Here is a 56023-nt window from a genome sequence, read left to right on the forward strand (position 1 = left end):
CTCGGAGGGGCCGGGTCGCGAGCCGTGCGATCGTCGCGGTCACCGCGCGGATGCCCCTGCCGGCGCGTGCCGCTCGGCGAGCGCGAGCCCTGTCTCGAGGATCCCGGCGAGCCGCGTCTCCTGCTCGGGCGTGGGATCGACGAGCGGCGGGCGCACCGATCCGACGTCGAGTCCACGCAGCCGCAGGCCCGCCTTGATGAGCGACACGCCGAAGCCCGGGGTCTCGTCGCGGAGCCGAACGAGCGGGGTGTAGAAGTCGCGCAGGAGGGACATCCGCGTGCCCTCGTCACCATCGAGGTACGCCCGGTAGTGCAGCGCCGCGAGCTCGGGGATCATCGCGAACGCCGCTGAGGAGTACAGCGGGATGCCGATGCCGCGGTACGCGCCCTGGCTGAGCTCCGCCGTGAGCAGGCCGTTGAAGAAGGCCCAGTCGTCGCGGCCGGCGGCCTCGGCCGCGAGCACGATCTCCTGTGCGAGCCCGATGTCGCCCGTGCCGTCCTTGAAGCCGGCCACCTTCGGGTTCGCCGCGAGCCGCGTGATCGCGTCGACCGTGTAGCGGGCCGTGCCGCGGTGGTAGACGATGACGGGCAGGTCGGATGCCGCGGCCACGGCCTCGACCCACGCGACGAGCCCGGCCGTGGTGCCCGACACGAGGTAGGGCGGCAGGAGCAGCAGGCCGTCGGCGCCCGCGGCCTCGGCGCCGCGCGCGAGCTCGACGGCGTGGCCGAGCGGTCCGCCCGCACCGGCGATGACGGGCACGCGACCGTCGACCGCCTGCACCGTGGTGCGCACCACGTCGATCGCCTCGCTCGCCGAGAGCGCGTGGAACTCGCCCGTGCCGCACGCCGGGAACACGCCGCCCGGCTCGAACGGCAATCGGCTCGCGACGTGCTCGGCGAGGGTGTCGAGCTGCACGGCGCCGCTGGCGGTGAACGGCGTGACGGGGAAGAAGAGCACCCCGTCGAAGGCGAGGGGGCTGGTGGCTGCGGTCATGCGGTCCTCGTCTCGGTTGCGGACGTTCGTTCTGGCACGGAGGTGGCGGTTCCGCTGGCGGGCCCCGCCTCGTGTTCCCGTTCCCGCGGCGGGTGCCCGTTGTGGCGGGAACCTTGCGCGGGAACGGGAACATCGGGGGTGGCGGCGGATGCCTCGGCCGCGACGAGCTCGGTGCGCCAGCTGCGCCGGGGGCGCCAGCCGAGCAGCGATGCGGCCTTCTCGATCGAGAAGACGGGCTGCGTACCGGTGAGCCGGTCGGCGCCGGCGCCGAGGCCGGGCGCGAGCTCGCGCCAGAGCTCGGCGATCGGCCGTCGCGCGAGCGCATCGGCGGCGCCCACGAAGAACCCCTCGCCGTCGACGACGTGGGGCGGGGCGGCGACCCACGCCTCGGCGAACGCGGCCGCGTCGCGGGCGTCGAGGTAGTTGAAGAGGCTGACGGCGGCGAGCGCCGGATCGTCGAGGCGCTCCCGCATGGTGTGGCCCTGCTGTGTCGGCGCCCCTGCCCACTCCTCGGGCGGAACCACGTAGCAGGGCCGGAAGTAGCCGTATGCGCCCGCGGCCGTGCGGGCGAACATGCGCACCGTCTCCTCGATGATGAGCTTCGACAGGGCGTAGGCGTTCGACGGCTCTCGGGGGTGCGTCTCGTCGATCGGCACCGCGCTCGCGCGCCAGTCGGGCGTGCCGTAGCCGATCACCGTGGGGCTGCTCGCGACGAGGACGCGCCCCACGCCGGTGCGGGCGGCGGCGTCGAGGACGGAATGGGCGAGCGAGGTGTTGGTCACGAGGATCCGCGACTCGGGTGCGCTGAACGGCACGGCGATGCCCGCGAGGTGCACGAGTGCGTCCGGGCGTACGTCGTCGAGGAGCCGCTGCGCGGCGTGCTCGTCGAGCAGGTCGAGCTCGCGCTCCTCGATGCCCGGAAGTCCGACGGGTGCGAGATCCGCCCCGACGACCGTGTGTCCGGATGCCGCGAGCCCGGTGCTGAGCGTTCGGCCGAGCCTGCCCGACGACCCCGTGACGACGACCCGCATCCACGCTCCTGCCGCTGAGGCCGCACTGGCGGCCGGTGATCGCGGCACATGCCGCCCGTAGTCGGAGAACGGCTGAGAAACCGCTTTCTCACGTTCAGCCTAGGCGATGGCAGCAGCGTCCGGCAACTCAGCGGCTACACTGAGGAACCGGTTTCTCGATGGGTCGGCGACCACGGGGCATCCATCGGAACCGGACCGACGGCCGTCGAGCGCGACGGGAGAGGGGTGGCATGGGCGAGCGCAGCCGCGGAGTGACCATCGCGGACGTCGCCGCGCACGCGGGCGTCTCGCAGGCATCGGTGTCGCGCGTGCTGAACGGCAAGCAGACCGTCGATCCCGAGATCGTGCGTCGCGTGCAGGCGTCGATCGCGGCGCTCGGCTACGCGCCGAGCGCCGCCGCACGCAGCCTCGTGCACGGTCGCAACGACACCATCGCCATGGTCGTGCCCGATCTCGGCAACCCGCTCTTCCAGGGCATCCTGCAGGGACTCAGTCTCGCCGCGGCCGCCGACGGCTACCGCGTGCTCGTCGCCGACACGGCCGAGCGCGTCGATGAGGAGGAGGCGACCGCGCTCGAGGCGCGTCACCGGTGCGACGCCCTCGTGCTGTGCGCGCCCCGCATGCCCGAGGCGCAACTCCGGCGCGTCGTCGACCGCGTCGCACCGGTCGTGGTCGTGAACCGGCAGCTGCCCGGGTCCGACGTGCCCGTCGTCGGGGTCGACTACGTGCGGGGCATCCGCGACCTGGTCGAGCACCTGCGGGCGCTCGGGCATCGACGGCTGGCGTATCTCGGCGGACCGGCCGCGAGCGCGTCGAACGCGGAGCGACTGCGCGGCGTCGACGAGGCCCTCGCTGCGCATCGCGACGTGCAGATCGAGGTGCTGGCAGCGGGTTCCCGGCTCGACGACGGTTACGAGGCAGCCGACCGCGTGCTCGCCGCGCGCGATCGCGGCGCGACGGCCGTGATGGCGTACAACGACCTCGTGGCCATCGGGCTGATGACCCGGCTCCGGGAGCTCGGCGTCGACGTGCCCGGCGACCTCTCGGTGGCCGGATTCGACGACGTGCCGATGGCGCGGTTCACGCTGCCACGGCTCACGAGCCTCTCGGTGCCGCGCGGTGAACTCGGCGCCCAGGTGTGGACGCGGCTGCGCACGCTCATCGCGGGCGGCCCGATCGAGCACACCGTGTTGTACCGACCCCGTCTCGAGGCGCGGGAGAGCACGGCGCCGCCGCCCGTGCCGCCGGCGCCGCCCGCTGAGAGGACCTCGCCATGACCCTGACCGTCTCGGGGCCGCCGGTCGTATCCGGGCCCGTCGCCGATGATCGCGCCGCCAAGCGAGACCGGATGCTCGCACTCCTCGACGGGCGCGGCGCCGACTCCATCGTGCTGCGCTCGCACACGGCCGTCGCCTGGTACCTCGACGGTGCCCGTACGCACGTCTCGCTGGCGGCCGACCCCGTCGTCGCCGTCGTGGTGCATCGTGACCGCGACGAGCTGCGGGTCTTCGCGAACGAGGCGGAGCGCCTGCTCGCCGAGGAGCTCGGCGACATCTCCGGGTTCGACCTCGTTCGCGTGCCGTGGCACCAGCCGATCACGGAGGCTGGCCTCGCCGAGCTCGACGAGGCGGATGCCGCGGCCGACCTGCGGGCGGCACGGGCGTCGCTCCTCCCCGCCGAGCTCGCGCGCTACCGGGTGCTCTGCGGGGAGGTCGCCGAGGTGCTGACGGATGCCGCGGCCACCGCCGAGCCGAGCGATTCCGAGCGCGACGTGGCCGCCCGAATCGGCGGCGACCTCGCGGCGCGGGGCATCGACCCGTTGGTGACGCTCGTTGCCGGGCGATCGAGGCTCGGGTACCGGCATCCGCTGCCCACGACCGGCCCGCTCGGCGACCGCGCGATGCTCGTGGCGTGCGGACGACGGCACGGCCTCATCGCGAACGCGACCCGCTGGGTGCGGTTCGGCCCCGCCGACGCCGCCGAAGCGGATGCGGCGCGCCGGATCCTCGACGTCGAGGCCGAGTTCCTCGGCGCCACCCGTCCCGGCGCGACGCTCGCCGACGCGTTCGAGGTGGGCATCGGGTCCTATGCGCGGCACGGCTTCGACCCCGAGGAGTGGCGACACCACCACCAGGGCGGCGCCGCCGGGTACGCCGGGCGCGATCCCCGTGCGATCCCGGGCATCAGCGACGTCGTACAGGTCGGGCAGGCCTTCGCGTGGAACCCGAGCGCGCCCGGCGCCAAGGTGGAGGACACGGTGGTCGTCGGCACCCGGGGGCTCGAAGTGCTCACGGTGGATCCGCGTTGGCCCACCGTGTCGGTCGGGGGGCTGGAGCGGCCCGCCGAGCTCCAGGTCCCCGTACGCTGACCACGTGATGCGATCATCGGTCCTCGACGCCGTGGCCCGCCTGCTCTGCGAACGCGATCCCGGGCATCCACTGCGAGTCGGGATCGACGGGGTCTGCGGTGCCGGCAAGAGCACGTTCGCCGAGGAGCTCGCCGAACGCATCCCCGCTCATGGCCGGCCGGCGATCCTGATCGACTCCGATGGGTTCCACCACGTCCGATCGATCCGATATCGGCAGGGCCGGGAGTCAGCGCGCGGATACTACGAGGACGCCTACGACTTCGACGCGCTCCGCGACCTCGTGCTCCGCCCGCTCGGACCGGACGGATCCCGGGAGTACGCGGTGCGGGTCCACGACCTCGCCACCGACGCCGTGCTGCGCGAGTTCACCACGGCTCCGTCGGATGCGATCGTCATCTTCGCGGCGACCTTCGTCCAGCGCGGCGACCTGCGCCGTCACTGGGACGAGGTCGTCTACCTCGAGAGCTCGATCGACCGGGCCGAGCGGCGAGGGATCGACCGTGATGCCGAGCACCTCGGGGGCCGCGCGGCGGCGGAAGCCGCCTACGCGTCGCGGTACATGGCCGCGTGCCGCCTCTACCTCGCGGAGGAGGCGCCCCGTGACCGGGCGTCGATCGTCGTCGAGCACGACGATCCGCTTCGTCCGCGCCTGCTCGAACCCATCGCCTGACGCATCGGCTTGGCCTGCGCGCGACCGCCGTCACGCGTCGGCGGCCTCCCGGCGATCCCACACGACCATGCCGTCGTCTCGCAGCCGTGCGCCGGCCGCGGGCTCGTGCGGCCGCAGCCGCCCGTCGTGCATGAGGTGCTCGACCGGCTCGCCGAGCCGGAGCACGACGACATCGGCGACCAACCGCCGGTGGCAGCGCCACCATACGCTCTCGCTGCACATCATCGCGGTGCGCGTGCCTTCGGACTGCTGCATGAGCTCGGCGAGAGCCGTCTGGAATTCCGGGGTGCGCGTGTGGGCGGCGTAGGCGGCGAACTGCTCGACCTGCCACCACGGGTCTTCTCGAGGCGCATGGGGGAGGAGGCGACGGCGTCCGCCGAGCCGGGGCTCCTGCCGGTAGGCGATGCCTGACGCGGGAAGCCAGTCGGACATGGCCTCGCTCGAGACGTCGGGATTGCGACGGCTGCCCGGATAGCGCCGGATGTCGACGAGCGACTCCACACCGGCGGCGAGCAGGAGGTCGGCGAATGCGTCGCGCTCCAGGCGGCCGTGTCCCACGGAGACCAGCATCTGTCGATTCTCCCCCCGACCGCCCGCGCGATGACGCCGACCACCATTGCGGGTTACGATCGACGCGAGAGCGGGGAGGCGAGATGCGGGCGGTCATCCTCAGCGGCTCCGGACGCTACGCGGACCCTTGGCACGCCTTCGCCGAGACCAGCGCCGCCCTCGCCGGCATCGTCGCCGGCGCGGGCTACCGCGTCGACGTGAGCGACGATCTCCTCGGCGGGCTGGCGAACCTCGGCGACGCCGACCTGCTCGTCGTGAACGCGGGCGACCCCGCCACGCCGCTGCCGGAGGGGGTTCCCGATCCGGGCCCCGCGGGGGCCGACGAGATCGCCGCGGCATCCGCCGGCCTCGATGCCGCGCTCGAACGCGGCATCGGCATCCTCGCCGTGCACGCGGCGGCCGCGAGCCTGCCCGAGCTGCCCGCATTCGTGCGCGCCATCGGCGCTCGCTGGGTCGAGGACGTGTCGTGGCATCCGCCGATCGGCGAGTCCCTCGTGCACCTGGTCGGCTCGCATCCGATCGCCGACGACCTCGGCGACTTCGCGGTGTTCGACGAACGCTACTCCGGGCTTCGGCTCGATGCCGTGATCGAGCCCATCGCCGAGCACGAGGAGGACGGCATGCGGCATCCCCTGGTGTGGGCGCGCGAGCTCGGCCGTTCGCGGCTCGTGTACGACGCGCTCGGACACGACGTGCGCTCGTACGAGTCTGCGGCGCACCGGGAGCTCCTCACGCGCGCGCTCGAGTGGCTGTCGCACGTCCCGGCACCGACGTTCGACGCGTCGTGACGCGCGTCGCGCGCATCGTCATCGCACCCGACTCGTTCAAGGGCACGGCGAGCGCCGCGGATGCCGCCGCCGCACTCGCCGACGGATGGCGCTCGGTGCGGCCGGCCGACGAGTTCCTGATGCGCCCCATGGCTGACGGCGGGGAGGGCACCCTCGACGCGTTCGAGTCGGCGGTGCCGGGCGCTCGCCGCATGCCGCTGACGGTGCGCGGGCCGGCACCGGGAGCCGAGCCCGTCGAGACCCACTGGCTGCTGCTCCCCGACGGCACGGGCGTCGTCGAGCTCGCCGCGACCTCGGGCCTCACGCTGGTGCACCCGCTCGCGCCCCTCGACGCGCACACCGCCGGGTTCGGCGAGGCGATCGCCGCCGCGCTCGACGCCGGGGTGTCCCGGCTGCTGCTCGCCCTCGGCGGCAGCGCCTCGACCGACGGCGGCGCCGGCGCGCTCGCCGTGCTCGGTGCACGGTTCACGAATGCCTCGGGCGCACCCGTCGCGCTCGGCAACCGCGGTCTCGGCACGCTCGCTCGCCTCGACCTGTCAGGGCTTCGACCGCTGCCGCCGGGCGGAGCGGTGATCCTCGGCGACGTCACGAACCCGCTGCTCGGCGAGCGCGGCGCGGCGGCCGTGTTCGGGCCGCAGAAGGGGGCGGATGCCGCGTCCGTCGCCGTGCTCGAGCGGGACCTCGCCCGACTCGCCGAGCTGATGCCCGAGGAGATGCGCGCGCTCGCGGCGGCGCACGGTGCCGGCGCCGCGGGCGGCACGGGATTCGGCCTGCTCACGTGGGGAGCCGAGATGGGCGGCGGGGCCCGGCTCGTGGCCGAGACGGTGGGCCTGCCGTCCGCGGTGGCGGGCGCCGACCTCGTGATCACGGGGGAGGGGCGGTTCGACGGGCAGTCCGAGGCGGGCAAGGCGCCGACGGTCGTCGCATCGCTGGCCCGTGACGCGGGCGTGCCGACCGCGCTGGTGGCCGGCGTGATCGCGGCCGAGCCGCGGGGATTCGGGGCATCCGTCGCGCTCTCCGATCTCGCCGGGAGCGAGGCCGCCGCGATGGCCGAGCCGCTGCGGTGGCTCGAGGCGGCGGGTGCGGAACTCGCACGCCGCCTCGGCTGACCATCGGCGCTCGGCGGCGGCCCTTGCTCGCGGTGGCGGTTGGAGTTCGGGCCGCCGTCGCGTGGGCGGGCCGCCGTCGCCCCGGCGACGTCATCGACGGCTGCTCAGGCGAGCACCGCGGCCACGGATGCCTCGGTGCCGGGCGCCAGCGTGAACGCGGCCTTCGTGCCGCTCGCCTGCACCGCGTAGTCGCCGGCGAACCCTGCCACGGAGACGCGACCCGAGGCATCCGTTCGCAGCGGAGTCGGCGGCAGCCACCACTCGCCCTTCACGAGCGCGTGCAGTGCGTCGTACGAGGGCTTGCGCGTGCCGTCGGCACGCAGCAGCCCGATGGGCGCGCCGAGCCAGGCTCCCCGATCGGTGATGCCCCAGTAGGTGATCGCCTCTACGGCCGGATGCCCGACGAGCGACCGGTAGTGCCGCACGAGCTCATCGGCCTGGCGGGCCTCGCCCTCGGGCGTCGACGGCCACGACTCGACCTGCCAGTCGTTGAGGTCGACGATCTCGCGGGGCATCAGGTCGCCCGAGACGAGCGACGTCTCGGTGAGGTGCAGCGGTAGGCCGTAGCGGGCGAAGCGGTCGACGATCGCGAGCACGGCCTCCTCGCCCCGGTACCCCTGGTGCATGTGGGTCTGCAGGCCGATGGCGTCGATGCGGATGCCGGCTTCGAGCACGCCCTCGATGAGGCACTCGTAGGCGCTCGAGAGGTCGAAGTCGTTGAGCAGCAGCGTCGCGGCGGGGTTGGCGGCGCGGGCCTCCTCGAAGGCGAGCCGGATCGTCGGGATGCGCCCGCGCGCCCGCGCGAGCCGGGTCAGCCCGTTCTCCTCCTTCTCGAACACGGGCATGATGACGACCTCGTTGATCGCGTCCCACGTGTCGATGAGGCCGGCGAAGTCGGCGACCTCGCGGCGGATGCGCGCCCGCTGCGCGGCCTCGACCTCGTCGGTCGTGAGCGGCAGCAGCCACTCGGGTGCGAGGGTGTGCCAGGCGAGCGGATGCCCCTTCAGCGCGACTCCCCGCGCGGCGAACCACTCGGCCGCCCGGCGCAGGGGCTCGGTGCGCGGGCGCCCCCGCACGGGCTCGAACTCGGCCCAGTAGAACGGCAGCGTGGCGGCGTTGAAGAGGTCGAGCCAGTCTGCGGCGAGCCGTTCGTCGCCCGGCTGCCCCTCGCCGTTCGCCAGCGCGATGAGGTCGAAGCCGATGTTGCCGAACGCGAAGGCGTGGCGGGTCTGCTCGATCGTGACGTCGGTGTCGGCGAGCGGCCGTCCGTCGGCGCCGGTGATCGTGATCGTCGTCTCGACGAGGCGATGGGCGGGGGTGTCGGCGGATGCCACGGCGGCGCGCTTGAGCACGGTTCGACCCTCCCCGTCAGGCGCCGACGGCGGGGTTGCCGGCGAAGGCGTGCGCGCGCTCGGCGTACTGACGACGGATCTCGGGTCGCGTGTCAGGCGCGACCTCCTCGGCGATCTCGACGGGCCAAGCCGGCCGCTCGCCCGTGAGCACCCACGCGGCCTGACGGGCCGCGCCGTCGGCGACGTACTCACCGGGCGAGGGCACGACGACGGGCGCGTCGAACACCTGCGCGGCGATGCGCCGCACCGCCGGGTTCTGCGCCGCGCCGCCGATGAGCAGCACGCGCTCGGCACCGACGCCCTGACCGCGCACCGCGTCGAGTCCGTCGGCGAGACCGCAGAGCATGCCCTCGATCGCGGCGCGGGCGACCGCCGGGCGCGTGGTGTTCGCGAGGGTGAGGCCCGTAAGCGACGCGGTCGCGTCGGGCAGGTTCGGCGTGCGCTCGCCTTCGAAGTACGGCACGAGCACGGCGCCGGATGCCCCGGGCTCGGCCGCGAGCGCGAGGCGCCCGAGCTCGGCGTGGTCGACCGCGAGTAGGCCCGCCGTGGCATCGAGCACCCGTGCCGCGTTCAGCGTCGCGATGAGCGGCAGGTACCGGCCGGTGGCGTCGGCGAAGCCCGCGACCGTGCCCGAGACGTCGGCGACGGGGGCGTCCGTCACCGCGAACACCGTGCCGCTCGTGCCGATCGAGACGACGACGTCGCCGGATGCCGCGTCGAGGCCGAGCGCGGCGGCGGCGTTGTCGCCCGCACCCGGGCCGACGAGCATGCCGTCGGGCGTGCGGCCGGCCGCCTCGCCGGGGCCGAGCACGCGGGGGAGGATCGCGTCGTGCCCGAGCGCCCGCACGAGGAGGGCGCGGTCGTATCCGTCGGCGCCCCAGTACGCCGTGCCGCTCGCGTCGGAGCGGTCGGTCGTGAGCTCGTCGAGCACGGGACCGAGCGGCGACTCGCCCTCGGGCCCGAAGCCGCGCAGCCGCCACGTCAGCCAGTCGTGGGGGAGGGCCACCGCCGCGACCCGTGCCGCGTGCTCGGGCTCGGCGTCGCGCAGCCAGCGCAGCTTCGTCGCCGTGAACGAGGCGACGGGTACCACGCCCGTGCGCCGTGCGTACTCGTCGGCGCCGACCTCGTCGATGAGGTCGCGGGCCGCCCGCGCCGACCTCGTGTCGTTCCAGAGCAGGGCGTCGCGGATGACCCGCCCGTCGCCGTCGAGCACCACCATGCCGTGCTGCTGCCCGCCGATCGACACGGCCTCGACACCCTCGAACCCGCCCGCGTCGGCGAAGGCCGTGAGCAGGGCGCCCCACCACGCGGCGGGGTCGACCTCCGTGCCGTCGAGATGCGCGGCGCGACCCGAGCGCACGAGCGCCCCGGTCGCGGCATCCCGGATCACGACCTTGCAGGACTGCGTCGACGAGTCGACGCCGGCGACGAGTGCCATGGGTGGCTCCTTGCTCGGGATGGCCTGCCCTCTGCGCCACCTGTGCGTCCGGAGCGCCACCTGAAGTGGCGCACCGGCCGCGCAGGTGTCGCAGCTGCGGGGCGGGTGGGGGCGAAGGGGGCGGGTGGCGGCGCTAGCCGCGGGCGCCCAGGAGGTGCTCGGTGGCCAGCTGCTGCAGGCGCACGAAGCCGAAGCCCTTGCCGCCGAGGTAGGCCGACGGGTCGAACTCCTCGTACGCGCTCCGGTCGGCGAGCAGGTCGTTGTAGGACTCGCCGTCGTTCAGCGTCGGCTTCGCGAGCTCGGTGACCTTCGCGGCCTCGAGGGCCTCCTGCACCTCGGGGTCGGCCCGGAACGCCGCGGCCCGCTCCTTGAGCAGCAGGTAGGTGCGCATGTTCGCGGCGGCCGAGTCCCACACGCCGGTTTCGTCCTCGGTGCGGCTCGGCTTGTAGTCGAAGTGGCGGGGGCCGTCGTACGCCCGTCCGCCGTTCGGGCCGCCGAACTCGAGCAGGTCGACGAGCGCGAACGCGTTGTGCAGGTCGCCGTGGCCGAAGACGAGGTCCTGGTCGTACTTGATGCCGCGCTGGCCGTTGAGGTCGATGTGGAAGAGCTTGCCGTGGTACAGCGCCTGCGCGATGCCCGCGGCGAAGTTGAGGCCCGCCATCTGCTCGTGCCCGACCTCGGGGTTGAGGCCCACGAGCTCGGGGCGCTCGAGCGAGTCGATGAAGGCGAGCGCGTGGCCGACGGTCGGCAGCAGGATGTCGCCGCGGGGCTCGTTGGGCTTCGGCTCGATCGCGAAGCGGAGGTCGTAGCCCTTGTCGGTGACGTAGTCGCCCAGCAGGTTCACGGCCTCGCGGTAGCGCTCGAGGGCGGAGCGGATGTCCTTCGCGGCGTCGTACTCGGCGCCCTCGCGGCCGCCCCACATCACGAACGTCTTCGCACCGACCTCGGCCGCGAGGTCGATGTTGCGCAGCACCTTGCGGAGCGCGAAGCGGCGCACCTGGCGGTCGTTCGAGGTGAACCCGCCGTCCTTGAAGACGGGAGCGCTGAAGAGGTTGGTCGTGACCATCGGCACGATGACGCCGGTGTCGGCGAGCGTCTGCTTGAGCCGGTCGATCTGCGTCTGCCGCTCGGCGTCGGACGAGCCGAAGGCGAACAGGTCGTCGTCGTGGAACGTGAGGCCGTAGGCGCCGAGCTCGCTCAGCTTCTCGACCACGTGCACGACGTCGAGCGGATGCCGCGTGGGGCCGCCGAAGGGATCGGTGCCGTTGTAGCCGACGGTCCAGAGACCGAAGGAGAACTTGTCGTCACGGGTGGGCGTGGGCAGTGGCATGGGAAGGTTCCTCGTCGAACGGAAATGTTGTGAACAACAACCTATACCACCGTCTCCCGCTCGCGCCAGTACCCAAGGCAGGGGCGAGAGTTTCGCCGCTAGACTCGAAACATGCAGACGGATGCCCCGACGGAGCGCGTCACCCTCGCCGAGATCGCCGAGGAGGCGGGCGTCTCCCTGTCGACGATCTCGAAGGTGCTGAACGGCCGCACGGATGTCGCGTCCTCGACCCGGGAGCGCGTCGAGCAGCTGCTCCAGCAGCACGGGTACGAGCGGCGCGGGGCCCGGGCCCAGGCGAAGGCCGAGCTCATCGAACTCGTCTTCCACGAACTCGACAGCGTGTGGTCGATGGAGGTCATCGGCGGCGTCGAGGAGGTCGCGAAGGAGCACGGGCTCAGCGTCGTGCTCACCGTCAGCGGCAGCCGGCACGCACCCGACCCCGAATGGATCGAGGGTGTCATGCGCCGCCGGCCAGTTGGGGTGGTACTCGTCTTCTCGGACCTGGCGCCCGAGTACCGCGAGCGGCTTCGATCCCGGGCGATCCCCTTCGTCATCGTCGACCCCGCGGGCGACCCCTCACCCGACGCGCCGTCGGTCGGCTCGGCCAACTGGTCGGGCGGACTCATGGCCACGCGCCACCTCATCGAGCTCGGACACCGCCGCATCGCGGCCATCACCGGACCCGAGGACATGATGTGCTCCCTCGCCCGCCTCGACGGCCTCCGTTCGGCCATGAACTCGGCCGGCCTCGAGATCCGGCCCGAGTGGATCCGATTCGGCGACTTCCACATGAGCGGCGGGCGCGATCATGCTCGAGAGCTCCTCTCATCGCCCGACCGTCCCACGGCCATCTTCGCCGGCAGCGACCTGCAGGCCCTCGGCGCCATCGAGGCGGCCCGGGCGCTCGGCCTCCGAGTGCCCGAGGACGTGTCGATCGTCGGCTACGACGACATCCCGCTCGCGCAGTGGATGACGCCGCGCCTCACCACCGTGCACCAACCGCTCCGGCGGATGGGGGAGGAGGCCGCGCGCCTCGCCATCCGGTTGAGTGAAGGCATGGCGGAGGCGACGCCGCGCATGGACCTCGCCACGAGCCTCGTCGTGCGGGAGAGCACGGCGCCGCCCTCCGGCGTCGACGCCGATCTTCCGTGATCCAGCCCTGATCGGAGCTATTGACGCCGGTCGTCGGGGATGGGCATGCTGAGGCGTCCGGCACGATGGGCAATCGGGAGGGGATCGACATGGCCATGTCCGCTCGAGCAGTCGCGGCGAAGGCGTCCGTCGACACGGTCACGACGTTCTTCTCGAGCATCCAGGACGCGGCGCGCGATCCCGACGCGCTCGACTTCACGTTCGGCAACCCGCACGAGATGGCGCTGCCGGGACTCACGAACGCCATGCGCGCGCAGCTCGAGCCTCGATCGGTCGACTGGTTCGCCTACAGGACCAACGAGCGACCCGCTCAGGAGGCCGTGGCGGCCGGGTTGCGGACCGAACTCGGACTCGACTTCGAACCCGAGGACATCGCGATGACGCAGGGCGCCTTCGGCGCCATCTCCCTCGCATTCGCCATGCTCGCCGACGCCGGCGACGAGGTGGTCATCCCGGTGCCGGGCTGGTTCTGCTACGCCCCGATGCTCCATGCGGTGAACCTCGTGCCCGTCGGTGCCGCGCTCGACCCCGTCGACTTCTCCCTGGATCTCGACGCGATCGCCCGTTCGCTGTCCGCGCGCACCCGGGTGGTCATCGTGAACTCGCCGGCCAATCCCACGGGCCGGGTCTATCCGAAGGAGACGTGGGACGCGCTCGCCGAGCTCCTCGACGAGGCGTCCCAGCGGTACGGGCGGCGCATCTGGATCCTCTCGGACGAGCCGTACCGCCGCATCCGATTCGACGGCATCGGCTTCTCCACGCCCGCCGCCTCGTACCCGTGGACCGTCATCGACTACAGCTACGGCAAGGTCCTGCTGGCTCCCGGGCAGCGTCTCGGGTACCTCGCCCTCTCACCGCTGATCCCGCCCGCCGAGCGTGCCGCGCTCAGGGCCGCCCTGATGCCGCTGCAGCTCGCGATCGGCTGGGGGTTCCCGGATGCGATCATGCAGTACTCCGTACCCGCACTCGAGGGCGTGTCGATCGACGTGGCGGAGCTGACCCGTCGGCGGGATCGCCTCTACGGCGCGCTCCGGGAAGCCGGGTACACCCTCACCCGGCCAGAGGGGACCTTCTACCTCTGGGGCAGGGCACCCGGCGGCGACGGCGCGGCCTTCTGCGCGGCGCTCGCCGCCCGCGGCGTGTACCTCATGCCGGGCACGCTGTTCGAGCAGCCCGAGCACTTCCGCATCTCGCTCACCGCGACGATGGACATGATCGAGCGAGCCCTCCCGACCCTCGTCGAGGCCGGCACGTCCGCCTGATCGGCGGGGTGTCCCGGTCTCGCCGAGCGCGACGTCGCTACGACTGTGCGGAGGCGGCCGCAGCGGTGTCGTGCAGCGATGCCAGCTCGAAGCGGTCGAAGTCCGCATGCCCGGTGCCGTCGCCGACGGCGAGCATGCCGACCCACGCGCCGACGAAGCCGCCGGCGACATCGGGGGAGAGCGATGCGACATCGGCGATCGCGACCGGCGCCCACGTTTCCTCCGCGTCGGTGCGCGCGGCGAGTTCCACCTGGAATCCGTCGAGCTGCATCGTGAGTTCCACCGGGCGGCCGGCCGGCACGGGGATCGCGCCGAGCACCCGAGGATCGCCCCCGACCGTCAGCGTCGCGTCGACGCGCGCCACGTCGCGGTCGGCCGGGTCGGACCGCACCCGGAGCACGAGGTGCGCGTCCTCGGAGTGGCGCAGCATGAGCCCGGCCTCAGCGGCCGCCCCCGCGGCATCCGACAGCTGCACGACGGTCGTCACCCTGACGCGCGTCGCGGGAAGCCTCCGTCCGACGAACGAGAGCGGGCCGAGCTCGGTCGGTCGGGTGCGCCCGAGCGCGAGCCGCAGGTAGCCGGGGCGCTCCGCGAGCGACATCCGCTCGTCGCCACTCGTGCGCAGCGTGTTCCACCCGGGGTCCAGCGCGGGCGCGTCGAAGTGGTCGCGCCAGACGGCGGGGGCGGGCGCCTGGTCGGGCACCCCGTCGGCCTCGACGACCGCCTGCACGCGGCCGACGCCGGGTGCGAACAGCGGCCGCCCGTCCTCCCATCCGACCGGCACGAGGTGGGTCTGCCGGCCGAGGAGGCTCGCGATGCCATCGACGGTATGCGTCGCGAGCAGGGTCGCCCAGGTGCGGCCGTCGGATGCCTCGACGAGGTCGGCGTGGCCGACGTTCACGATCTCGGCGCGGGCGCCGAGGTCGCGGTGGCTGAGGCGAGGATTGGCGAGATCGCCCACGTAGGGACCCGTGATCTCGTCGGCGTACGCGACGCACACCGCGTGGTCGCGGTCGGTTCCGCCCTCCGCGGCGAGGAGCAGCCACCGGTCGCCACGGCGGTACAGGTGCGGCCCCTCGGCCCAGACCGCGCCCACGAGCGCGCCGCGCCAGAGCAGGTGCTCTGGCCCGATCGGCGAGAACGTGACCGGGTCGAGCTCGCGGAGCCAGACGTCCGTCTGCCCCTCCCATGCGCCCGGCTCGGCCAGCCGCGTTCCGCAGAGCCACACGCGGCCCTCGTCGAAGGTCAGCGACGGATCGATCCCGTCGACGCCGTCGAGCCAGACCGGGTCCGACCACGGACCGGCCGGATCGATCGCCGTGACGAGGAAGTGGCCCTGGCGCCCCTCGCCGTGCACGAGCGTGCAGACGACGTGGAACCGGGCGTCGTGGTGACGGATCGTCGGGGCGAACAGCCCGCCCGACGCCGGCACGGTCGACAGGTCGAGCTGCCCGGGCCGGTGCACCGCGTGGCCGATGAGCTCCCAGTCCACGAGGTTCCGCGACCGGTGCACCGGCAGGCCGGGGAAGTACTCGAACGTCGACGTCACGAGGAAGTACTCGTCGCCCACCCGGCACACGCTCGGGTCGGGGTGACAGCCCGGCAGCACTGGATTGCGGTAGCGACCCATCAGCGCGGGCCGCGCACGATCGCGACCTCGGGGTGCAGGCGCCGGGTGTGATCCACCCGCCGGACCGCGCCGACGAGCCGCACGGTGTGCGCGAACGGCAGGTCGCCGCTGGAACGACCTGCGCTCAGCACGACCTCGCCGGGCTCGACGATGCGCTCACCCGTGCGCCCCGTGAACGACGTGAGGTCGGCCGGCACGGTGAAGCGCACCTCGGCGGCCTCGCCGGGTTCCAGCCGGACGCGCGTGTAGCCGACGAGCCGCTGCACCGGTCGTACGACCGAGGCCACCGGGTCGTGCAGGTAGAGCTGCACGACCTCGGTGCCGGCGCGGTCGCCGGTGTTGCGCAGCCGGAGCCGCACGGTCGCCTCGCCGTCGACGTCGACCTGCTCCTCGTCGCCCGTGAACGACTCCCAGGCGAACGAGGCGTAGCCGAGGCCGTGGCCGAAGGGGAAGGCCGGCGTCGGGTCCACGTTCGACACGCCGTTGGCCTGCGCGAGTGGCGCCGCGAGGTACGTGGTCGGCTGCGAGCCCGCCGTCGCGGGGATCGACACCGGGAGGCGACCACTCGGGTTCACGCGTCCGCTCAGCACGCCCGCGATGGCCGGCCCGCCCTCCTCGCCGGCGAAGAACGCCTGCACGATGGCGGCGGCCTCCGTCGTCGCTCGGCCGAGCGCATACGGCCGGCCGGTGAGCAGCGTCAGGATCGTGGGGGTCCCCGTCGCGAGCACGGCGTCGACGAGCTGCTGCTGGGCGCCCGGGAGGTCGAGCGCCTCCGCGTCGCACCCCTCGCCGCTCGTGCCGCGACCGAAGAGGCCGGCCCGATCGCCGAGCGCGAGGATCACGACGTCGGCGGATGCCGCGAGCGCCGCGGCATCCGCGATGCCCTCGGTCTCGCCGCCGTCGACGGACGTGCCGACGGCGTGACGGATGTCGCTGCCCGGGAACTCCGCCCGGAGCGCCTCGAGCAGCGTGGGGATCCCGATCCCCATCTCGACGCCGGGGTGCTGCACGACCACATGCGCCGGGAACGAGTAGCAGCCGAGCATCGCGTACGGGTCGTCGGCGTTGGGCCCGATCACGGCGATCCGGCGGGGAGCGGATGCCGCGATCGGGAGCACGCCGTCGTTGCGCACGAGGACCACGGCCTCCTCGGCGAGCCGTGCCGCGAGCGCCCGGTTGTCGGGGGAGTCGAGGTCGATCCGACCGCGAACGGCATCGGCGTCGGAGGGGTTCGCGAGATCGACGCCCGCGAGGGCCGGCGGCACGGGCGACCACTCGGCGTCGAGGAGACCCAGCTCCGCCTTCTGCCGGAGCACCCGGCGCAGCGCGGTGTCGATGGTCGACTCCGCGACGACGCCGGCCTCCACGGCCCGCCGGAGCGGTTCGCCGAAGGTCTTCACGGTGGGCAGTTCGACGTCGATCCCGGCCTCGAGCGCCGCGCCCGCGGCATCCGCCCACGTCTCGGCCGTGCCGTGCAGGAGCTTCAGGAACGCGACGGTGAAGTAGTCGGCGACGACCGTGCCGTCGAACCCCCAGGTATCGCGGAGCAGCTCGGTGAGCAGCGTGCGGTCGGCGGCGGTGGGCACGCCGTCGAGATCGGTGTACGCGTTCATCACCGACCGCACGCCGCCCTCGCGCACCGCCATCTCGAACGGCGGCAGCAGCACGTCGGCGAGTTCGCGCGACCCGATCGAGACGGGCGCGAGGTTGCGTCCGCCCTTCGAGGCCGAGTAGCCGACGAAGTGCTTGAGCGTCGCGACGATTCCGGATGCCTCGAGCCCGCGCACGTACGCGGTGCCGATCGTGCCGACGAGGTACGGGTCCTCGCCGATGGTCTCCTCGACGCGGCCCCACCGGGCGTCCCGCACGACGTCGAGCACGGGGGCGAGACCCTGGTGCACGCCGACGGATCGCATGTCGGCGCCGATGCGCCGCGACATCCGCTCGACGAGCTCGGGGTCGAACGTCGCGCCCCACGACAGGGGGACCGGGTAGGCGGTCGCACCCCAGGCGGCGAAGCCGGCGAGGCACTCCTCGTGCGCGAGGGCCGGGATGCCGAAGCGGTTGGCCGCCACGACGCGTTCCTGCGTGCGCATCAGCGAGAGGGCACCGGCCGCCGCGTCGATGGGCGCCGTGCCGAACGGCCGCGTCAGCTGGCCGAGCCCCGAGGGAAGCAGCCGGTCGAGGTCGATGTGGTCGTCCATGGCGTGCTGGTGCGGCGCCACATCGGCGTCGCCGGCGTCGGATGCCCCCACCCACACGCCGTACAGCTGGGCGAGCTTCTCGTCGAGCGTCATGGCCGACACGAGGGCGTCGACGCGGTCGTCGACGGGGAGCGAGGCATCCTGCCAGGGCCGGATGTCGCGTGCGGCAGCGAGTTCCTGCGTCATCCCTTCACCGCCCCGGTCAGGCCGCCGACGATCCGGCGCTCGAACAGGCTGAAGAAGATGAGCGCGGGGATCATCGACAGCGAGGTGAACGCGAGCACCTTCGCCGTGTCGACGGAGTACTCGGAGGAGAACGCCTGCACGCCGAGCGGCAGCGTGAACGCCGCCTCCTCGTTCAGGATGAACAGCGGGAGCAGGTAGCTGTTCCAGCTCCCGATGAACGCCAGGATGCCGACGGTCACGACGCCCGGGAGCGAGAGCGGGAGCACCATCCGCCAGAAGAAGCCCAGTCGGCTGCAGCCGTCGATCTCGGCGGCCTCCTGGATCTCGTCGGGGATGGCCCGCAGGAACGGCACCAGGATGATGATGGTCGCCGGGAGCGCGAACGCGATCTGGGGCAGGATGACCCCGCCGAGCGAGTTCATCAGGCCGAGCGAGCGCACCACGATGTAGAGGGGCGTGATCGCGACCGTGAGCGGGAACATCAGGCCGGCGGCGAAGAGCGCGTAGAGCACGCCGCGCCCGGCGAACCGGTAGCGCGCGAGCACGAAGCTCGCCATCAGGCCCAGCACGATGACGCCGACCGTGGTCGCGGCGCCGACGATGGCGGAGTTCAGCACCTGGCGCCAGAACACGTCGCCCGTGAGCACGTCGAGGTAGTTCGCGAAGATCCACGGGTCGGGCATCCCGGAGGGGTCCACCGTGATCTGCGAGTTCGTGCGGAAGCCGCCGATGATGATGTACGCGATCGGTGCGAGCATCAGGCCGATCACGATCAGCGCGACGAGGTACACGATCGGGCTGGCGGCTCGCAGCCGGTGCGGCCTCGGCCGGGGTCCGCGCCGGTCGAGGGGGAGCACCGCCGCCGCGGTCTCGGGGGAGGCGGTCATCGCTGGAACCGGCCCTTCTTCTGGTCTCCGGTGAGCGCACCCTCGGTGTCGCGCCGGAGGACGAATCGCTGGTAGACGAGGGCCACCACGAGGGAGATGAGGAACAGCACCACGGCCACGGCGTTGCCGTACCCGAAGTTGCCGGCGTTCCTGCCCTCGGCGACCATGTAGGTCGCCATGGTGGAGGTGCCGGCCGTCGAGGCGACGTACTGGCCCCAGATGATGTAGACGAGGTCGAACAGCTGGAGCGACCCGATGATCGACAGGAACGCCCAGATCCGCAGCGTCGGGCCCATCAGCGGCAGCGTGATGTGGCGCTGGATCTGCCAGTAGGACGCCCCGTCGATCGCGGCGGCCTCGGTGAGCTCGTCCGGGATGCCCTGCAGGCCCGCCAGGAAGAGGATGACGGCGAAGCCGATGTACTTCCAGGTGATGATGCCCATGAGCGTCCACATCGCGAGGTCGGGATTGCTCAGCCAGTCCTGGGCGAGGAAGCCGAGGCCCGCCTTCTCGAGCAGGTCGTTGACCGCACCGTTGGTCTGGAGCATGAGGCTCCAGCCGGTGCCGACGACCACCTCGGCGATGACGTACGGCACGAAGATGAGCACGCGGATGAGCGACTGGCCGCGCATCCGGCGGTTCAGGAGCAGTGCGAGCAGGAACGCAGCCGGCCCCTGCAGGAGCAGCGACAGCACCACGATCGTGCCGTTGTGGAGCACCGCCTCCTGGAAGGCGGGGTCCTGGATGATGGTGACGTAGTTCCGGAATCCGATGAAGTCGGTGGGCGGCCCGAAGCCCTTCCAGCTGAAGAAGCCGTAGTAGGCGGCCATCACGACCGGGAAGATCACCAGGCCGAGGAACACGATCAGGGCGGGGCCGACGAGGAGCGCGATCTCGAGCTTGGCGCCCCACCCGCTGCCGCGCGGGCGGCGGGGGGACGGGGGCGTCGCCTGGGCGACGCCCCCGTCGTGGTGCGCAGGCCCTGCCGGCACGTCGATCTCCGTCGCAGAGTCCACGCGAACAGTCATCGCCGGATCACTCCTTGGCGGCGGCCGCGTCGACGGCCTCGATGATCTGCTCGGGCGAGCCACTGCCCGCGAGCATGTCGACGACCGCGACGTTCAGCGCGTTGCCGACGTTCTGCCCGTAGACCGTGTCGAGCCACTGCGACGCGTACGGTGCGGCGTTGTACGCCTCGAGGATCTGCTGGAGGTAGGGCTCGGCGACCGCCTCCTGCGCGACCGTGTTCACGGGCGGCGCGTTAAACGCCTTGTAGTAGGCCTCCTGCACGGAGGCGGTGCCGATGTAGTTCAGGAAGTCCACGCAGGCGTCGGGGGCGTCCACCGAGCACGAGTAGCCGTCGACGCCGCCCATCATCGAGCCGGGCTCGCCGTCGCCGCCGTCGACCTCGGGGAAGGGGAACCACGCGAGGTCGGGCAGCGGCTTCTGGTCGGGGGTGAGCGAGGCGATCACGCCCGGGTCCCACGCGCCCATGAGCTCCATCGCGGCCTGGTGGTTCGCGACGAGGCCGGCCGAGCTGCCCGCGCCCTGCTGGGCGGAGGTGGTGAGGAAGCCATCGTTGAAGGGCTCGGTGGCGGCGAAGTCCTGCAGGTCCTCGCCCGCGCGGATCCAGCACTCGTCGCTGAAGTCGCGCTCGTCGGCGGCCTTCGCGAGCGTGTCGGGGCTGCACTCGCGGAGCGCGAACCAGTAGTACCAGTGCGCGGCGGGCCAGGCGTCCTTGGCGCCGAGCGCGACCGGGGCGACGCCCGAGGCCTTCAGCTTCGCGACGGCGTCGTTGAACTCGTCGATCGTGGTCGGGTTCTCCGTGATGCCGGCCGCGTCGAACAGGTCCTGGCTGTAGAACATGCCGCCGGGCAGCACCGCGATCGGCATCGCGTAGATCTTGCCGTCGAGGGTGTTCGCCGAGTAGGCGGCCTCCGGGATCTCCTCCGCGGCCGGGCCGGCGATGCCGTCGGTGAGGTCCTTGAGCTGTCCGGCTTCGACCATGGCGGCCATCTTGCCGCCGCCACGCTGGAGGAAGATGTCCGGTGCGTCGCCCGCGTTGAGCGCCGTCTGGAGCTTGCCGTCGAGGTCCTCGTTCTGGATCGACTGGATGTCGATGGTGACCCCGGGGTTCTCGGCCTCGAAGTCGGCGACCGTTGTCTTCCAGAATTCCTTGCCGGGACCCGTCGAGGCGTTGTGCCAGAACGTGAGTTCGACGTCTCCGCCGTCCTGCGAGTCTCCGGCACTGCACCCCGCCAGGGCGCCGGCTGCCAGGAGTGCGGTGGCCCCGACCACCGCGATCCTGCCGATGCTGCGTCTGTTCATCTTTGAACCTCTCGAAAGTTTCGACACCCACGTCGAAAGTGATCTGGACGTGTTGAATATACGACGGTTCCGATATGGGGTCAAGCGCAACAAATTGGGCGTGGTGAGGATCCCCGCGCCGCCGCCGCCCCTAGAGTGGACGCGTGAATGACCGGGGCGGGACGTTCGACGGCGTGCATCGTCGAAATCTCTCGAAGGTGCTGCGACTCGTGCACCTCGAGGGAGCGATGTCACGCGCCCGACTGACCACGCTCACCGGACTGAACCGATCGACCGTGGCGACGCTCGTCGGCGAGCTCGTCGACCTGGGCCTCGTGGTCGAGCAGCCGCCCGACCCCACCAACCGCGTCGGGCGCCCCTCGCCCGTCGTCGCCCCGGAGCCGACGGTACTCGTGCTCGCCGTGAACCCCGAGGTGGACGCCGTCACCATCGCCGCGGTCGGACTCGGCGGCGACATCCCGGTGCGCGAGCGCATCGAGGTCGACCACCTGCCGAGCCCCGAGGAGACGGCCGAGCTCGTCGCCGCGACGCGAGACCGCTGGGTCGCCGACGAGTTGCGCGAGGCCCGTCTCGTGGGTGTCGGGCTCGCCGTGCCCGGCCTGGTGCGCGCCTCCGACGGGCTCGTCCGGTGGGCCCCGCACCTCGAGTGGACGGATGCCCCGCTGCGCGCGCTCGTCGAGCAGGCGTCGGGGCTGCCCGCCGCCGTCGGCAACGACGCGAGCTTCGGTGCGCACGCCGAGCACCTGTTCGGAGCAGGGCGAGGCGTCGACGACCTCGTCTACCTCAACGGCGGGGCGAGCGGCATCGGTGGGGGGCTCGTCGTGCACGGCCGGCTCGTCGGCGGCACGGGCGGCTACGCGGGGGAGTTCGGCCAGAACCGGCCCGGCATCGCCGACCCCGCCGACCGCCGCGCCGAGGGCGGGGTGCTCGAGGACGAGGTCAGCCGCGCCCGCCTGCTCGAGGCGGTCGGCCTCACGGGCGCCGACGAGCCCACGCTCGCGGCCGCTCTCGCCGCGTCCACCGCACCCGAGGTGGCCGCGGAGCTCGCCAGGCAGCGGCGCATCCTCGCCACGGCCCTCTCGAACGCCATCAACGTGCTGAACCCGTCGCTCGTCGTGCTCGGCGGCTTCCTCGCGACCGTCGCCGAGCGCGACCCGGCGGATCTCGAGGAGGCGGTGCGCACGCAGACCGTCGCGGCGGCGTTCGAGGAGGTCTCGATCCGGGTCGCGGCGCTCGGCGAGGACCGGCTCATGATCGGAGCGGCCGAAGCCGCGCTCTCCCCGCTGCTCGCCGACCCGCTGGCGGCCGCGCGCGTCTGACCCGGGCGCGCGGAATCCGCCGGCCGCCTGCGGGCGTTCCTCGCGACGGCGACCCGAACTGCGGCCGCCGTCGCGAACGCCGGCCGCCGCCGCGGCATCCTGAACTTGATGTCGCCCCCGGTGCTCCCGCTAGGATGGACACAGTCGAATCGATTCGAGGCCACACGGCCGAGATCACTCCCGCGACGGCGTCCGGCATCGGACGCCGTCGTTCCGTCTCCCGGCGCTCGACGGCGCGCGCCGCCGCACTCCAGCACGCTCGGGAACACCCATGTCCTCCACCTCGTCCATCCCCATCATCCGGCCCGACGACTACGCGGCGCCCACCCACCCGGGCGACCTCCTCACGCGTCGCCAGCGCCTCGTCTACGTGCTCGTGCTCGGCGCGCTCACGGCGCTCGGGCCGTTCACGGTCGACCTCTACCTGCCGGCGTTCCCCGTGCTGCAGGATGAGCTGGGCGTCTCGGCCGCCGCAGTGCAGCTGACGCTCACGGGCACGATGGTCGGGTTCGGCTTCGGCCAGCTCATGGTCGGCCCGTGGAGCGACAAGGTGGGGCGGCGACTTCCGCTCATCCTGGCCACCGCGTTGCACATCGCGGCATCCGTCGGTGCGGCCCTTGCGCCCGACATCGTCTGGCTGAGCGCGTTCCGCCTGCTGCAGGGCTTCGGCGCGGCGGCCGGCGGCGTCGTGGCGATGGCCATGGTCCGTGACCTCTTCGGCGGCAAGCCGCTCGTGCGCATGCTCTCCCGGCTCGCCCTCGTCAACGGCCTCGCGCCGGTGCTCGCGCCCGTCATCGGCTCGCAACTGCTCGCGGTCATGGACTGGCGCGGCGTCTTCTGGGTGCTCGGCGCCTACGGCCTCGTCGTGGTCGCGGCCGTCGCGTTCCTCATCGTCGAGACCCTGCCCGAGTCGCGCCGGCACGTCGCCGGACACTCGACCCTGCGCGATCGCTACGGCGCACTCTTCCGTGATCGCGTCTACCTCGGCGCCGCGATCGTCGGCGGCATGACGTTCACGGGGTTGTTCGGCTACCTCTCGACGTCGTCGTTCCTGTTCCAGGAGCTCTACTCGTTCTCGGCGCAGGAGTACGGCCTGCTCTTCGCGGTGAACTCGGTCGGCGTCATCGTGGGCGTGCAGACGAGCTCGCGACTGATGCGCGGCCCGGTTCCCCCGCAGTGGATCCTCGCCGTCACGACGATCGTGCACCTGGGCATGGCGATCGCCATCATGGTGCTCGACTCGAACGGCGCCGGATTCTGGGGCACGGCGATCCCGCTCTGGATCTACATCCTCGCCTGCGGGTTCTCGTTCCCGGCGGTGCAGGTGCTCGCGCTCGCGCATCACGGCGCCGAGGCCGGCACGGCCGCCTCGCTCCTCGGCGCGCTGAACTTCGGGCTCGCCGGGGTCATCTCGCCGCTCATCGGCCTGCTCGGCGTCGGCAGTGCGGTGCCCATGGCCTTCGTCATGCTCCTCGCCGCGGTCATCGCCATCGTCGCGATGTGGGCCCTGGTGCGCCCGAGGACCGTCCCGCCGCTCAGCGACTGAGCGCCGGGGCAGGGGCGATTGGATGCCGCGTGCCGCACGGATGCCCCGAAGGCAAGCCCCGGCATCCGCTCGCGTCCGTTGGCTAACGTGGTGGGATGACGGAACGCGACGATCCGACGACGCAGCCCGCCGAGGCGCCCGACACCGCGCAGGAGGCCACGGGTCACGACCCGACACCCACGGTGGCCGACGACCTTCGGCCTGAGCAGCGCGAGGCGAAGGCGCAACGACTCGGACGGCGTGTCCCGATCGTGAGCGGTGTCGCGGCCGTCGTCGCGGCCGCGCTCATGGGTCTCATCGTCAGCGTGCGGTCGGGTGCCCTGGCGTTCGAGTTCGACGAGGAGTGGGCCGAGGACGTCCTCGAGCTCCGGGGCCCGGTGGGCGACGTGGTCTCGTACTTCATGAACGGGCTCGGCGGCGGCATCGTCGGGGTCTTCGTCGTGCCGATCGCGATCGCGCTGATCCTGCTCGTCGTCCGGAGGCCCTGGGCCGCGCTGTACTTCGTGGCGGCGTCGGCGGTGAGCGCCGGCGCCGTGCAGGTGCTGAAGAACCTGTTCGGGCGAGCGCGTCCCGAGGACATCATCGTCCTCAGCGACTTCGGGTCGTTCCCGTCGGGGCACGTCGCGAATGCGGCCACGATCGCCGTCACGATCGGCATCATCGTGCCGTACACCTGGGTCTGGGTGCTCGGCGCGGCGTACACGCTGCTCATGGCGGCGAGTCGGACCTATCTGGGGGCGCACTGGATCTCGGACACGATCGGCGGCATCCTCGTCGGCGTGGGCGCGGCGCTGCTCATGTGGGCCGCCTTCGCGGCGCCCCTCGAGCGGGAGCGACTGAAACGGCTGGCGGAGGTCTCGGCGCGCAACGCCGCGCGGGCCCAGGCGAACGTCACGCCCCCGGAGCGTCCACGCGACGGGTCGACTCCCGCGCCACGATCCGGAAATCGGGCTTGATCTGACGCGGCGGGCGTCGTTCCGACCTGCCGCCCTTCTCCTCGATGCGCTCGAGGAGCAGTCCCACCGCGATCTCGGCGATCTCCTCGCGACCGGGAACGACGCTTGACAGGGATGGGACCGAGAACCGTGATTCGTCGATGTTGTCGAATCCGATGACGGCCACGTCCTCCGGCACGCGGATTCCGGGTTCGCCCAGTGCGCGCAGCACACCGAGCCCGAGGGTGTCGTTGAGCGCGAACACGGCGTCGAAGGACACGTCGTCCTCCAACATGCGACGAATGGCATCCGCTCCGCTCTCGCGATTCCACGCCTCCGCGACGCGGATGAGCTCGGCCGCCTCGGGGATGCCGGCCGCGTACGGGGCGCGACGATATCCCAGCTGACGGAGGGTGGCGGAACTCGCGTCGTCATCGGGGGAGCTCGAAGCGCCGACGAGTGCGATCCGGGTACGACCGAGCTCCAAGAGATGCTCGACGGCAGCGCGCGCCGACGAGGAGTTGTGCATCGTCACGTGGTCGGTCGGCCCCCCGAAGATCCGCTCTCCGAGCAGCACGAGCGGGATCGGGACGTCGAGCGCCTCGACGTCGCGCTGACCGAGGCTCACCGGACTGAACAGGAGGCCGTCGGTCAGATGGAGCCGTCCGCCGCCGAGCGAGAGCTGCTCGACAACCTCGTTCCCGCCGTCCGCGACACGTATCACGTCTCGAACGCGAAGAAGGATCGGGTGCTCGCCGGACTCTCGATGGGCGGCGTGCAGGCCTCCGAGTCCTGCGAGACCACCCGGGCGAGTTCGCGTACGTCGGGGTGTTCGGCGCTGGTCCCAGCCGCTGCGGGGACATCACGGATGTCCCGGTGGCCGAGATCAACGACCTCACGACGCTGTTCCGGCTCTACGTCGGCAACAAGACGGACATCGCCTACAACGACGCCTTCGATTCGATGCAGCAGTTCGACGCGCTGGGTCTCGAGTACCAGTTCGACGGCGTCAATCCCGACCACGGTCACAACTGGAACGCGTGGCAGGAGAACCTGATCGACTTTGCGCCGCGTCTGTTCCACGGCAAGAAGGCGATCGGCGACCCGGGCTTCAGTGAGGGTCACACGGCGCTCGGGGAGAGGTTCGAGCCACCGGCGGCGGGCTCGACGCCGACGCCGTGGATCACCGACGACGGCTTCGTCACCTTCGAGACCACCGCGGACTTCGCGGACGCCGATTACGTCTCGGTTGGGCGAACTGGGGTCCTGGTGGCAGCTGGGTACGCGTGGAGATGAGCAAGGTCGGCGCCCCCTGGCGGGCGACGATCGGTCCGCTCGATCCCTGTGCCTGGCGCGTCCCACTTCGATCCAGTCCGTCCAGCTCTGCCCGCCGCCGTGGTTGAGCACGAACAGCCCCCACGGATGGGACCCGTGGCAGAAGAACCTGATCGATTTCGCACCGCGCCTGTTCCACGACGCGGATTGAGGTCGGGTGCGGCGCGGCGGTCGTCCATGCCGCCGCGCCGCTTCCGGCTGGTCATGGACCGATGGGAGGATGACGGATGTCCCGTGCCCGATCATGAAGGAGGACGCGTGCCCACTGTCCCCGCGCCCGTGGTGGTGCGCCTGTTCGCCGACCACGCGTCGAGCCCGATCTGGCTCGGATACGACCCGGTGCCGTTCGAAGCGACCGGACTCGATGACGCGCTCATCGCGGACCTGCGGCGTTGGGCCGAGCGGGTCGAGGCGTTGGCGGATGCCGCGACCGACGACTCCGCGGACCTCCGGCACACCGTCGCCGATCTCGGCGATGAGGGCGTGCGGCTCGCCTGCCGTCTCGCGCGCGACCTCGGCGACGGGTTCGAGATCGAGGTCCCGTGGAACGGCGTGCGCGGCCGGTTCCGCGCCGACGGCCTTCCCGTCGACCGACGTGCGGCCGACGCGTTCGGCGCGCTCGCCGTGGGCGGCGCACCGAACCTCGTCGACCGGGAGCAGGAGGACCGGCGCAACTGGGCCGGCAACCTCGCGTACCGCGCCGCGCGGGTCGTGCATCCGGCCTCCATCGACGAACTGCGACGGGTTCTCGCAGCGGGCGGCCGGATCCGCTTCCTCGGCACGCGGCACACCTTCAACGACCTCGCCGACACCGACGGCACGCTCATCGCGACCGATCGCCTGCCGATGCACCTCGACACGGGCAGCGCACCGGGCGTCGTGCGCCTCTCGGGAGGTATCCGCTACGGCGACCTCGCCCCCCGCCTGCAGGAACGCGGGCTCGCGCTCGCGAATCTCGCGTCCCTGCCGCACATCTCGGTCGCGGGCGCGATCGCGACCGGCACGCACGGCTCGGGCGATCGCATCGGCTCGCTCGCGACGGCGGTGCGGTCGATCGGATTCCTCAGCCCCGACGGGGAGCACCGACTCCTGCAGCGCGGCGACGCCGATTTCGCGGGTGCCGTCGTACACCTCGGCGCGCTCGGGCTCGTCACCGCCCTCGAGCTCGACGTGGAGCCGACCTACGACGTCGCGCAGACGGTGTTCTAGGGGCCCGCGTGGGACGCGATCCTCGACGACCTCGACGCGGTCACGTCGCTCGGCACGAGCGTCAGCATCTTCACGACCTGGGCCCGCACCGACGTGGCCGACCAGCTCTGGGTCAAGCAGCGGCTTCCGATGGACACGGCTGCCACGGATACGACCGAGGACACGGATGCCGCGGCGCGCCGTGACGCCATCGTCGCGCGCCTCGGCGCCCGCGCGGCGACGGTGCCGCGGCATCCGATCATCGGCCTTCCCGCCGACGCATGCACGACGCAACTCGGGGAGCCCGGGCCGTGGAACGAGCGCCTGCCGCACTTCCGGCTGGAGTTCACGCCGTCGGCGGGGGAGGAGCTGCAGTCGGAGTACCTCGTGCCCCGCACCGACGCGGTCGCCGCCATCGAGGCGGTGCGCTCCCTTGCCGGCCGCATCGCTGCGCTCCTCCAGGTGTGCGAGGTGCGCACGGTGCGCGCCGACGACCTCTGGCTGAGCCCCGCGTACGGTGCTGACGTGGTCGCCGTGCACTTCACGTGGAAGCCCGACCAGCCCGCGGTCATGGCGCTGCTGCCCGACCTCGAGGCGGCGCTGCCCGCGACAGCCCGGCCGCACTGGGGCAAGCTCTTCGCGCTGCCCGGAGAGGAGCTGCGCCGCCGCTCCCCGCGCTTCGCCGACTTCGCCGCGCTGCGGGGCCGGTTCGACCCCGACGGCCGGCTGCGGAACGCGTTCCTCACTCGGATCGGGCTCTGACCGCCGCCGTCTCCTCGACGAGCTGCAACACCCGCGCGGCGACGCTCACCGCGATCGCGGCCGGGTCCTTCGAGCGGATGCCGGGGATGCCGATCGGCGTCGTCACGCGCGCGAGGGCCGCGTCGTCGTGCCCGGCATCCCGCAGCTGCCGCTGGAACCGCGCCCACTTCGACCGCGAGCCGATGAGCCCGATCGAGGCGAGCCCATCGGTGCGCAGGGCGGTGTCGCAGATCGCGAGGTCCTCGACGTGGTCGTGCGTCATGATCAGCACGTGCGTGCCCGGCGGCAGGTCGGCGAGGGCCGACTCGGGCACGGGCAGGTGATGCAGGTGCACTACGGCGACGGCATCCCCGAGGATGCCGCGCTCGCCGGCCACGCCCAGGCGATCTGCCGCGAGCATCGCCGACCTCGAGTCGACGAGCTCGAGCCGGATGGGCTGCCGGCTCAGGATGCGCGCGAGCTCGAGTCCCACGTGACCGAGCCCGAAGACCGCGACCGTCGGCACGACCCGCACGGGTTCCAGCAGCATGGTGACCTCTCCTCCGCAGCACTGCACGCCGTACTCGGTCGTGGTCTTGTCGCTCAGCGTCAGCGTCAGCAGTTCGGGCTCGGATGCCCCGTCGGCGAGCAGCTCGCGGGCGCGCGCGATCGCGGTCGCCTCGAGGTTGCCGCCGCCGACGGTGCCGAACAGCTCGTCGGCCGAGACGACCATCTTGGCTCCGCCGTTGCGGGGCGCGTGCCCGCGCACCATGGCGAGCGTGACGAGCACCGACGGCCTGCGCTCCGCCCGGAGGCGCTGCACCGCATCCACCCAGTCCACGCGCCCTCCCGGTCAGCGGTCGAAGGGCACGAGCGGGCGTTCCGCGTCGGCCGCAGTGCCGAGCCCCGAGGCATCCGCTCGCCCGCCGCCGTCGTGGTCGCTCGCACCACCGTCGGCCGCGGATGCCGCCGACACGGCGCGCCGCGCCGCCTCGATCGCCCAGAACACCGCCTCGGGCGTGGCGGGCGAGGCGAGGTCGACGCTGTATCCGGGTCGCCCGAACGACGCGACCGCCTGGCGCAGCGCCTCCCGCACGCTGAAGGCGAGCATGAGCGGCGGCTCGCCGACGGCCTTCGAGCCGTAGACGACGCCGTCTTCGGTGGCCCGCTCGAAGAAGTGCACGTTGAACACCTCGGGCATCTCCGAGAAGCTCGGGAGCTTGTAGGTGCTCGCCGACTGCGTGAGCAGGCGCCCGCGACCGGGACCGTCGGTCTCGTCCCATCGGAGGTCCTCGAGGGTGAGCCAGCCGGCGCCCTGCACGAAGCCGCCCTCGACCTGGCCGAGGTCGACGATCGGGGAGAGGGAGTCGCCGACGTCATGCACGATGTCGACCCGGCGGATGCGATTCGCGCCGGTGAACCCGTCGACCTCGACCTCGCACGCGGCGGCGCCATAGGCGAAGTACTTGAACGGCGAACCCTGCATGGCCTCCGTGTCCCAGTGCAGGCCCTCGGTGCGGTAGTAGCCGGCGGCGAAGAGCTGCACCCGCTGGTCGTAGGCGGCGCTCACCACGTCCCGGAACGTGACCGACGGCCCGGTGGTGCCGAGCCCTGAAGCTCGACCCCGGGAGAAGCGCACGTCGCGGGCGTCGATGCCGAGCATCCGCCCGGCGACCGCCGCGAGCCGATCGCGGATCTGCCCGCAGGCGTCCTTGATCGCGCCGCCGTTCAGGTCGGCGCCAGACGAGGCCGCCGTCGCCGAGGTGTTCGGCACCTTGTCGGTGCGCGTCGGTGCGAGGCGCACGGACTCGACCGGCACCCCGAGGGCCGTGGCGGCGACCTGCAGCATCTTCGTGTGCAGCCCCTGTCCCATCTCGGTGCCGCCGTGGTTGATGAGCACCGAGCCGTCGGTGTACACGTGCACGAGCGCGCCGGCCTGGTTGTAGGAGGTCAGGGTGAACGAGATCCCGAACTTCACGGGCGTGATCGCGAGGGCGCGCTTGGTGTCGGCGTGCTGTGCGTTGAACGCGGCGACCTGCGCCCGCCGTTCGTCGAACTCGCTCTCGCGGCGCAGGCGGCTCCACACCTCGTGCAGTCGTTCGGCGTGGCGCACGGGCTGCCCGTAGGGCGTGGTCTGGCCGGCGACGTAGAAGTTCCGCTCGCGGAGCGCCGGCGGGTCGATCCGCAGGAGCGGCGCCACCCGGCCGAGGATGTCCTCGACGAGGAACATGCCCTGCGGCCCGCCGAACCCGCGGAACGCCGTCTGCGACGTCTTGTGCGTCTTCGCGACGCGCCCCTGCACCACGACGTTCGGGATCCAGTACGCGTTGTCGACGTGCATGAGCGCGCGAGCGGTCACGGGCTCGGAGAGGTCGAGGCACCAGCCGCCGTCGGAGGTGAGCGTCGCCGCGAGCGCGATGAAGTGCCCCTCGTCGTCGAACCCGGCCTTCCAGTCGAGGTGGAACGGATGCCGCTTGCCGGTCATCGTGAGGTCCTGCGCTCGCGTGAGCCGCACACGCACCGGCCGCCCGGTGAGCACCGCGCCGAGGGCGGCGACGGCCGCGAACCCGTGCGGCTGCACCTCCTTGCCGCCGAACCCGCCGCCCATGCGGAGGGACTGCACGGTGACCCGGTTGTTCGGCACTCCGAGCACGTGCGCGACGACGTGCTGCGCCTCGGAGGGGTTCTGGGTGCCGCACTCGACGAACACCTGCCCCTCGGAGTCGACGTGCGCGAGCGAGGCGTGCGTCTCGAGGTAGAAGTGCTCCTGACCGCCGATGAGTGTGGTGCCCTCGAAGACGTGCGGCGCGTCGAGGAGCGCGCGCTCGGGGTCGCCACGCCGGATCGTGCGCGGAATGCCCTGGAACGAACCGGCCTCGATCGCCTCGGCCACCGTGATGATCGATGGCAGCGGTTCGGAGGCCACGCGCACGGCGGCCGCGCCGAGGCGTGCCGCTTCGTCGGTCTCGCCCAGCACCCACGCGAGCGCGTGCCCGTGGAACATCGCCTCGCTCGGGAACAGCGATTCGTCGCCCGCGCTGCCGGCGTCGTTGACGCCCGGGACGTCGGCGGCGGTGAGCACGCGCACCACGCCGGGAACCGCGAGCGCGTCGGCCACGTCGAGGGTCACCCGCGCGTGCGCGTGCTCGGACTGCACGGGCCAGGCCGTGAGCACGTCGCTTCGGCGCGCGGCGAGGTCGTCGGTGTAGACGGCCGTGCCGGTGGCGTGCAGCACGGCGCCCTCGTGCGGCACCGGCTGGCCGACGGCCGGGTGCGCCGGGCGCTCGGCGAGTTCGCTCATGTCGTCACCGCCCCTGCCGCCTGGGGGCGAGTGCGGTAGAGCCGCTCGAGCGCCGTGCCGAGCATGCGCGAACGGTACTCGGCGCTCGCCCGGTGATCCGACATGGGGGTGCCCTCCGAGGCCAACACGGATGCCGCGTCCCGCACGGTGTCGAGGTCCCACGGGCGTCCGGCGAGCAGCGCCTCCGTCGCCTTGGCGCGCAGCGGCGTCGCGGCGACGCCGCCGAGCCCGATGCGAGCGGATGCCACGACGTCGCCGTCGAGGTCGAGGGCGAAGCCGACCGCCACGCTCGAGATGTCGTCGAAGCGTCGCTTCGCGATCTTCTGGAACGCCGTGAACCGCGCGAGCGGCAGCGGGATCCGCACGGCACGGATGAGCTCGTCGGGGCGCCGCAGCGTCTGCCGATAGTCCGTGAAGAAGTCGCCGAGGTCGACCTCGCGCTCGCCGCCTGCCGCGACGAGCACGACGCGGGCTTCGAGCGCGAGAAGCGCGGGCGCCGTGTCGCCGATCGGGGAGGCGGTGCCGAGGTTGCCGCCGATGGTGGCGCGGTTGCGGATGAGCGGCGACGCGAACTGCGGGAACAGCTCCGCGAGCAGCGGCACCCGGCCGGCGAGTCGGCGTTCCACCTCGGTGAGCGGCAACGCGGCGCCGAGCTCGATCGAGGCGTCGCCGAACGTGACCCCGCGGAGTTCGGGGAGGTGGTCGATCGCGAGCGTGAGGGCCGCCCGGCGCGCGCGGAGGTTCACCTCGACGCCCCAGTCGGTCGAGCCCGCGACGACCATCGCCTCGGGCTCCTCGGCGAGCACGCGCAGCGCCTCCTCCAATGAGGAGGGGCGGATGAACCGCTCGCCGTCGGCCTCGAGCAGTGTCGCGCGCGGCGCGGGTGCCGGCCGACTGCGACGCTGCGCGAGCAGGTCTTCGGCGTCGGGGTCGCCGAGCGCGTACGCGGCATCGCGGATCGGGCGGTAGCCCGTGCACCGGCAGAGGTTGCCGCTCAGCGCGTGCAGGTCGAACCCGTTCGGTCCGTGCGTCCCGTCGGCCGCGGCATCCGCTCGGGCGGTGGCCTCCGTCGCACTCGCGGGCACCCGGTCGGCGCGGTAGAACTCGGCCGCCATGCTGCAGGCGAAGCCCGGGGTGCAGTAGCCGCACTGCGATCCGCCGGCCTCGGCGAGCCGGGCCTGCACGGGGTGCAGGTGCTCGGGGGTGCCGAGGCCCTCGGCCGTGACGACCTCCTGACCGTCGAGGGCGGCGGCCGGGACGAGGCACGAGTTCACGGCCGTCCACCGCGTGCCGCCCCGGTCGTCGGGCGTGGCGACGAGCATCGCGCAGGCGCCGCACTCGCCCTCGGCGCAGCCCTCCTTCGACCCGGTGAGTCCGTTCGCGCGCAGCCAATCGAGCGCCGACGTGTGCGCGGAGATCCCGCGCAACAGGCGATGCTCCCCGTTGACCGTCACGGCGATGTGATCCATGGTCGAACTCCCTCGTCTCGCGAGTCTACGCCGGGGCGCACCGAGCGATCCGGTTACGCCACGTGCGCATCTGCGCGAAGATGAGGCATGCGCCCCGCGCTCACCGCCCGCGACCTCGCCGCCGTCGACGCCCGGCTGGCCGAGACCGACGAGTTGCTCGCCCGCGGCTACCCCGGCGACGACGGGTCGCGCCAACCGGTGCACACCGTGTACGTGCCCGCCGACCGGTACGCGCCCGAGCTCCCCACCGTGTGGGGGCGCACCGCGCTCGCCGCCGCGGCCGACGTCGGCGGTCTCGAGGCGCTCGCCGCCGCCGTCGGCATCGACGACCGGCTCGCCGCCGTGGTCGCGCCGGACGTCCGCGCGAAGCTCGAACGCGAACCCATCGAGGACCTGCGCATCGACTTCGAGGACGGCTACGGCGACCGCGGCGACGCCGTTGAGGACGCCGACGCCGTGCGCGCGGCCAAGCGCGTCGTCGCCGCCGAGGGAGCCGGGTTCGCGCCGCCCTTCATCGGCATCCGGTTCAAGTCGTTCGAGGCCGAGACGCGAGCCCGGGGCATCCGGACGCTCGACCTGTTCGTGACCGCGCTCGTCGAGCACGGCGGCCTGCCCGACGGCCTCGCGCTCACGCTCCCGAAGGTGTCGACCGTCGCGCAGGTGGAGGCGATGGCCGAGGTCGTCGCCGCGCTCGAGCGCGCGCACGGCCTGCCCGACGGGCGCCTGCGCTTCGAGGTGCAGGTCGAGACGCCCCAGCTCGTGCTCGGCGCCGACGGCGACGCGCCGGTCGCCCGGTTGCCGCACGCGGCGCCCGGGCGGATCAGCGGCCTGCACTACGGCACCTACGACTACAGCGCGTCGCTGCAGATCCCGGGGCCGTACCAGTCGCTCGAGCACCCGGCCGCCGATCTCGCCAAGGGCGTCATGCAGCTCGCCGTGGCCGGTACCGGCATTCGCCTCTCCGACGGGTCGACGAACGTGCTCCCGGTCGGCGACCGCGCCGCCGCGGCGTGGCGGCTGCACGCGCGCCTCGTGCGCCGGTCGCTCGAACGCGGGTTCAGCCAAGGCTGGGACCTGCATCCGCACCAGCTGCCGACGCGGTTCATCGCGACGTACGCGTTCTACCGCGACGCGTACCCCGAGGCATCCGCTCGCTTGCGCGACCACGTCGTCGGGGCAACCGGCACCGGGGCATCCGGAGCCGTGCTCGACGAACCCGCCACGGTGCGCGCGCTCGCGGCATTCGTGCTGCGCGGCGTGCGCTGCGGGGCGATCTCCGTTGCCGAGGTCGTGGCCGACACCGGCCTTGACGAGGCGGCGCTCACGGGGCTCGCCCATCCGAGACTCGCGAAGGGGACGCCATGAGCTACTTCACTCCAGAGGGCGGGCTGCCGGGACAGGCCGAGCTCCTCAGCGGACGCGCGATCGTGACCGAGGCGTACACGGTGATCCCGAAGGGTGCCCTGCGCGACATCGTGACGAGCAACCTGCCGGGCTTCACGAACACGCGGTCGTGGATCCTCGCGCGGCCGATCGAGGGGTTCGCGACGACGTTCGCGCAGCTCATCGTCGAGATCGGTCCGGGCGGGGGCGCCGAGCGGCCCGAGCGGGAACTCGGCGTCGAGGGCGTCGTGTTCGTCACGGCAGGCGAGCTCACGCTCACCATCGAGGGCGAGACGCACGTGCTCGAGCCCGGGGGGTACGCGTACCTCGCGGCCGGCGCCCCGTGGTCGGTCGCGAACGAGGGGGCGGAGTTCGCGAGCTTCCACTGGATCCGCAAGGCGTACGAGCCGGTCGACGGGGTGCGGCTGCCCGCGTCGTTCGTCACGAGCGACGCCGCGGTGCGGCCGCAGCCGATGCCCGACACCGACGGAGCCTGGGCGACCACGCGATTCGTCGACCCCGATGACCTCGCGCACGACATGCACGTGAACATCGTGACCTTCCAGCCGGGCGGCAAGATCCCATTCGCCGAGACCCACGTGATGGAGCATGGCCTCTTCGTGCTCGAGGGCACGGGCGTCTACCGCTTGAACGGCGATTGGGTCGAGGTCGAGGCGGGCGACTTCCTCTGGCTTCGGGCGTTCTGCCCGCAAGCTTGCTACGCGGGCGGCCCCGGGCCGTTCCGCTACCTCCTCTACAAGGACGTGAACCGCCAGGTGCGGCTCACCGGCCGCGCCGGACGGAGCGGGCCGCGATGACGGACGCCGCGGGCCTCGACCTGCCGGGGTTCGACCTCGTGATCCGGGGCGACCGCGTGCTCATCGACGGCGCGTTCGTGCCCGCGGTCGTGTGCATTCGCGACGGGAGCATCGTTCGAATCGACTCCGACATTGATGCCATTCGGGCATCGGTGTCGGAGCCGGCCGCGGTACGAACCGTCGGACTCGCGCCCGACGAGGTGCTCATCCCGGGGCTCGTCGACACGCACGTGCATGTGAACGAGCCCGGGCGCACCGAGTGGGAGGGCTTCGAGACCGCGACCCGGGCGGCCGCCGCGGGCGGGGTCACGACCATCGTCGACATGCCGCTCAACAGCATCCCGCCCACCACGACGGTCGCCGCGCTCGATGCGAAGCGCCGTGCCGCCGAGGGTCGGGTGATCGTCGACGTCGGGTTCTGGGGCGGGGTCGTGCCCGGCAACCTCGCCGACCTCGAGCCGCTCGTCGAGGCGGGGGTCTTCGGGTTCAAGTGCTTCCTCGTGCACTCCGGGGTCGACGAGTTCCCGCCCGTGACGACCGACGAGATGGAGCGCGCCATGGCCGTGCTCGTGGGCGCCGACGACTCCCTCCTCGTCGTGCACGCCGAGGATGCCGCACTCATCGAGGGAGCGCCGCACCCGCACAGCCCCGAATACGCCGACTTCCTCGCCTCCCGCCCGCGTGAGGCCGAGGGCGTCGCCATCGGGGCGGTGATCGAGCGCGCGGCGCGCACGGCGGCGCGGGCGCACGTCCTGCACCTCAGCTCGGCCGACGCACTCGACCGCATCGCGACCGCGAAGCGGCACGGGGTTCGGCTCACGGTCGAGACGTGCCCGCACTACCTCGTGCTCAGCGCCGATGACGTGGCCAGCGGCGCGACCGCGTTCAAGTGCTGCCCGCCCATCCGCGAGGCCGGCAATCGCGAGGCGCTCTGGCGGGGGCTCCAAGAGGGGGTCATCGACTTCATCGTCTCCGACCATTCGCCCGCGCCCGCCGAACTCAAGAAGGCGGCCGGCGGCGACTTCGCCGAGGCGTGGGGCGGTATCGCGTCGCTGCAGCTCGGGCTGCCGCTCGTCTGGACCGAGGCGCGGGCTCGCGGCATCCGGCTCGAACAGGTCGTCGAGTGGATGTCGGCGGCGCCCGCGCGGCGCGTCGGGCTCACCTCGAAGGGGCGCATCGTCGAGGGCGCCGCGGCCGACCTGGTGGTCCTCGCCCCCGACGACAGGTTCACCGTCGACGCCAGGGCGCTCGAGCACCGGCATCCGGTGTGCGTGTACGACGGCCGCGAGCTCGCCGGCGTCGTGCGTGCCACCTACCTGGCCGGGGAGCTCGTGGACCGAACGGCCCCGCGCGGACGGCTGCTGCGCCGAGCGCCGGCTTCGGCACCGGCTTCGTTGAAAGGGGCGACCACGACATGACGCGATCGAGGATCACGACGCACGTGCTCGACGCTGCGACCGGCGTGCCCGCCGAGGGCATGCACGTCGAGCTCTCGGGCCGTGACGGCACGGCCTGGCGCGTGCTCGCCGAGGGCACGACCGACACCGACGGACGCATCATGCGGCTCGGCGGCGACGACCTGCCCGCGGGGGAGTACCGCATCCGCTTCGACACGGGGGCGTGGTTCCGGGCCAGGAACGTCGAGGCGTTCTACCCCGAGGCCGTCGTCACGTTCCTCGTCACCGACGACGGCCGGCACGTCCACGTGCCGCTCCTCCTGAGCCCGTTCTCGTACTCGACCTACCGAGGGAGCTGAGCATGACCGAGCCCGCGACATCCGACCGCATCGTCCTCGGCGCGAACCAGTACGGCAAGGCCGAGGTGCGGGTCGTCAAGGTGACGCGCGACACCGCACGGCACGAGATCGAGGACCTCAACGTCACCTCGCAGCTGCGCGGCGACTTCGCGGCGGCGCACCTCGCGGGCGACAACGCGCACGTCGTGCCGACCGACACCCAGAAGAACACGATCTTCGCGTTCGCGCGCGACGGGGTCGGGTCGCCCGAGGCGTTCCTGCTGCGGCTCGCCGACCACTTCACCGGGTCGTTCGAGTGGGTGAGCGGCGGGCGCTGGGAGGCCGAGCAGTTCGCGTGGCAGCGCATCGGGGTGGGCGGCGGCGAGCACGACCATGCGTTCGTGCGCAGCGGCCAGGAGGTCCGCACCGCGGTCGTCGTCGCCGACGGCGCCGACCGTCACGTGATCGCCGGACTCGAGGACCTCACCGTGCTGAAGACCACGCAGTCGGGGTTCGAGGGCTACCCGAAGGACCGTTACACGACGCTGCCCGAGACATCCGACCGCATCCTGGCCACGGATGTCGCCGCAAGATGGCGTTACGGCACCCCCGACGTCGACTACAACGCGGCGTACGCGAGCGTGCGGTCGCTGCTCCTCGAGGCGTTCGCGGCGAAATACTCGGCGGGGCTGCAGGCGACGCTCTTCGACATGGGACGCGCGGTGCTCGAGGCGCATCCCGAGATCGCCGAGATGCGCTTCTCGATGCCGAACAAGCACCACTTCGTCGTGGACCTCGCGCCGTTCGGCCTCGACAACCCGGGCGAGGTGTTCTTCGCGGCCGACCGCCCGTACGGCCTCATCGAGGCGACCGTCGCGCGCGAGGGCGCCGCGAGCCCCGCCGTCGCGTGGGAGGGCATCGCCGGCTTCTGTTAGCGCTGCGACGACCATTCGCCGGCCCACGACGATTCGCAGGCGTCCTCCGCCGGGCGAACGGTCGTCTCGCCGCGTCAGCCGCGATAGCGTCGTGGGATGCGGATCCTCCTCGTCGGCGCCGGTGGCGTCGGAGACGCCATCGCGAAGATCGCGGCGCGTCGTGACTTCTTCGAACGGCTCGTGGTCAGCGACTACGACGAGTCCCGTGCGCGACGCACGGTGGACTGGATCCGGGCCAGGCACGGCGACGCCGTCGCGGGCCGGTTCGCCACGGCGCAGATCGACGCGTCGGATCCCGAGGTCGTGGCATCCGTCGCCCGCGCACACGGGGCGACCCACGTGATGAACGCCGTCGAGCCGAAGTTCGTGCCGGCGATCTTCGCGGGGGCGCTGGCCGCCGACGCCGACTACGTCGACATGGCCATGAGCCTGTCGGAGCCGCATCCGACCGACCCCTACGCGCAGACGGGCGTGAAGCTCGGCGACGACCAGTTCGCGCAGACCACCGACTGGGATGCCGCGGGCCGGCTCGCGCTCGTCGGCATGGGCGTCGAGCCCGGCCTCAGCGACGTGTTCGCCCGTTACGCCGCCGACCACCTCTTCAGCGAGATCGACGAGCTCGGCGTTCGCGACGGCGCGAACCTCGTGGTGCGCGACGAGGCGGGCAACGAGATCTTCGCCCCGTCGTTCTCGATCTGGACGACGATCGAGGAGTGCCTGAACCCGCCGGTCGTCTGGGAGAAGGAGCGCGGCTGGTACACGACCCCGCCGTTCTCGGAGCCCGAGGTGTTCGACTTCCCCGAAGGGATCGGACCGGTCGAGTGCGTGAACGTCGAGCACGAGGAGGTGCTCCTCATGCCGCGCTGGGTCGACGCGAAGCGCGCGACCTTCAAGTACGGCCTCGGCGACGAGTTCATCAACGTCCTGCGCACCCTGCACCTGCTGGGCCTCGACTCGACGACCCCGATCCGGGTGCGCAGCGAGGACGGCCCGGTGCACGTCGCGCCTCGTGACGTCGTGGCGGCGGCGTTGCCCGACCCCGCGACCATCGGCCCCCGCATGACGGGCAAGACGTGCGCCGGCCTGTGGGTCACCGGCACCGGCACCGACGGCGCGCCGCGCGAGGTGTACCTCTACCACGTGAGCGACAACGAGTGGACGATGGCCGAGTACGAGGCGCAATGCGTCGTGTGGCAGACCGCGCTGAACCCCGTCGTCGCACTCGAACTGCTCGCTCGGGGCGAATGGCAGGGTCGCGGCGTGCTGGGCCCCGAGGCGTTCGATGCCGCGCCGTTCCTCGAGCTGATGGCACGCCCCGTCGCCGACGGCGGCTACGGGCAGCCCTGGGGCATGGAGGACCGGCTCGCGTGAGCATCGAGGCTGACGCGGTCGCGATGGCGGATGCCGCAGACGCACGCGCCGGCATCGTCACGCGTCCGGCGCGCCCCGACGAGCTCGACGGCGTGCTCGCGCGCTTCGAGGCGACCTGGGGCGCCGGGCGCGGCCCCGACCGCTCGATGCTGCAGGCGCTCGACCACGCCGGCAACACGTTGCTCGTGGCCGTTCCGGTCGCTGAGCCTGTCGAAGCGCGGCTCCCTTCGACGGGCTCAGGGGGCGGACCGCCGCTCGGCGCCACCCTCGGCTTCCTCGGCTGGACGGGCGGCGTGCACCTGCACTCGCACATGAACGCGGTCGATCCTGCGGCGCGCGGCCGCGGCGTGGGCGTGGCCCTGAAGCTCCGGCAGCGCGCCATCTGCCTCGCGCACGGGATCACCGAGATGCGCTGGACCTACGACCCGCTCATCCGCCGCAATGCGCGCATGAACCTCGTGCGCCTCGGCGCCGAGGTCACGGCGTTCCTGCCCGACTTCTACGGCGAGCTGCGCGACGCCATCACGGGCGCCGACCGCAGCGACCGGTTCGAGGTCCGGTGGCGGCTCGACTCGCCGCGCACGGCCCGCGCGCTCGGCCGGGGTGCGGTGCCGGAGTGGCGCGCCGAGGGCGGCCTGCCGCTCGTCGCCGACTTCGAGCGCGTGCGTGCCGAGGATCCGCTCGTGGCCGCGCGGCTTCGGGATGCCTCACGCGAGGCCTTCGCAGCGCTCGCGGCCGACGACCGCCTGCGCGTGGAGCTCCACGAGTGCGGCGACTACGTCTTCACCCGCGATGATCCCGACCGGGAGGCATGACCGCCCCGTCCACCCGCGCCGGCCTGCGCCGCGGCGTACCATACAGGCATGCCTGAGGTGGCAGGGCTCGAGGAGGCTCGGCTCGCCTATGCGCAGCGGGAGTGGCAGGCCGCCGCAACCGGCTTCGAACGCGCTCGCGCGGCCGGTGCGCTCGCCCCCGACGACCTCGCGCTCTGGGGCAGGAGCGCGTGGTGGCTCGGCCGGCCCGCCGAGAGCATCGGGCTCGCCGAGGAGGCCTTCGCCCGGTTCCGCGATGCCGGGCGCACGACGGAGGCCACGGAGACGGCGCTGCGGATCTCCCTGCTCCGCCTGACCGCCGGCGACGTCACCGTGGGCATGGCGTGGCTGCGTCGTGCCGAGGCGCTGCTGCGCGACCGGCCCGACGAGGTCCTGCACGCCTACCTGGGCTACCTCGATGCCTCGGCGGGGCTGGCGGACGGCCGTGAACCGTGGTCGCCGGAATGGGTCGAACGGCTCCGCGACCTGGCACAGCGCCTGCCCGACCGGGCGGTCGCGACGCTCAGCCTCGTGGTTTCGGGCATGGCCGACCTGCGTGCGGGTGAGGTCGCCCGCGGGTTCGCACAGCTCGACGAGGCGATGCTCGACGTGCTCGCCGGCGAGATCGAACCCGAGTGGGGCGGCGACATCTTCTGCACGACCATCCGAGGGTGCTACGAGCTCGCCGACCATCGGCGCATGGCCGACTGGACGCAGGCGACCGAGCAGTGGTGCCGCCAGTACGGCAGCGACGCCATCTACACGGGCGTCTGCCGGGTGCACCGACTCGAGCTGCGGTCGGAGGTGGGCGACTGGGACACCGTCGAGGATGCGCTCACCGAGGTGTGCGGCTCGCTGGCGGCCGGCAACCCGTGGGTCGCCGGCGAGGGCTGGTACCAGCTCGGCGAGCTCCGGCGGCTGCGCGGTGATGCGGCGGGAGCCCGCGACGCCTACGCGCTCGCCCGCGAGGCCGGAATCGATCCGCTGCCCGGCGAGGCCCTGCTGGAACTCCAGGACGGCGACCCCGAGCGCGCCCGGAACCTCGTGCGGACCGCGCTCGCGGGACGTGATCGCCTCGCCCGCGCCCGCCTGTTCCGGGCCGCGGTCGAGATCGCCCTGGCGACCGGCCGACCAGGCGAGGCGGGCCGGTACCGTGACGAGCTCCGTGCGACCGCGCACGACTATCGCAGCGAGGGCTTCGCGGCGTGGGCCGACCACTCCGACGGGATGCTCGCCCTCGCCGCCGGCGACGCGCCGGCCTCGATCGCGTCGTTGGGCGACGCGCTTCAGTACTTCCGTTCGCATCGGCTGAGGTGCGAGCAGGCTCGGATGCTGGCCTGGCTGTCGGCCGCGCACGAGTCGGCCGGCGACCGGTCGCAGGCCGAGCATCTTCGTGCCGAGGCATCCGCCATGTTCGAGCGACTGGGCGCTCGCGCGCAGCTCGAGGTCGTGCAGCACCGCCCTGCGGAGTCCGCCGGTCCGCTGACGAGCCGTGAGTGCGAGATCCTCGAGCACGTGGCCCGCGGCGCCAGCAACCGCGACATCGCCGACCAACTGTTCATCAGCGAGAAGACCGTCGGCCGCCACCTCGCGAACATCTACCTGAAGCTCGGCGTGGGCTCGCGCACGGCCGCGGCCGCCTGGTGGCGCGACGGGCGGCGCGTCGCGGGCGCCTGACGGCACGCGAGCGAACGCCGGTCGGCGGGATGCATCGATCGATGCATCCCGCTCGCCTCGGTTTGCATGGTTCTGCCGACGCGGTCGACGGATGCCGCTGCGTACCGTCGTGGCATCAATCGAACGGAAGGAACCCCCATGTCCGACCTCGCCGTCCTCACGTCAGCGGAATCGACCGCCGCCGTGAGCGCCGACACCACCGCCAAGAGCGCCGACACCACCCACCAGGGCGCCGACGCGTTCGCCGAACGTCTGGTCGCCTCGGCCCTCGGCTGGATCGAGACCATGTCCATCCATCTCGGCACGCAGCTCGGCTGGTACGACGCCCTCGTCTCCGCGGGACCGCTCACCGCCTCGGACCTGGCACGCCAGACGTCGACGGCGCCGCGCTACGCGCGCGAGTGGCTCGAGCAACAGGCCGCCGTCGGCATCGTCGAGGTCGTCGGCGGCGGCATCGCCGACGACTCCCGCCTCTTCGCGCTGCCCGCCGGCGCCGCCGAGGTGCTCGCCGACCGGTCGAGTCTCGCCTACACCGCTCCGCTGGCCCGCATGCTCGCCGCGGCGGGCGCGCAGATGCCGGCGCTCCTCGAGGCGTACCGCACGGGTGGCGGAGTGAGCTGGGAGCAGCTCGGCGTGCACGCCCGCGAGTCGCAGGCCGACATGAACCGTCCATGGCTCGACGCCGCACCGGAGGTGTTCGCACGGATTCCGCGCCTGCACGAGCGGCTGAGCCGGCCAGGGGCCCGCATCGCCGACATCGGCATGGGGGAGGGCTGGTCGTCGATCGCGCTCGCGAAGGCGTATCCGCAGCTGCAGGTCGACGGATTCGACATCGACGAGCCGTCGGTGCGGGCCGCCCGAACCCACGCCGAACGTGCTGGCGTCGGCGATCGAGTCCGCTTCCACGTCGAGGACGCCGCGAACCTCGCCGCGCACGGACGCTTCGACGCCGCGTTCGCCTTCGAGTGCCTGCACGACCTGCCGCACCCGCAGGCCGTCCTCACCGCGATGCACGATGCCACGGGCGACGAGGGGATCGTCGTCATCATGGACGAGGCCGTCGCCGACGAGTTCACGCCGAACGCCGACGACCTCGACCGCCTCATGTACGGGTTCAGCCTGTTCATCTGCCTGCCCGACGGCCTCTCGCACCGGCCGAGCGCCGCGACCGGCACGGTGATGCGGCCGGCGACGTTGCGAAGCTACGCCCGCGAGGCCGGCTTCGCCGACGTCGCGGTGATCGAGGACGGCTTCGGCTTCTGGCGGTTCTACGAGCTCGTGCGCTCCTGACGGGGTCTGACGGCCCCCGTGTTCCCGTTCCCGCGCGGCGTTCCCGATGCACGGGGAACGCTGCGCGGGAACGGGAACATTCGGCGTGCGCCAGACTGGAGTCGTCGACGACCCGTCCGGGAGGCAAGATGACCGCGACTCCGAACCCGACTCCGGCGCCCAGGCTCGAGCGCCTCGAGCTGCATCGCCTCGAGGTGCCGCTGGTGCGGCCCTTCGAGACGTCGTTCGGACGCGAGACCGTGCGCGAGGTCCTCCTCGTGCGCGCGGTGACCGACGCGGGTGAGGGTTGGGGCGAGTGCGTCGCGGGCCGCGACCCGTTCTACTCCTCCGAGTACGTGGGCGGCGCGGCATCCGTCATCGAGCGGTACCTCGCGCCGGCCCTGCTGCGCGAGCCGGCGCGGCCGGTCGAGGACGACGGCCACGTGGCGGGCGTGCTCATCGACGACCCGGCGCACGAGACCGACATCTGGGTCGACGACCGCGAGCAGCAGGTTCCGGATGCCGCGGGGCCGGCGTCTGGCCGGGCGGCGGCGTCGATCGGCAGCGTGCCGCTCGCGGCATCCGTCGCCCCCACCCTGCGCTTCGTCGCGGGTCACCGCATGGCGAAGGGCGCGCTCGAGGCCGCGGTGCTCGACGCCGAGCTGCGGGCGCAGGGCCGGTCGATGGCCGGATGTTTCGGGGCCGTGCGCGACTGGGTCGACTGCGGCGTGTCGGTGGGCATCGCCCCGACGCTCGAGGAACTCCTCGACGAGGTCACCGGCTACCTCGAGCAGGGCTACCGTCGCATCAAGCTGAAGATCAAGCCCGGATGGGACCTCGTGCCGGTCGGCGCCGTGCGCGAGCTCATGGGACGCGACGGCCTGCTGCAGGTCGACGCGAACACGGCGTACACGGCCGACGACATCCCGCTGCTCGCGAGCCTCGATGCGTTCGGACTGCTCCTCATCGAGCAGCCGTTCGCCGAGGAGGACCTCGCCACGCACGTTCGCCTCGCCGAGGCGTGCGAGACGCCCGTGTGCCTCGACGAGTCGATCCTCGACACGGCCACCGCGATCGACGCGATCGAGCGGGGCGCCACCAGCATCGTGAACATCAAGCCAGGCCGCATGGCCGGGTACCTCGAGGCGCTCCGCGTGCACGACGCGTGCCGCGAACGCGACGTGCCCGTCTGGTGCGGCGGCATGCTCGAGACCGGGGTGGGGCGCGCCGCCAACGTCGCGCTCGCCGCGTTGCCGGGCTTCACGCTTCCCGGCGACACGTCGGCCTCGTCGCGGTACTTCGCCGAGGATCTCACCGCACCCTTCGAGCTCGGCGACGGCGAGCATCGCGGGCAGCTCAGGGTTCCGGATGCCCCGGGCTCGGGCGTCACCGTGCGCGAGGAGCTCGTGCGCGAGTGGGCGATCGCGGATCCGGTGGTCCTCACGCGCTGACGGAGGTGCCAGAATCGGCGGCGTGGGATTCTTCGAACGAGCCCGCGCCCGGTACGCGGGCGGCCGGCCCAACGCGGAGGCGCTCGAGATCCAGCGCCGCTTCATGCGCATCGTCGAGCGCGGGCTCGCGCCGTTCTCGGTCGTGCTCGAGACGCGCGGTCGCACGAGCGGGCAGCCGCGGCGCGTGCCCCTCGTCATGGTGCGGCGACGCGGCATCCGCTACCTCGTCTCGATGCTGGGCCGCGACGTGGGCTGGGTCCGCAACGTGCGCGCCGCGAGCGGACGTGCCGTGATCATCCGCCGCCGCCGCGAGGAGGTGGTGCTCACCGGGGTGCCGGTCGCCGAGCGCCCGCCCATCCTCCGCCGGTACCTCCTCGTCGCCCTCGGCGCACGTCCGCACATGAAGGTGCGGTGGAACTCGCCGCGGCTCGAGCTCGAACGGTTCGCGGGCGACTACCCGGTGTTCCGGGTCGACCGGGTCGACCGGGTCGAGCCCTGAGGTTGCGCACGGCGCCGCGGGCTGGCCGCCGTCACTCGACGAGGCCCAGCGCGAGCTGCCCGATCGCGGCGGCCGACTCGGCATGCGCGGGATCGTCGTCGAGCGCGAACCACGTCGACGAGAGTGCGCACCACGAGACGAGCCACCGCGCCAGGCGGTCGCGCTCGAGCGCGGCGGCATCCACGACGATCGCGAACTGCCGCTCGAGCCGGCCCGGCGCGAGTGCGCGCTCGTGCGACGGGTTGCAGAGCAGGTTGCAGTAGTCGAAGGCGCGCTCACCCTGGAGTGCCTTCGGGTCGATGGCGAGCCAGCCGCGCTCGGCGAAGTCGAGCACGTTGCCGTGGTGCAGGTCGCCGTGCAGCACGACCTCGTCGCGGGCGTCGTCGAGCAGCGCCGCCGCGAGTTCGGCGCCGCGGCGGTGCAGCGACCGGAGCTCGTCGGCGTGGGCGAACAGGTGCCGGTACCAGGTGCGGAGCTCGATGAGTCGCGGCGGCGCATCGCCACCGAGCACGCTCCCGGATGCCGCGTGGATGTCGCCGGCCACCGCGCAGATGATCCTCGTCGCCTCGTCGTCGTCGCCGGTCCTGACCAGCCGAACGAGGTCGCCGTGGCCCGTGGCCCGTTCGATGAGGGCCGCCTCGCCCTCTCGTCGCAGCAGCCGTGCCGCCCCGTGACCATCGAGCGCCGCGAGCAGGTCGGCGCCGCGTTCCTCCTCCTCGGTGTGCGCGATCTTCAACATCGCGGGCGTGCCCTCCTCGGTGAGCACGGGCATCAGCGTGCTCGAGGCGGTCGTCTGCGGATCGCCGACCGGGCGCAGGCGCCACCGGCGCAGCCAGGCGGCGTCGGCCGCGCGTCCGGGGTCGACGGGTCCGAGGTCGCTCACGACTGGGTGCGCTCCCCGCCGTCGCCGACGCTGACGCCGTCGACCCCATCGCGGGCGCCGCGGTACGCCGCCCACGGGTCGTAGTCGACCTCGAGCGGCTCCTGCGGTGGCCGCTGGGATTCGGGGACGTGCTGCAGGTTCACCCGGATGCGGTACCACAGCGAACTCGAGCCGCGCATGCCGTCGACGAGCACGTCGGCCGGCTGCAGGAGCGGCACGACGTCGGGATGCCTCGCCTTCCAGCGCTCGAGTCCCTCGAGGGCTTCGGGCTTGGTCTTCGCGCGGGCGATCTCGAGGAGCGGCATGGTCGACTGTCGTCGCCCGCTGCCATCCGACGACTTCGGCGGCTTCTCGGCCGGCCCGAGCTCCTCGGCGAGCCGGAGCAGCCCCTCGAGGCTGCCGACCGCGTCGTCGATGCCGGCCGCGACGTCGCCGCGCTCGGCGAAGCGTCGCAGCATCGTGGGCACCGTGAACCGCTCTGGGCGGCTGTCGTGCACCTCGTTCCATTCGAGCGGGGCCGAGACCCGGGCATCGGGAAGCGGGCGCACCGAGTACGCCGACGCGACCGTGCGGTCCTTCGCGTTCTGGTTGAAGTCGACGAACACGCTCTCGCCGCGCTCCTCCTTCCACCACCTGGCCGTCGCCAGGCCGGGGGCGCGCCGTTCGACCTCACGGGCCAGGGTCTCGGCCGCGAGCCGTACCTCGCGATACGTCCAGCGGGGCTCGATGCGCGCGTAGATGTGCATGCCCCGGGATCCCGACGTCTTCGGCCAGCCCACGAGGCCGTGGTCGGCGAGCACCTCGTGCACGACCATGGCCACGTCGACGATCTGCCCCCAGTCGACGCCCGGCATGGGGTCGAGGTCGACCCGCAGCTCGTCGGGGTGGTCGAGGTCCTCGGCGCGCACGGGATGCGGATTGAGGTCGAGGCATCCGAGGTTCACCACCCACGCGAGCCCCGCGGCATCCCGGACCACCGCCTCCTCGGCCGAGGTGCCCGACGCGTAGTGCAGCGTCGCGGTGTCGAGCCAGTCGGGATGGTTCTCGGGCACCCGCTTCTGGAAGAACGCCTCGGCCTCGATGCCCTTCACGAACCGCTTCAGCACCATGGGCCGGCCGGCGACGCCGCGCACCGCCCCGTCGGCGACGGCGAGGTAGTACCGCACGAGGTCGAGCTTCGTGATGCCGGGCTCGGGGAACACGACCTTGTCGGGGCTCGAGATGCGCACCTCGCGCCCGTCGATCTCCAGCATCGTGGCCTTGCTCGTCGTGGGGCTCACGTGTTTCACCCTAGGGCGGCGACCGCGGATTGGGGACCCCTCGCACCCGCGCGGCGCGCGACGGCATGCCCTCAGTATCGTGGGCACCACGGATGTCGCGTTTCCGCAAGCCGCCGCGCACGCGGCATCCGCAGGTTCGAGGCATGCAGGAGGAGACGAACATGCAGGACTTCGAGATGACGATCTACATCAAGGCCGACCCCCGGGTCGTCTGGGAGGCCATCACCGGCGACGAGGGCAATCGCGCCGTCATGTGGGGCACGGTGCTGCGCGGCGAGCTTTCGCCCGGTGGGCGGTTCGAGTACGTGGGTCCGGGGGCGGGCGGCGACGAGACCGTGCACGTCTACGGCGACGTGCTCCAGGCCGACCCGGGTGACATCCTGCAGCTCGTCGAGCATCCGGGACCCATCTACCGCGAGAACCACGCCGAACTGTCGAGCCGCATGACCTGGCGGCTCGAGCAGGCCGCGATCGGGCTCACCAAGCTCACGTTCACGAACGACGACTGGAGTCCGGGGCATCCGTCGCAGGCCGACAGCGTCGAGAGCTGGCCGATGGTGCTCTCGAGCCTGAAGTCGTGGATCGAGACCGGGGAGGCGATCCCGCCGATCGACCCGTCGTAGGTCAGGTCAGCTCGCCGCGGCGCAGTCGCAGTTCGCGCAGCGCGCCGTTGAGCGGGGAGCCCGCGAACCCGACCCCGGCGAGATCGACGTCGGCGGAGACGCGCAGCGCGAGCGCGTCCGCCGAGCGAGCGGCCCGCGCGGGCAACCCGATGGCCTCGGCGAACGCGTGCCAGTGCCGTGCGCGGAGGTTGCGGGTGCGACCGTCGATCGGAAGGGCCATCGACGTGTCGCCGTACACGAGGGTGCAGAGCACGTCGTAGATGGGCGCCACCGACCACGTTCCCGGCCGGGTCTCGAGCACCGAGAGGTTCTTCGCGTGCAGGTCGCCGTTGCCGGTGAGCCACGCGAAGAGGAACTGCAGGTAGAGGTTGCGCGTCGCGACGAGCGGCGCAGCGGTGACGGATGCCAGTGACCGCACCACGTCCTCGGCGGCGATCGCGTACTTCGAGGACGGCGGCACCGCGAGCACCTGCGTGGCGTCCTCGAGTGCGAGTCGGTGCCAGGAACCGTCAGCTCGGGGCATCCGGTCGAAGCGCTCGACGAGCAGGCCGGTGACCTCGTTGCGATCGTGGACGAGCGTCGACCGCTCGACCGGGACCTTCATGGCCCTCGCCGCCCGAAGGTGCGCCGCCTCGTTCTGCACGAGGAGCGGATACTCGGGCGGCGACACCTTGAGGATGAACCGGCCCGCCCGGGTGGCGAGCGGCGTCGAGATCATCGAGGCGCTCGCCTTGCGCTGCACGCCCGGGATCGCGTGCCGGTCGATGCCCTCGACGAGCTCCGCGAAGTCCATGGCGTCGGGCGCGACGGCGCCGATGAGTGGGGCAGGGTCGATCGGCTCCTCGCCTTCGGCCACCACCTGCACGTCGCCGGGCACGTCCTGGCCGACGGCGAGGAGGAGGCTCAGCTCGTCGCTCGCGCTCGTCTTGACCGCGCGCTGGAGGACCGAGAGGCGGTGTCCCTCGGGCAGGAGTCCGGCGAAGAACGGCGGCAGCGCTCCACCCGAGGTGACGATCTCGCGGTCGTCGAGGGGGAGCGAGGTGGCGATGGGCCGGGCCTGGGTGCCGTCGCGCTCGCCGCTGAGGTACTCGGACCGGTAGCGGAACACCGTGGACCCGTCGGCCCGTCGTTCGATGCGACCGGCGATGATGCCGGCCTTGTACACGTCGGCGGTGGTCGTGAAGCGCAGACGCTCGAGGTCCTCGGTCATCCGTCGGCCACCAGTCGCAGGCCGACGACCTCGGCGACGCGGGCCACGATGCCCAGCGCGGTCGCACCCGTGCCCTTCTCGATGTCGCGTACGGTGCGGGTCGAGGTGCCGGCGAGCTCGGCGAGCTGTTCCTGGGTGAGGCCGGCCGCCCTGCGCGCCTCGCGGATGCGCGCGCCGATGTCCCTCGGTGCGTTCATTCGGCGCCTCCTTTCGGCGGGATCCTGCCGGAAATGTCGATCGTCCACCGTCGGCGCGCCGCCGCAGCTCGCTTTCGGCAGAATACTGCCGATTCATCGCTTCCGCAATGTGCCCGCGTCTGCCTCAGCGCACAATCGGCAGGATCCTGCCTGTGCTTCGACGCGATCGTACGTCGCTAGGATCGGCACCATGTCCGACGACGCGGTGAAGCAAGCGCAGGAGGCGGCCGCCGCAGCGGCCGCGGCAGCCGAGGAGCTGCAACGACAGGCGCAGGAGGCGATCCGCAAGGCGGAGGAGGCCGCGGTGCTCGCGCGGGCGGCACTCGACGCGCAGGAACGCTCCCAGCGCGACGACCCTTCGCCCGTCGACGACGCTTCGCGGGCGTCCTCGGCCCGCGAAGAGGTCGTGGCCGAGGCGGCATCCGGCCCGCTCGACGACGCCGAGGTCGCCACGATCCGCGGCGGGTACACGTTCGACGCGCCCGCCCTCGAGATGGGTGCGCTCGTGAACGGCGAGGCGTTGCCGGATGTCCCGGTGCGCATCCCGCTTTCGATGACGAACCGGCACGGGCTCGTCGCCGGCGCCACCGGCACGGGCAAGACGCGCACGCTGCAGGTGCTCGCCGAGCAGCTGGCCGGGCACGGCGTCGCCGTGTTCGCCGCCGACATCAAGGGCGACCTCTCGGGCATCGCGACCCCGGGCGAGGCGAGCGAGAAGCTGCTGCAGCGTACCGAGGGCATCGGGCAGGCCTGGAGTGCGGCATCCTTCCCGGTCGAGTTCTTCTCGCTGGGCGGCATCGGTCGCGGCGTGCCGATCCGGGCGACGATCTCGGGCTTCGGGCCGCTCCTGCTCAGCAAGGTGCTCGGCCTCAACGACACGCAGGAGTCGAGCCTCGCGCTCGTCTTCCACTGGGCCGAGGACGCCGGCATGGCACTCCTCGATCTCGAAGACCTCCGTGCCGTGCTGCAGTACCTCGTGAGCGACGAGGGCAAGGCCGAGCTCGAGGGACTCGGCGGGCTCTCCAAGGCGACGGTGGGCGTCATCCTCCGCGAGCTCGTCGCGTTCGCCGAGGCCGGCGCCGACGTGTTCTTCGGCGAACCCGAGATCGACACCGCGGAGTTCCTGCGCGTGGCATCCGACGGTCGTGGCATCGTGAGCCTGCTCGAGGTGCCGGGCGTCGCCGACCGGCCTGCGCTCTACTCGACGTTCCTCATGTGGCTGCTCGCCGACCTCTTCAACGACCTGCCCGAGGTCGGCGACCTCGACCAGCCCAAGCTCGTCTTCTTCTTCGACGAGGCGCACCTGCTCTTCAAGGACGCCTCGAAGGACTTCCTCGCGCAGGTCGTGCAGACCGTGCGGCTCATCCGCTCGAAGGGCGTCGGCGTGTTCTTCGTGACCCAGACGCCGAAGGACGTGCCGGGTGACGTGCTCGCGCAACTCGGCTCGCGCGTGCAGCATCAGTTGCGCGCGTTCACGCCCGACGACGCGAAGGCGCTGCGGGCCACGGTGTCGACGTATCCGCATTCGGGCTACGACCTCGAGGAGACGCTCACCATCCTCGGCACCGGCGAGGCGATCGTCACCGTGATGAACGAGAAGGGCGCGCCGAGCCCCGTCGCCTGGACCCGGCTGCGAGCGCCGCAGGCGTCGATGTCGCCGAGCCCGGATGCCGCGATCGACGCGGCCGTCGCGGCATCCGCGTTGCAGGAGAAGTACGGCACGCCGATCGACCGCGAGTCCGCCCACGAGCTGCTGACGGCGAAGATGAACGCCGCCGCGGCGGCGGCGCAGGCCGCGGAGGAGGCCGAGGCGAGGGCGGAGGCCGAGGCCGAGTTCGCGAAGCAGCAGGCCGCCATCGAGAAGCAGCGCGCGAAGGAGGCCAAGGCGGCGCAGGCCGAGTACGACCGGCTCATGAAGCAGACGTCGGGTTCGTCGCGCTCATCGTCGCGGTCGCGCAGCACGTCGAGCCGTCGCGAGAAGTCGCCGCTCGAGGAGGTGCTCGGCTCGCGCACGACGCAGCGGGTGCTGACCGGGGTCCTCGAGGGCATCTTCGGTACGCGGCGTCGCCGATGAGCGAACCGTTCATCCGCCCGTACCGCCCGGCCGATCGCGACGACGTGTTCGAGATCTGCCTGCGGACCGCGGCCGGCGGCGGGGACGCGACCGGCGTCTACTCCGACGACGCGTTGATGCCGGAGGTGTTCGCGTTACCGTACGTCGAGTACGCGCCCGACCTCGCGTTCGTCGTCGACGAGGGCACCGGGCAACGCGCGCTCGGCTATGTGCTCGGCGTCGCCGACACGCGCGCCTTCGTGGAGTGGTGGAGACGCGAATGGGCCCCGGGCTTCCGCTCGCGGCATCCGCAGCCCGGACCGCCCACCGGGCGCCATCCGGGCTTCACCGAGGCGCAGCTGCTCGATGCGGGGTACGACCCCGAGCGCATGCTCATCGCCGAGGTCGACGCGTACCCCGCGCACCTGCACATCGACCTGCTGCCCGAGTTGCAGGGTGAGGGCTTCGGCCGCCGGCTCATCGACACGCTGCGCTCCGCGCTCGCCGAGCGCGGAGTCGCGGCGGTGCACCTCGGCATGGACGCGGCGAACACAGGTGCTCGGGCGTTCTACGACCGCCTGGGCTTCCACGAACTGCCCTCGAGCCGGCCGGATGCCCCGCTGCTGGGCATCGCGACGCGCTGAACGGCGGCTCGCGGCGCGCATCGCACCTCAGCGCTCAGCGGGCGAGGGAGCGCCGCTCGAACCAGTAGAGGAGCTTCGGGTCCGTGCGCCGCAACTCGGAGAGCGTCACGGGCTCGGGCCGCACCGTCTCCTCCACTCCGAGGATGCCGGCCACGCGGTCCATCGTCTCGGTGTCCCAGAACCGGCCGCGCATCCGGAACGCGCCCCGGCCCTCGCGATTGACCACGAACAGCTCCTGGCTCGTCTCGAGGCTGTTGCCGCGGTACAGCTGGATGCGCAGCACGCCCACGATGTCTCGTGCCGGCACGGTGTAGGTGCCGCCGAAGAATCCGCGCTCGACGATGCCGTACCCGCTGAGCTCTGCCTGCGTGCGCTGGTAGGAGATCCAGGCGGCGATGATGAGCGCCGCCGTGACGACCGCGGTCGCGGCGACGACGGGCCAGCCGCCTCGCGGATCGAGCAGCCACAGCTCCGCGGCCAGGAGCGGAAGCACGAGTGCCACGACCGGCAGTCCGACGCTCCAGCCAAGGGTGCGACGCGGCCTCAGAGTCGTGACTCTGAGGCCGTCGCCCCCTGCTGTCGTCGGTACGGGGGAGGAGCCCCCTGCGTCCCCGCTCCTCGTGTCCATCCGTGCCGTTGACATCTCTCACATCATCCGCGCCCGGTGGCCGCGGGCACCATTCGGCATTAATGAGGACACGGACCGGATGCCTCGCCGCGAGCGGCCGCAACGCGGTCGGATGCCGCGGGCCGCGAGCGATCGAGGGGTAGCGTGTCAAGCATCCGGGGGAGCCGCATCGAGCGGGTCGACCCCGCCACCTGAGAGGAGTCGACCCGATGGCTGAGGCCGGACGAGTGGCGCTCGCGCTCGGTTCCGGGGGAGCACGTGGGTACGCCCACATCGGCGTCATCGAGGTCCTCGAGGAGCGCGGCTACGAGATCGTCTCGGTGGCGGGAAGCTCGATGGGCGCCGCGGTCGGGGGCCTGTACGCCGCAGGCGTGCTCGGCGAATACACCGAATGGGTGCGCACGCTCACCCAGCGCGACGTGCTGCGCCTGCTCGATCCGAAGTTGAAGGCGCCCGGCGCGATCCGCGCCGACAAGGTGATGATGCACGTGAGCGAACTGCTCGGCGGCGCCCGCATCGAGGACCTGCCGATCGCGTACACGGCCGTGGCGACCGATCTCATCGCGCACCGCGAGGTGTGGTTCCAGCGCGGACCCGTGGATGTCGCCATCCGGGCCTCCATCGCGCTGCCGAGCTTCATCACTCCCGTGATGCTGAACGGCAGGCTGCTCGCCGACGGCGGCCTGCTCAACCCCGTGCCCGTCGCTCCCACGGCCGCGGCGAGGGCCGAGCTCACGGTCGCCGTCGTGCTGTCGGGCGAGACGCCCGGCACTGCGGCTCCGCAGCGGGTCTCCGCCGAGGAGCAGCCGATCGAGGACTGGTTCGACCGATTCCGTCGCACCGCGGCCGGCGTGCTCGATCGCGACATCGTGCGCATGGTGACCCGACGCTTCTCCAGCGGCCGGACCGCAGAACCCGCCACCGCTGCCGACCAGGCTGTCGAGGAGGTGTTCGGCGAGCTTCCCGCGGGGCTGCGCATGCTCGACGTCATGCAGTTGAGCCTCGAGGCCATGCAGGCGATCGTGGGCAACTACCGGCTCGCCGGCTATCCGGCGGACGTGTATGTCACCGTGCCGAAGAACTCGGCGCGCGTGCTGGACTTCCATCGCGCCGACGAGCTCATCGCGCAAGGTCGGGAACTCGCGGTCGCGGCGCTCGATCGGTTCGAGAGCCGCGGGAACGGCGACGCGGCGCCCGCGGACGACCCGCACTGACGCGTGGTTCGGGCTCAGGGAAACCGCCGGTGGGCGGTTGTCTCGCGGGTCTCACATTCGGCGGAGGATGGGGGATTCGAACCCCCGAGGGCTTTCACCCAACACGCTTTCCAAGCGTGCGCCATAGGCCACTAGGCGAATCCTCCGTGGGCGCGGCATTCGGGAACGCGCGCGACCTCATGAAATCGTACCCGACTTCGGGGCCGCCGATGTTCGCGCGTCTCGAGGGTGGTGTGGGTGCACCGCGGCTCTGGCGAACGGGTAGACTTGACGATGGCTCCTCACGTGGCGCCATCCAGGCCAACTCCCCCAGGGCGGAAACGCAGCAAGGGTAACCGGGCTCTGGCGGGTGCGTGAGGGGTCTTCTCCGTTAACGGGTAACCGGGGCTGCGTTCATGCGCGCAGGGGTGCGTGAGGGTCTTCTCCGTTAACGGGTGACTGAGGCTGCGTTCATGCGCGCAGGGGTTCGTGCCAGGTGCGTCAGGCCGAGTGCAGCACGCGAGGATGCGGCGCGGGCCGGTGCTCGCGCAACCAGTTCTCGGTCTGCACCACGTGCGATGCCGCGGCGGTGGCGGCGGCGGCAGGATCCCGGGCGATGAGGGCGTCGAGGATCTCGCGATGGCTGCGGTCGCTCTGCGCCTTGATCTCGCGCCCTGACGGCAGGTCGAAGAGCTGGTACGAACGGGAACGCCAACGGAAGACCGTCAGCAGTTCGGCGAGCGCGTCGTTCTCGGCGAGGCGCGTGATCGCCTCGTGGAAGTCCGCGTCGAGATCGGATGCGGCTTCGCCCTCGACCGATTCGAGACGGGTGAGGATGTCGTCGAGCTCGCGCGCAGCCGCCTCGGTCATTCGCGAGGCCGCCTGCGACGTCGCGTGCGACTCGAGCACTCGTCGCACCTCGTAGAGGTCGAGCAGGCCGTCGAACGGCATCAGGTCGACCGTCAGGCTGAGCGCACCGATGATGTTGGCCGGCTCGAGTGCCGAGACGTACGTGCCCGAGCCGTGCCGCGACTCGATCACGCCGAGCGCGCCGAGCATGCGCACAGCCTCGCGGAGCGATCCGCGCGACACCTGGAGCCGCTCGCAGAGCTGGGCCTCCGGCGGGAAGCGCTGGCCGGGGGCGAGCTCGCCGGAGGCGATGATCTGCCTCAGACCGTGGAACGCGTCGTCGATGGCGCCCATGGTGCCCCTCATGGTCGGGAATCCGAGCTGTCGGATTCGATGGCGGAGTCGGTGTCGGATTCGGTGGCGTCAGCCTATGGCATCCACTAGTCATCCTACGACTTTCTCGTTATGCTCCCAATCGTCGACTCCGAAACAACGATGTAACCGAAGTCATCTAATGTCTTCCGCATTGTGACGGTGTTCGCCACCGCAGCCAGTCGAGACAGGAAGATGTGACCCGCGTGCAGACGACGACCCAGGCCCCCGCCGCCCTCACGCTCGGGGACGGCAGCCCCGCCGCCGCCGCGTGGACGCTGTCGCCGGAGGTCCTGCACACGAATCACGGTTCGTTCGGCGCCGTGCCGCGCGCCGCTCAGGACGCCCAGAGCGCCCTGCGAGCCGAGATGGACGCGGCTCCGGTCGACTGGTTCTCGACGCTCCCCGAGCGGGTCGGCATCGCCCGGCGCGAGCTCGCGCGGCGGATCGGCACGGATCCCACCCGCACCGCGCTCGTTCCGAACGCGAGCGCGGGGGCGAGCGTCGTCTACAACAGCCTCGCCGCGGAGCCGGGCGCCGAGATCGTCGTCACCGACCACGGCTACGGAGCCGTCACCATGGGTGCCGAACGCGCGGCCCGTCGCTGGGGCGGGCGCGTCGCCACGGCCCGCGTGCCGCTCGACGCGACGCCCGACGAGGCGCACGAGCGCATCATGGCGGCCTGCACGGATGCCACGCGGCTCATCGTCATCGACCACATCACCTCGGCGACGGCGCGCTTCCTGCCCGTGGCGGAGGTCGCGGCATCCGCTCGCCGACGCGGCATCGTGACCCTCGTCGACGGTGCCCACGTGCCGGGGCTCTACGCCGACCCGCTCGCCGGGATCGACTGCGACGTCTGGGTGGGCAACCTGCACAAGTTCGCGTGCGCACCGCGTGGCACCGCCGTGCTCGTCGCGCCCGCCGAGCTTCGGCACGAGCTGTACCCGATCATCGATTCGTGGGGTGCGCCCCTCGACTTCCCAGAGCGTTTCGACAGCCAGGGCAC

The 56023-nt window shown here is 72.3% G+C and carries 49 protein-coding genes, 1 tRNA gene, 1 other RNA gene and 1 pseudogene (2 of these 52 cut by a window edge); 29 read left to right on the forward strand and 23 right to left on the reverse strand.

Translation table 11 applies throughout. The features are described 5' to 3' along the window. The 3 genes in view from ACVFI9_RS05115 to ACVFI9_RS05125 are tightly spaced (each overlapping or abutting the next) and all read right to left on the reverse strand, a layout consistent with a single transcriptional unit that may run on beyond the window. A protein-coding gene (locus tag ACVFI9_RS05115; protein ID WP_474764969.1) for a mandelate racemase/muconate lactonizing enzyme family protein crosses the window boundary here: on the reverse strand, nucleotides 1–43 show its beginning. The gene continues 1070 nt to the left of window position 1, outside the view; 43 of the gene's 1113 nt are visible here — the first part of the coding sequence; its start codon is at nucleotides 41–43; its stop codon lies off the left edge, out of view. Further along, the gene (locus ACVFI9_RS05120) at nucleotides 40–993 is read right to left on the reverse strand and encodes a 5-dehydro-4-deoxyglucarate dehydratase (protein ID WP_474764970.1); all 954 of its coding nucleotides are present in this window, start codon (nucleotides 991–993) and stop codon (nucleotides 40–42) included. The genes ACVFI9_RS05115 and ACVFI9_RS05120 overlap by 4 nt, the downstream gene beginning before the upstream one ends. Continuing rightward, entirely contained in the window at nucleotides 990–2024 is a 1035-nt protein-coding gene (locus tag ACVFI9_RS05125; protein ID WP_474764971.1) for an NAD-dependent epimerase/dehydratase family protein, read from the reverse strand. Before ACVFI9_RS05125 ends, ACVFI9_RS05120 begins: the two co-directional genes overlap by 4 nt. Nucleotides 2025–2254: 230 nt before the next feature. On the opposite strand from ACVFI9_RS05125, the gene ACVFI9_RS05130 reads away from it, so the two are divergent. From ACVFI9_RS05130 to ACVFI9_RS05140, 3 genes are read left to right on the forward strand one after another with little or no spacing between them, the layout of a single operon-like run. Then, nucleotides 2255–3301, forward strand: a complete 1047-nt coding sequence (locus tag ACVFI9_RS05130) for a LacI family DNA-binding transcriptional regulator (protein WP_474764972.1) — start codon at nucleotides 2255–2257, stop codon at nucleotides 3299–3301. Continuing rightward, nucleotides 3298–4392 (forward strand): M24 family metallopeptidase, encoded by a 1095-nt coding sequence (locus tag ACVFI9_RS05135; protein ID WP_474764973.1) that lies wholly within the window; start codon nucleotides 3298–3300, stop codon nucleotides 4390–4392. Before ACVFI9_RS05130 ends, ACVFI9_RS05135 begins: the two co-directional genes overlap by 4 nt. 7 nt (nucleotides 4393–4399) lie before the next feature. After that, nucleotides 4400–5062, forward strand: coding sequence for a nucleoside/nucleotide kinase family protein (locus ACVFI9_RS05140; RefSeq protein WP_474766374.1), 663 nt, complete (start codon nucleotides 4400–4402; stop codon nucleotides 5060–5062). Nucleotides 5063–5092: 30 nt separating this feature from the next. Here the strand turns inward: ACVFI9_RS05140 and ACVFI9_RS05145 are convergent, their stop codons facing one another. Continuing rightward, complete coding sequence (locus tag ACVFI9_RS05145; RefSeq protein WP_474764974.1) at nucleotides 5093–5632, reverse strand: DUF488 domain-containing protein; 540 nt, start codon at nucleotides 5630–5632, stop codon at nucleotides 5093–5095. Nucleotides 5633–5715: 83 nt separating this feature from the next. Here ACVFI9_RS05145 and ACVFI9_RS05150 point away from each other — a divergent pair, with 83 nt between their 5' ends. Beyond that, a complete protein-coding gene (locus ACVFI9_RS05150) occupies nucleotides 5716–6420 on the forward strand; it encodes a ThuA domain-containing protein (RefSeq protein ID WP_474764975.1) in 705 nt (234 codons plus the stop codon). Further along, nucleotides 6417–7529: a glycerate kinase gene (locus tag ACVFI9_RS05155; RefSeq protein WP_474764976.1), complete on the forward strand. Its 1113-nt coding sequence runs from the start codon at nucleotides 6417–6419 to the stop codon at nucleotides 7527–7529. The genes ACVFI9_RS05150 and ACVFI9_RS05155 overlap by 4 nt, the downstream gene beginning before the upstream one ends. A gap of 104 nt (nucleotides 7530–7633) precedes the next feature. Here the strand turns inward: ACVFI9_RS05155 and ACVFI9_RS05160 are convergent, their stop codons facing one another. The 3 genes from ACVFI9_RS05160 to xylA form a co-directional block, all read right to left on the reverse strand. Next, the gene (locus tag ACVFI9_RS05160; RefSeq protein ID WP_474764977.1) at nucleotides 7634–8881 is read right to left on the reverse strand and encodes an endo-1,4-beta-xylanase; all 1248 of its coding nucleotides are present in this window, start codon (nucleotides 8879–8881) and stop codon (nucleotides 7634–7636) included. Nucleotides 8882–8897: 16 nt separating this feature from the next. Beyond that, the gene (locus ACVFI9_RS05165; RefSeq protein ID WP_474764978.1) at nucleotides 8898–10319 is read right to left on the reverse strand and encodes a xylulokinase; all 1422 of its coding nucleotides are present in this window, start codon (nucleotides 10317–10319) and stop codon (nucleotides 8898–8900) included. Nucleotides 10320–10452: 133 nt separating this feature from the next. Beyond that, entirely contained in the window at nucleotides 10453–11649 is a 1197-nt protein-coding gene (gene xylA, locus ACVFI9_RS05170; RefSeq protein ID WP_474764979.1) for a xylose isomerase, read from the reverse strand. 111 nt (nucleotides 11650–11760) lie between these two features. On the opposite strand from xylA, the gene ACVFI9_RS05175 reads away from it, so the two are divergent. Next, the gene (locus tag ACVFI9_RS05175; protein WP_474764980.1) at nucleotides 11761–12801 is read left to right on the forward strand and encodes a LacI family DNA-binding transcriptional regulator; all 1041 of its coding nucleotides are present in this window, start codon (nucleotides 11761–11763) and stop codon (nucleotides 12799–12801) included. A 95-nt stretch (nucleotides 12802–12896) separates the two neighbouring features. Continuing rightward, nucleotides 12897–14063, forward strand: coding sequence for an aminotransferase class I/II-fold pyridoxal phosphate-dependent enzyme (locus ACVFI9_RS05180; RefSeq protein WP_474764981.1), 1167 nt, complete (start codon nucleotides 12897–12899; stop codon nucleotides 14061–14063). A gap of 37 nt (nucleotides 14064–14100) precedes the next feature. Here the strand turns inward: ACVFI9_RS05180 and ACVFI9_RS05185 are convergent, their stop codons facing one another. The 5 genes from ACVFI9_RS05185 to ACVFI9_RS05205 are packed head-to-tail and all read right to left on the reverse strand — an operon-like array spanning nucleotide 14101 to nucleotide 21298. Then, a complete protein-coding gene (locus ACVFI9_RS05185) occupies nucleotides 14101–15693 on the reverse strand; it encodes a glycoside hydrolase family 43 protein (protein WP_474764982.1) in 1593 nt (530 codons plus the stop codon). Then, the gene (locus ACVFI9_RS05190; RefSeq protein ID WP_474764983.1) at nucleotides 15693–18083 is read right to left on the reverse strand and encodes a beta-xylosidase/alpha-l-arabinosidase; all 2391 of its coding nucleotides are present in this window, start codon (nucleotides 18081–18083) and stop codon (nucleotides 15693–15695) included. The genes ACVFI9_RS05185 and ACVFI9_RS05190 overlap by 1 nt, the downstream gene beginning before the upstream one ends. After that, nucleotides 18080–18970 carry a carbohydrate ABC transporter permease gene (locus tag ACVFI9_RS05195; protein ID WP_474764984.1) on the reverse strand — a complete coding sequence of 297 codons (891 nt, stop codon included), beginning with the start codon at nucleotides 18968–18970 and terminating at the stop codon, nucleotides 18080–18082. Before ACVFI9_RS05195 ends, ACVFI9_RS05190 begins: the two co-directional genes overlap by 4 nt. Beyond that, nucleotides 18967–19998 (reverse strand): carbohydrate ABC transporter permease, encoded by a 1032-nt coding sequence (locus ACVFI9_RS05200; RefSeq protein ID WP_474764985.1) that lies wholly within the window; start codon nucleotides 19996–19998, stop codon nucleotides 18967–18969. The genes ACVFI9_RS05195 and ACVFI9_RS05200 overlap by 4 nt, the downstream gene beginning before the upstream one ends. Before the next feature lie 7 nt (nucleotides 19999–20005). Then, nucleotides 20006–21298: an ABC transporter substrate-binding protein gene (locus ACVFI9_RS05205; RefSeq protein WP_474764986.1), complete on the reverse strand. Its 1293-nt coding sequence runs from the start codon at nucleotides 21296–21298 to the stop codon at nucleotides 20006–20008. A 143-nt stretch (nucleotides 21299–21441) separates the two neighbouring features. Between ACVFI9_RS05205 and ACVFI9_RS05210 the strand changes: the two genes are divergently transcribed. The 3 genes from ACVFI9_RS05210 to ACVFI9_RS05220 all read left to right on the forward strand — a co-directional run bounded on the left by ACVFI9_RS05210 (nucleotide 21442) and on the right by ACVFI9_RS05220 (nucleotide 25119). Then, nucleotides 21442–22617 carry an ROK family protein gene (locus ACVFI9_RS05210; RefSeq protein ID WP_474764987.1) on the forward strand — a complete coding sequence of 392 codons (1176 nt, stop codon included), beginning with the start codon at nucleotides 21442–21444 and terminating at the stop codon, nucleotides 22615–22617. A 271-nt stretch (nucleotides 22618–22888) separates the two neighbouring features. Next, a complete protein-coding gene (locus ACVFI9_RS05215) occupies nucleotides 22889–24163 on the forward strand; it encodes a multidrug effflux MFS transporter (RefSeq protein ID WP_474764988.1) in 1275 nt (424 codons plus the stop codon). 95 nt (nucleotides 24164–24258) lie between these two features. After that, nucleotides 24259–25119: a phosphatase PAP2 family protein gene (locus ACVFI9_RS05220; RefSeq protein ID WP_474764989.1), complete on the forward strand. Its 861-nt coding sequence runs from the start codon at nucleotides 24259–24261 to the stop codon at nucleotides 25117–25119. Here ACVFI9_RS05220 and ACVFI9_RS05225 read toward each other — a convergent pair. Next, nucleotides 25055–25822 (reverse strand): LacI family DNA-binding transcriptional regulator, encoded by a 768-nt coding sequence (locus ACVFI9_RS05225; RefSeq protein WP_474764990.1) that lies wholly within the window; start codon nucleotides 25820–25822, stop codon nucleotides 25055–25057. The two genes, ACVFI9_RS05220 and ACVFI9_RS05225, sit on opposite strands and share 65 nt — an antisense overlap. A 152-nt stretch (nucleotides 25823–25974) precedes the next feature. Here ACVFI9_RS05225 and ACVFI9_RS05230 point away from each other — a divergent pair, with 152 nt between their 5' ends. Continuing rightward, the gene (locus ACVFI9_RS05230) at nucleotides 25975–26394 is read left to right on the forward strand and encodes a hypothetical protein (RefSeq protein ID WP_474764991.1); all 420 of its coding nucleotides are present in this window, start codon (nucleotides 25975–25977) and stop codon (nucleotides 26392–26394) included. 663 nt (nucleotides 26395–27057) lie between these two features. Further along, a pseudogene (locus ACVFI9_RS05235) lies at nucleotides 27058–28383 on the forward strand (D-arabinono-1,4-lactone oxidase). Here ACVFI9_RS05235 and xdhC read toward each other — a convergent pair. From xdhC to ACVFI9_RS05250, 3 genes are read right to left on the reverse strand one after another with little or no spacing between them, the layout of a single operon-like run. Continuing rightward, the gene (xdhC, locus tag ACVFI9_RS05240; RefSeq protein WP_474764992.1) at nucleotides 28364–29203 is read right to left on the reverse strand and encodes a xanthine dehydrogenase accessory protein XdhC; all 840 of its coding nucleotides are present in this window, start codon (nucleotides 29201–29203) and stop codon (nucleotides 28364–28366) included. The pseudogene ACVFI9_RS05235 and the gene xdhC overlap by 20 nt on opposite strands. 12 nt (nucleotides 29204–29215) lie before the next feature. Next, nucleotides 29216–31663 carry a xanthine dehydrogenase molybdopterin binding subunit gene (gene xdhB / locus ACVFI9_RS05245; RefSeq protein ID WP_474764993.1) on the reverse strand — a complete coding sequence of 816 codons (2448 nt, stop codon included), beginning with the start codon at nucleotides 31661–31663 and terminating at the stop codon, nucleotides 29216–29218. Then, nucleotides 31660–33132: a xanthine dehydrogenase small subunit gene (locus ACVFI9_RS05250; protein ID WP_474764994.1), complete on the reverse strand. Its 1473-nt coding sequence runs from the start codon at nucleotides 33130–33132 to the stop codon at nucleotides 31660–31662. Before ACVFI9_RS05250 ends, xdhB begins: the two co-directional genes overlap by 4 nt. Before the next feature lie 87 nt (nucleotides 33133–33219). On the opposite strand from ACVFI9_RS05250, the gene ACVFI9_RS05255 reads away from it, so the two are divergent. The 11 genes from ACVFI9_RS05255 to ACVFI9_RS05305 all read left to right on the forward strand — a co-directional run bounded on the left by ACVFI9_RS05255 (nucleotide 33220) and on the right by ACVFI9_RS05305 (nucleotide 45082). Beyond that, entirely contained in the window at nucleotides 33220–34497 is a 1278-nt protein-coding gene (locus ACVFI9_RS05255) for a DUF6986 family protein (protein ID WP_474764995.1), read from the forward strand. Then, complete coding sequence (locus tag ACVFI9_RS05260; RefSeq protein WP_474764996.1) at nucleotides 34494–35333, forward strand: bifunctional allantoicase/(S)-ureidoglycine aminohydrolase; 840 nt, start codon at nucleotides 34494–34496, stop codon at nucleotides 35331–35333. Before ACVFI9_RS05255 ends, ACVFI9_RS05260 begins: the two co-directional genes overlap by 4 nt. Next, entirely contained in the window at nucleotides 35330–36751 is a 1422-nt protein-coding gene (gene allB, locus ACVFI9_RS05265; RefSeq protein WP_474764997.1) for an allantoinase AllB, read from the forward strand. The genes ACVFI9_RS05260 and allB overlap by 4 nt, the downstream gene beginning before the upstream one ends. After that, the gene (gene uraH, locus ACVFI9_RS05270; RefSeq protein WP_474764998.1) at nucleotides 36748–37089 is read left to right on the forward strand and encodes a hydroxyisourate hydrolase; all 342 of its coding nucleotides are present in this window, start codon (nucleotides 36748–36750) and stop codon (nucleotides 37087–37089) included. Before allB ends, uraH begins: the two co-directional genes overlap by 4 nt. 2 nt (nucleotides 37090–37091) lie before the next feature. Then, nucleotides 37092–38003: a factor-independent urate hydroxylase gene (gene pucL, locus ACVFI9_RS05275; protein WP_474764999.1), complete on the forward strand. Its 912-nt coding sequence runs from the start codon at nucleotides 37092–37094 to the stop codon at nucleotides 38001–38003. A gap of 96 nt (nucleotides 38004–38099) precedes the next feature. Then, nucleotides 38100–39374 carry a saccharopine dehydrogenase family protein gene (locus ACVFI9_RS05280; protein ID WP_474765000.1) on the forward strand — a complete coding sequence of 425 codons (1275 nt, stop codon included), beginning with the start codon at nucleotides 38100–38102 and terminating at the stop codon, nucleotides 39372–39374. Beyond that, nucleotides 39371–40189 (forward strand): hypothetical protein, encoded by an 819-nt coding sequence (locus ACVFI9_RS05285; protein WP_474765001.1) that lies wholly within the window; start codon nucleotides 39371–39373, stop codon nucleotides 40187–40189. The genes ACVFI9_RS05280 and ACVFI9_RS05285 overlap by 4 nt, the downstream gene beginning before the upstream one ends. Nucleotides 40190–40237: 48 nt before the next feature. Then, nucleotides 40238–41863: a LuxR C-terminal-related transcriptional regulator gene (locus ACVFI9_RS05290; RefSeq protein ID WP_474765002.1), complete on the forward strand. Its 1626-nt coding sequence runs from the start codon at nucleotides 40238–40240 to the stop codon at nucleotides 41861–41863. A gap of 138 nt (nucleotides 41864–42001) precedes the next feature. Beyond that, nucleotides 42002–43153, forward strand: coding sequence for a class I SAM-dependent methyltransferase (locus tag ACVFI9_RS05295; RefSeq protein WP_474765003.1), 1152 nt, complete (start codon nucleotides 42002–42004; stop codon nucleotides 43151–43153). 128 nt (nucleotides 43154–43281) lie between these two features. Continuing rightward, the gene (menC, locus tag ACVFI9_RS05300) at nucleotides 43282–44583 is read left to right on the forward strand and encodes an o-succinylbenzoate synthase (protein WP_474765004.1); all 1302 of its coding nucleotides are present in this window, start codon (nucleotides 43282–43284) and stop codon (nucleotides 44581–44583) included. A gap of 22 nt (nucleotides 44584–44605) precedes the next feature. Next, nucleotides 44606–45082: a nitroreductase family deazaflavin-dependent oxidoreductase gene (locus ACVFI9_RS05305; RefSeq protein ID WP_474765005.1), complete on the forward strand. Its 477-nt coding sequence runs from the start codon at nucleotides 44606–44608 to the stop codon at nucleotides 45080–45082. Between the two features lie 31 nt (nucleotides 45083–45113). Here ACVFI9_RS05305 and ACVFI9_RS05310 read toward each other — a convergent pair whose 3' ends face one another. Beyond that, a complete protein-coding gene (locus ACVFI9_RS05310; RefSeq protein WP_474765006.1) occupies nucleotides 45114–45965 on the reverse strand; it encodes an aminoglycoside phosphotransferase family protein in 852 nt (283 codons plus the stop codon). Next, nucleotides 45962–47218 carry a non-homologous end-joining DNA ligase gene (ligD, locus tag ACVFI9_RS05315; RefSeq protein WP_474766375.1) on the reverse strand — a complete coding sequence of 419 codons (1257 nt, stop codon included), beginning with the start codon at nucleotides 47216–47218 and terminating at the stop codon, nucleotides 45962–45964. The genes ACVFI9_RS05310 and ligD overlap by 4 nt, the downstream gene beginning before the upstream one ends. A gap of 170 nt (nucleotides 47219–47388) precedes the next feature. On the opposite strand from ligD, the gene ACVFI9_RS05320 reads away from it, so the two are divergent. Continuing rightward, entirely contained in the window at nucleotides 47389–47868 is a 480-nt protein-coding gene (locus tag ACVFI9_RS05320) for an SRPBCC domain-containing protein (RefSeq protein WP_474765007.1), read from the forward strand. 1 nt (nucleotide 47869) lies between these two features. On the opposite strand, the gene ACVFI9_RS05325 is transcribed toward ACVFI9_RS05320, so the two are convergent. Both ACVFI9_RS05325 and ACVFI9_RS05330 read right to left on the reverse strand, forming a co-directional pair. Continuing rightward, the gene (locus tag ACVFI9_RS05325) at nucleotides 47870–49078 is read right to left on the reverse strand and encodes a type II toxin-antitoxin system HipA family toxin (RefSeq protein ID WP_474765008.1); all 1209 of its coding nucleotides are present in this window, start codon (nucleotides 49076–49078) and stop codon (nucleotides 47870–47872) included. Further along, nucleotides 49075–49275, reverse strand: coding sequence for a helix-turn-helix domain-containing protein (locus ACVFI9_RS05330; protein WP_474765009.1), 201 nt, complete (start codon nucleotides 49273–49275; stop codon nucleotides 49075–49077). Before ACVFI9_RS05330 ends, ACVFI9_RS05325 begins: the two co-directional genes overlap by 4 nt. A 190-nt stretch (nucleotides 49276–49465) precedes the next feature. Between ACVFI9_RS05330 and ACVFI9_RS05335 the strand changes: the two genes are divergently transcribed. Next, the gene (locus ACVFI9_RS05335) at nucleotides 49466–51349 is read left to right on the forward strand and encodes a helicase HerA-like domain-containing protein (protein WP_474765010.1); all 1884 of its coding nucleotides are present in this window, start codon (nucleotides 49466–49468) and stop codon (nucleotides 51347–51349) included. Beyond that, the gene (locus ACVFI9_RS05340) at nucleotides 51346–51972 is read left to right on the forward strand and encodes a GNAT family N-acetyltransferase (RefSeq protein ID WP_474765011.1); all 627 of its coding nucleotides are present in this window, start codon (nucleotides 51346–51348) and stop codon (nucleotides 51970–51972) included. The genes ACVFI9_RS05335 and ACVFI9_RS05340 overlap by 4 nt, the downstream gene beginning before the upstream one ends. A 34-nt stretch (nucleotides 51973–52006) precedes the next feature. On the opposite strand, the gene ACVFI9_RS05345 is transcribed toward ACVFI9_RS05340, so the two are convergent. After that, nucleotides 52007–52474, reverse strand: a complete 468-nt coding sequence (locus ACVFI9_RS05345) for a hypothetical protein (protein WP_474765012.1) — start codon at nucleotides 52472–52474, stop codon at nucleotides 52007–52009. 335 nt (nucleotides 52475–52809) lie between these two features. Between ACVFI9_RS05345 and ACVFI9_RS05350 the strand changes: the two genes are divergently transcribed. Then, nucleotides 52810–53814: a patatin-like phospholipase family protein gene (locus ACVFI9_RS05350; protein ID WP_474765013.1), complete on the forward strand. Its 1005-nt coding sequence runs from the start codon at nucleotides 52810–52812 to the stop codon at nucleotides 53812–53814. 61 nt (nucleotides 53815–53875) lie between these two features. Here ACVFI9_RS05350 and ACVFI9_RS05355 read toward each other — a convergent pair. Further along, nucleotides 53876–53960: transfer RNA gene (locus ACVFI9_RS05355), tRNA-Ser, on the reverse strand. Between the two features lie 126 nt (nucleotides 53961–54086). Here ACVFI9_RS05355 and ffs point away from each other — a divergent pair. After that, nucleotides 54087–54183: signal recognition particle sRNA small type (gene ffs, locus ACVFI9_RS05360), an RNA gene on the forward strand. A gap of 111 nt (nucleotides 54184–54294) precedes the next feature. On the opposite strand, the gene ACVFI9_RS05365 is transcribed toward ffs, so the two are convergent. Continuing rightward, nucleotides 54295–55008, reverse strand: coding sequence for a FadR/GntR family transcriptional regulator (locus ACVFI9_RS05365; protein ID WP_474765014.1), 714 nt, complete (start codon nucleotides 55006–55008; stop codon nucleotides 54295–54297). A 212-nt stretch (nucleotides 55009–55220) separates the two neighbouring features. Between ACVFI9_RS05365 and ACVFI9_RS05370 the strand changes: the two genes are divergently transcribed. Continuing rightward, nucleotides 55221–56023: the 5' portion of an aminotransferase class V-fold PLP-dependent enzyme gene (locus ACVFI9_RS05370; RefSeq protein WP_474765015.1), read on the forward strand. 418 nt of this gene lie beyond the right edge of the window; only the first 803 of its 1221 coding nucleotides appear in the window; the start codon lies at nucleotides 55221–55223; its stop codon lies off the right edge, out of view.

Source organism: Agromyces sp. NSFZ (genome assembly GCF_056156205.1).

Bases quoted from the DNA above. Each gene is read 5' to 3' on its own strand.
- ACVFI9_RS05120 (WP_474764970.1), bottom strand. From the start codon at position 993: ATGACCGCAGCCACCAGCCCCCTCGCCTTCGACGGGGTGCTCTTCTTC.
- ACVFI9_RS05125 (WP_474764971.1), bottom strand. From the start codon at position 2,024: ATGCGGGTCGTCGTCACGGGGTCGTCGGGCAGGCTCGGCCGAACGCTC.
- ACVFI9_RS05130 (WP_474764972.1), top strand. From the start codon at position 2,255: ATGGGCGAGCGCAGCCGCGGAGTGACCATCGCGGACGTCGCCGCGCAC.
- ACVFI9_RS05135 (WP_474764973.1), top strand. From the start codon at position 3,298: ATGACCCTGACCGTCTCGGGGCCGCCGGTCGTATCCGGGCCCGTCGCC.
- ACVFI9_RS05140 (WP_474766374.1), top strand. From the start codon at position 4,400: ATGCGATCATCGGTCCTCGACGCCGTGGCCCGCCTGCTCTGCGAACGC.
- ACVFI9_RS05145 (WP_474764974.1), bottom strand. From the start codon at position 5,632: ATGCTGGTCTCCGTGGGACACGGCCGCCTGGAGCGCGACGCATTCGCC.
- ACVFI9_RS05150 (WP_474764975.1), top strand. From the start codon at position 5,716: ATGCGGGCGGTCATCCTCAGCGGCTCCGGACGCTACGCGGACCCTTGG.
- ACVFI9_RS05165 (WP_474764978.1), bottom strand. From the start codon at position 10,319: ATGGCACTCGTCGCCGGCGTCGACTCGTCGACGCAGTCCTGCAAGGTC.
- xylA (WP_474764979.1), bottom strand. From the start codon at position 11,649: ATGCCACTGCCCACGCCCACCCGTGACGACAAGTTCTCCTTCGGTCTC.
- ACVFI9_RS05175 (WP_474764980.1), top strand. From the start codon at position 11,761: ATGCAGACGGATGCCCCGACGGAGCGCGTCACCCTCGCCGAGATCGCC.
- ACVFI9_RS05180 (WP_474764981.1), top strand. From the start codon at position 12,897: ATGTCCGCTCGAGCAGTCGCGGCGAAGGCGTCCGTCGACACGGTCACG.
- ACVFI9_RS05185 (WP_474764982.1), bottom strand. From the start codon at position 15,693: ATGGGTCGCTACCGCAATCCAGTGCTGCCGGGCTGTCACCCCGACCCG.
- ACVFI9_RS05190 (WP_474764983.1), bottom strand. From the start codon at position 18,083: ATGACGCAGGAACTCGCTGCCGCACGCGACATCCGGCCCTGGCAGGAT.
- ACVFI9_RS05195 (WP_474764984.1), bottom strand. From the start codon at position 18,970: ATGACCGCCTCCCCCGAGACCGCGGCGGCGGTGCTCCCCCTCGACCGG.
- ACVFI9_RS05200 (WP_474764985.1), bottom strand. From the start codon at position 19,998: ATGACTGTTCGCGTGGACTCTGCGACGGAGATCGACGTGCCGGCAGGG.
- ACVFI9_RS05205 (WP_474764986.1), bottom strand. From the start codon at position 21,298: ATGAACAGACGCAGCATCGGCAGGATCGCGGTGGTCGGGGCCACCGCA.
- ACVFI9_RS05215 (WP_474764988.1), top strand. From the start codon at position 22,889: ATGTCCTCCACCTCGTCCATCCCCATCATCCGGCCCGACGACTACGCG.
- ACVFI9_RS05220 (WP_474764989.1), top strand. From the start codon at position 24,259: ATGACGGAACGCGACGATCCGACGACGCAGCCCGCCGAGGCGCCCGAC.
- xdhB (WP_474764993.1), bottom strand. From the start codon at position 31,663: ATGAGCGAACTCGCCGAGCGCCCGGCGCACCCGGCCGTCGGCCAGCCG.
- ACVFI9_RS05250 (WP_474764994.1), bottom strand. From the start codon at position 33,132: ATGGATCACATCGCCGTGACGGTCAACGGGGAGCATCGCCTGTTGCGC.
- ACVFI9_RS05255 (WP_474764995.1), top strand. From the start codon at position 33,220: ATGCGCCCCGCGCTCACCGCCCGCGACCTCGCCGCCGTCGACGCCCGG.
- ACVFI9_RS05260 (WP_474764996.1), top strand. From the start codon at position 34,494: ATGAGCTACTTCACTCCAGAGGGCGGGCTGCCGGGACAGGCCGAGCTC.
- allB (WP_474764997.1), top strand. From the start codon at position 35,330: ATGACGGACGCCGCGGGCCTCGACCTGCCGGGGTTCGACCTCGTGATC.
- uraH (WP_474764998.1), top strand. From the start codon at position 36,748: ATGACGCGATCGAGGATCACGACGCACGTGCTCGACGCTGCGACCGGC.
- pucL (WP_474764999.1), top strand. From the start codon at position 37,092: ATGACCGAGCCCGCGACATCCGACCGCATCGTCCTCGGCGCGAACCAG.
- ACVFI9_RS05280 (WP_474765000.1), top strand. From the start codon at position 38,100: ATGCGGATCCTCCTCGTCGGCGCCGGTGGCGTCGGAGACGCCATCGCG.
- ACVFI9_RS05290 (WP_474765002.1), top strand. From the start codon at position 40,238: ATGCCTGAGGTGGCAGGGCTCGAGGAGGCTCGGCTCGCCTATGCGCAG.
- ACVFI9_RS05295 (WP_474765003.1), top strand. From the start codon at position 42,002: ATGTCCGACCTCGCCGTCCTCACGTCAGCGGAATCGACCGCCGCCGTG.
- menC (WP_474765004.1), top strand. From the start codon at position 43,282: ATGACCGCGACTCCGAACCCGACTCCGGCGCCCAGGCTCGAGCGCCTC.
- ligD (WP_474766375.1), bottom strand. From the start codon at position 47,218: ATGCTGGAGATCGACGGGCGCGAGGTGCGCATCTCGAGCCCCGACAAG.
- ACVFI9_RS05320 (WP_474765007.1), top strand. From the start codon at position 47,389: ATGCAGGAGGAGACGAACATGCAGGACTTCGAGATGACGATCTACATC.
- ACVFI9_RS05325 (WP_474765008.1), bottom strand. From the start codon at position 49,078: ATGACCGAGGACCTCGAGCGTCTGCGCTTCACGACCACCGCCGACGTG.
- ACVFI9_RS05330 (WP_474765009.1), bottom strand. From the start codon at position 49,275: ATGAACGCACCGAGGGACATCGGCGCGCGCATCCGCGAGGCGCGCAGG.
- ACVFI9_RS05335 (WP_474765010.1), top strand. From the start codon at position 49,466: ATGTCCGACGACGCGGTGAAGCAAGCGCAGGAGGCGGCCGCCGCAGCG.
- ACVFI9_RS05340 (WP_474765011.1), top strand. From the start codon at position 51,346: ATGAGCGAACCGTTCATCCGCCCGTACCGCCCGGCCGATCGCGACGAC.
- ACVFI9_RS05350 (WP_474765013.1), top strand. From the start codon at position 52,810: ATGGCTGAGGCCGGACGAGTGGCGCTCGCGCTCGGTTCCGGGGGAGCA.
- ACVFI9_RS05365 (WP_474765014.1), bottom strand. From the start codon at position 55,008: ATGAGGGGCACCATGGGCGCCATCGACGACGCGTTCCACGGTCTGAGG.